The following is a 54,019-nucleotide window of genomic DNA, read 5'->3' as shown; positions in this document are numbered from 1 at the left end:
GTCGTCCTCGGCGCGGCGCGCGAGGCGCTTCTCCAGCTCTGCGATGGAGGGCGGCAGGATGAACACGCTCGCCACGTCCGGCCGCATGGTCTCGTAGAGCTGCAGCGTGCCCTGGACGTCGATGTCGAAGAGGATGTCGCGCCCCTGCCCGAGCGCGGCCTCCACCGGCGCGCGGGGCGTGCCGTAGTAGTTGCCGTGCACCTGCGCGTGCTCGAGCAGCTCGTCGCGTTCGCGCATCAGCAGGAAGTCGCGCTCGGAGATGAAGCGGTAGTGCACGCCGTCGACCTCCGAGGCGCGGCGCGGGCGCGTCGTCACCGAGACCGACATGGTGATGTCCTTGTCGGTCTGGAGGAGGAGCCGCGACAGCGTCGACTTGCCCGCGCCCGAGGGCGAGGCGATGATCAGCATCACGCCGCGGCGGGTACGCTCGCGCGGGGCGCTCTCGGGCTCGATGGTCTTGCCGGTCTCGGGGGCCATCCCGTCACTCCACGTTCTGCACCTGCTCGCGCAGCTGATCGACGACGTGCTTGAGAGCGAGCCCGATCCGCGAGAGCGTCGGGTCGTTCGCCTTGGCGCACAGGGTGTTGGCTTCGCGGCCGAATTCCTGGGCGAGGAAGTCGAGCCTGCGCCCGACGGCGCCGCCCTCGGCCAGCAGGGCACGGGCCTGGGCCACATGGGCGGAGAGCCGGTCGAGCTCCTCGCGGATGTCGGCGCGGGTGGCGAGGAGCGCCGCCTCCTGGTGGAGCCGCGCCGGGTCGAGCCCCCCATGCGCCGCGACGAGCGTCGCCACCTGCGCCGAGAGCCGCTCGCGGATCGCCTCCGCTGTGCGCCCCGGATGCGCCTCCGCCTGGGCGACGAGATCCGCGATGGTGGCGAGATGACCCTGGATCACCGCCTCGAGCGCCGCGCCCTCCTCGCGGCGCGCGGCGGCGAGCGCCGCGGCGAGGCGCGGCAGGGCGGCGCGCAGGTCGGCCTCCAGCGCCGCGGGGCTCGCCGCGGCCTCGCCCTCGTCGAGCTCGATCACGCCGCGCACGGCCAGCAGCCCGTCGAGCGAGGCCGGGGCGACGCCCTCGGGCACCCGCACCTGCGCGAGCGCATCGAGCAGGTTCTGGAGAATCTCGCGGTTGACGCGCACGGTCGGCGCCCCGGCGGCGCGCTGGAGCGACAGCGACAGCTGGACCTGCCCGCGCGCGAGCGCCTGCGAGAGCACGCGACGCGCCTCCTCGCCGATCGCGTCGAAGCCCGGCGGCGTGCGCGGGCGCACGTCGAGCCCCCGCCCGTTCACGGACTTCGCTTCGAGCGCCCACGCGGTCGCGCCCGTCGTCCCGGCCTCGCGGGCGAATCCCGTCATGCTGGCAATGGCCACGCGCGCATCACTCCGTTCGGTCCGGCGGCGCGCGGACCATAGGCGTGCCGGACGCGCGGAACAAGACGCGCGCCACCGCCGTCCCCCGTCGGATGGGGCGTCCTTGACAGGACGCCGACGGCAACGAGATAGTGCAAATCGGTCGATGGGCGACGGAGAGGTGGAAATGGCGCGGGTGCACGGGGAGCGGCGGACGGCGGTATTGCCACGGGCGCTGCGTGCGGCGATCGGCTTCGGCGGCCTCGCTCTCGCGGGCGCGGGTACGGTCGCGCACGCGCTCTCGCTCGCCTACCCGGAAGGCGCGCAGGCGTCCGTCTTCGCGGCTGGAGCGATCCTGGGGCTCGTACTAGAGTTCCGTGTGGCGCGCGAGCCGTGATTCCCGCAGATCACTCCGAGCTGTTCACCTGGATGCTCGCCATCACCGCCGGCTACGTAGCGGTCGGATACGCGATCGAACTGATCCGTAGCAGCCGCATGAGCAAATCCGCAGGCGGGAAGTCCCTTGGTGGGGGACTGAAGCGCGTCTTCGACGGCCTGACGCTCGCAGTCTCGATCCTGCTGCTGGTAGGGGTCGTCTATCCTTCGGTCATGGCGTTGATCGGGGACACGCGGCTGTTCGCGATCGTGGCCGGGCTCGCGGGTGTCCTCTATTCCCTCCACGCCTTCGTCCCCGAAGACCTCGCCTGAAAGCCGGCGCGGCTCACCCCGCGGCGTGCCGTTCCCATTCCTCGAACAGGTAGAACCCGTTCCAGCGGGCGAGCACGTCGGCGGCGCGGGTGTCGAAGCCGCGGGGCGCCGGCGTCTCGCCGTCCAGGCGGCCGACGAAGGCCCAGTCCTGCGCGACGATGAAGGCGGGGACCGCGCGGTCCTCCGGCACGGCGCAGCGCAGTTCCTGCGCGTCGCGGCGCATGAAGACGTTGAATCGCGCCGACGGGCGCCCGACGGAGTTCGGGGGCGCGAGTGCGGAGGGCGCGGGCGCGACGGTGTCCGTCATCATGCTGCTTCTCCCCTGCGACCGGCGGCGGCGCGGCGCGCGCCGTCACCACGACCTCGGCGCGTTCTACCGGCGCTCCGCGGCTTTTCGATGACGCGGCGGACCGTCGCACGCACGGACGGCCACGCTGACCCATTGCCGCCGGATTGAAGGTGGAAGCGTGCCTCAGCGATCAAGAGCGCCGAATCGCGGCGCATACTCGTCGAGGGGGTGGAATGACGCAGGCGATCACGGCGCGGCTCGACGCGTCCGCGGGCATTGCCGCGAGCGGGTGCACGCAGGTGGGTCACTCTGAAACGCGGTCGGGGCGGATGAGTTCCCCCCCGATCGACGCGACGACCGGCACCGCCCGGTCCACCCGCCGGGTGGTCGCGGCGCTGAGCCTCGGGCTCTGCGCCAATCTCCTCGTCGTCGACGGCGCCCGCGCGCCGATCGCCGGCATCGCCGCCGCGGTCGCGAGTCCCGGGCCCTGCTGCGTCTCCGGATTCGCACCGCTCGCCCTCGCATCGTCCGGCCTCGAAGCGCTGCGCGCGCGTCTCGCCGCCGCGACGCCGCGGGCGACGCATACCCGCCTCGCGGTGCAGGTGGCCGACGCGGCGCCGGCGGTGGCGATCGCGAAGATCGCGACGCTGAAGCACGCGATCTCGCAGGAGAGGCGGACGGTGCGCTTCGGCGCGATGCGCGTCGAGCGCTGGATCGTCACCGCCGTGCAGGCCGCCTCCGCGCGCACGGGCGCCGACCCGGTCTTCATGCTCGCGCTCGCCGACAAGGAATCGAGCCTGCGGCCGGGGGTGGGCGCGAGCACGTCCTCGGCGCAGGGCCTGTTCCAGTTCATCGAGCAGACCTGGCTGCAGGTCGTCCACGCGTTCGGCGCCGAGCACGGGCTCGCCGAGGAGGCCGCGGACATCGTCAAGCGTCCCGACGGGCGCTACGTCGTCGAGGACGCGGACCGTCGCGAGGAGATCCTCGCGCTGCGCGGCGATCCGCTGCTGTCGGGCCTCATGGCCGGTGAAATGCTCGCCCGCGACCGGGCGCGCATCGAGGCGACGCTCGGGCGGGGGCTCGCCCCGCACGAGGTCTACATCGCCCATTTCCTCGGCCCGGGCGGCGCGGAGCGCTTCCTCGCGCTCAAGGACGCGAGCCCGGACGGTGCCGCGGCCGAGGCCTTCGCCGCCGCCGCGCGGGCCAACCGCGCCATCTTCTACGAGGGCGGCAACCGCCGGCGCCCGCTCAGCGTGGCCGAGGTCGACGCCCGCTTCTCGGCGATGATCGGCGCCCGCATCGACCGCTACGTCTCCGTCGACGGGCGCTCCGAATCCGCCCGCGCCCGGCGCCTCGCGCGCCTGCTCGAGCACGGCAGCGCCGTCTACGCGCGGCTCGATGCGGACGAACCGGAGGCGACGGACGCCGGCCCGGCGCGCGAGAACGACGCGCTCGTCCTCGCCACCATCGCCGGGGACGCGGGCGAGACCGTGCCGCTGCCGCCGCGTCCCCGCCGCGGCGGCTGAGGCGGGCGAGACTCCCGGCGGCGGGGCTCCGTCGCGCCCGCGTTGATCCAGATCAGGGCGCCGCACCCGGCCGCCGGCCTAGCCTTCCCCGCACGACAGGCCAGGGAAGGTGACCGCTCGTGCTCGCGACGCCAAGACACTCGACGCCAAGACACTCGACGCCAAGACGCTCGACGCCAAGACGCTCGACGCCCAGCGACTCGGCCGACCGCGCTCCGACCGACCGCTCCGGGCGACGCCTCGATCGCGTCGTCGCGCCGAGCGGCGTCGAGCGGACCCTGCCGCCGGGCGAGATCATCGTCACCAAGACCGACCCGAAGGGCCGGATCACCTACGCCAACGCGACCTTCCTCGCGATGGCCGCGCTCGACGAGGCGCGGGCGATCGGCGCGCCGCATTCGATCATCCGCCACCCGGACATGCCGCGCTGCGTGTTCGCCCACCTGTGGCGGGAGATCGAGGCGGGCCGCGAGGTGTTCGCCTACGTGAACAACCTCGCCGCCGACGGTGCGCATTACTGGGTCTTCGCCCACGTCACGCCGAGCCGGGACGCCGCGGGCCGCCTGGTCGGCTACCACTCGAACCGCCGCGGCGCGTCGGCCGCCGCCCGCGCGGTGATCGAGCCGCTCTACGCCGAGCTCCTCGCGATCGAGCGTGCGCACGCGAGCCGCCGGGACGGGCTCGCGGCCTCGCAAGCCGCCCTCGCGGCGCGGCTCGACGGACTGGGGACGAGCTACGAGGAACTCGTCCTCTCGCTCGTGCGCCTGTGAGCACGGGCGACGGCGCGTCGCACGGGCGTCGTCGAACCATGCTCCATCGGCTGCGCTTGACCTTCCGCCGGTCGCGCGTCTCCCATCAGGGACCCGTTCTCGTCGACCCCGTTCTCGCCGACCGCGTTTCCGCCGACTCGGCGCGCCGTGCGCCCGCGCCGCGCCCGCAGGAGAGCCCGACCATGAGCACCTGGAATCTCGACAAGCTCTTCGCGCCCCGCTCCATCGCCCTCGTCGGCGCGAGCCCGCGGGAGGGCTCTCTCGGGCGCACCGTGCTGCGCAACCTCGGCCGTGCGGGCTTCGCCGGGCCGATCACGCCGGTGAACCCGCGCCACCGCGAGATCGACGGGCGGGCCTGCGTCGCCCGGCTCTCCGATCTCTCCGAGGTGCCGGATCTCGTCGTCGTCGCCTCCCCGCCCGCCTCCGTGCCGGGCGTGATCGAGGACGCCGGGCGGATCGGGGCGGGCGCCGCCATCGTCATCACCGCGGGGCTCGGCCACGGCCCTGGCTCGCTCGCCGAGGACGCGCGCCAGCGCGCGCGCCGCTACGGCCTTCGGATCGTCGGGCCGAACTGCCTCGGCGTCATGGCGCCGCGCGCCGGGCTCGACGCGAGCTTCGCGGCGAACGCGCCGCTCGCGGGCGATCTGGCCCTGATCTCGCAGTCGGGCGCCATCGCGGCGGGGCTCGTCGAATGGGGCCGGCAGCGCAACGTCGGCTTCTCCGCCGTGGTCTCGCTGGGCGACAAGGCGGACGTCGACTTCGGCGACTGCCTCGACTGGTTCGCCGCCGACCGGCACACCCGCGCCATCCTGCTCTACGTCGAATCGATCGGCGCGGCGCGCAAGTTCATGTCCGCCGCCCGCGCGGCCTCGCGGGCGAAGCCCGTCGTGGTGATCAAGTCCGGTCGCCACGCCCAGGGCGCCAAGGCGGCGGCGACGCACACGGGCGCGCTCGCGGGCTCCGACGGCGTCTACGACGCCGCCTTCCGCCGCGCCGGCCTGCTGCGCGTCTACGACCTCGACGAGCTCTTCGCCGCGGCCGAGACTCTCGGGCGCCAGAAGCCGTTCCAGGGCTCGCGCCTCGCGATCCTCACCAACGGAGGGGGCGTGGGCGTGCTCGCCGTCGACCGGTTGATCGACCGCGGCGGGACGCTCGCCGAGATCTCGGAGGAAACCGGCGCGGTGCTCGACGCGATGCTGCCGCGGACCTGGTCGCGGGCGAACCCCGTCGACATCATCGGCGACGCCGACGCGCGCCGCTACGCCGGCGCGCTGGACGCCCTCCTGAAGGACCCGGCGAACGACGCCGTCCTCGTCCTCAACGTGCCGACCGCGCTCGCCTCCGCGCCCGCGGCGGCGCAGGCGGTGGTCGAGACCGTGGCACGCGACCGAGAGACGGCGTTTCGCCGCAAGCCCGTCTTCGCCGTGTGGATCGGCGAGGACCCGGAGGCGGGGCGTGCCTTCGAGGCCGCGGGCATCCCGCACTACGCCAACGAGGCGGACGCCGTGCAGGGGTTCATGCACCTCGTGCGCTGGCGCGAGGCGCAGGACATCCTGATGCGCACGCCCGCCAGCCTGCCGCAGGACTTCGCCCCCGACCGCGCCGCCGCCCGCGCCATCGTCGAGCACGTCGTCGCCGAGGGGCGCACCTGGCTCGACCCGATGGAGGTCTCGGGCCTGATGCGCGCCTACGCCATCCCCGACGCGCCGGTGACGCTCGCACGCACGGCGGAGGAGGCCGGCGCCGCGGCGCGGCCCTTCGTCGAGGCGGGCGGCACGGTCGCGGTGAAGATCCTCTCCCCCGACATCGTCCACAAGTCCGACATCGGCGGCGTCTCGCTCGACCTCACCAGCGTGCAGGCGGTGGAGGAGGCGACCCGCGACATCCTCGCGCGCGCCGCGCGGCTCAAGCCGCAGGCGCGGATCACCGGCGTCACCGTTCAGCCGATGGTGCGCAAGCCCAAGGCCCGCGAGCTCATCGCCGGCATCGCGCACGACGACACGTTCGGGCCGGTGATCGTGTTCGGCCGCGGCGGCACGGCGGTGGAGGTGATCAACGACAAGGCGCTCGCCCTGCCCCCGCTCGACATGAACCTCGCCGCCGGGCTGATCTCCCGCACCCGCGTCTCGCGGGTGCTGGCGGCCTACCGCGACGTGCCCGCCGCGGATCTCGAGGCGGTCCAGCTCGTCCTCGTCAAGCTCTCGCAGCTCGCCGCCGACCTGCCGGAAGTGCGCGAACTCGACATCAATCCGTTCCTCGCCGACAAGGACGGCGTGATCGCGGTGGACGCCCGCGTCGCGGTGGCGCCGGTGAGCGGCCGGCGGGCGAGCGCTCCGCACGCGAGCTTCGCGGTGCGGCCCTACCCCATCGAGTGGGAGCGCCGCCTTCCGCTGCCGGACGGGCGCGAGGTCTTCGTGCGCCCGGTCCGCCCCGAGGACGAGGCGCTCTTCCTCGCGTTCTTCGAGCGCGTCACCGACGAGGACCTTCGGCTGCGCTTCTTCGCGCCGGTGAAGGACTTCTCGCATTCCTTCATCGCGCGCCTCACGCAGATCGACTACGCGCGCGCCATCGCCTTCGTGGCGATCGACCCCGACACGGGGGAGATGATGGGTGCCGTGCGCCTCCACGCCGACGCCAACCACGAGAGCGGGGAGTACGCGATCCTGCTGCGCTCCGACCTCAAGGGCATCGGGCTCGGCTGGCGGCTGATGCAGCTGATGATAGAATGGGCGAAGACGGAGGGCCTCGCCCACGTCGAGGGCCAGGTGCTGCGCGAGAACCGCACCATGCTCGAGATGTGCCGTCAGCTCGGCTTCGCGATCCGCGCGGACGCGGACGATCCGGACCTGAAGGTGGTACGTCTCGATCTGGAAGCGTAACCATGGCGCGCATCGTCGGCGGCGATTTACGGATGCGAGCGCGACGACCTCGTGGCGTACCGCGTCTCGGTTGCCCTTTGCTCCGTCGACCCCATAGATAAAATCCCCACGGCTCGCGGCAAGAGTTCGGCAACTCCAGATGAAGTCTGGGGACCGCGAAAAACCGGCCGATGAATTCCTTCCCTTGCATGGGTACTGCTCCGGGGTTACGCTACGCAGTACGAGCGTGCGTCGCTCGGCCAGACGACAACGAGAGAACGGAGGAACCGGCATGCTCGACGATGCTTCCACCAAAGCCCCGGGCCAGGCGGCCGCGACGGCGGCAGGCGAGACGGCCGGTCCCGGCCGGCGCGGGTTCCTCAAGGGCGCGGGGCTGACCGCGATGGGCGCGCTGCTCGGCACCGCGATTCCCTTCGGCCGCAACGCGCCCCCCGGCTTCGTGCCCGTGGCGCTCGCGCAGGATTCCGGCCTCGGCCTGATGGATGGCAAGCAGGGCCTGACGCTGCTCAACGATCGCCCGGTCAACGCCGAGACGCCGCCGCACCTCCTCGACGACGACGTCACCCCCTACGAGCGGATGTTCGTGCGCAACAACGGCCTCGTGCCCCAGCACGCCATGGACATGGACGCCGAGGGCTGGACGCTCACCATCGACGGCGAGGTCGAGAACCCGCTGACGCTGACGATCGCCGACCTGCAGAACGACTTCGAGACCGTCACCGCCCCGCTGTGGGTGGAGTGCGGCGGCAACGGGCGCGCCTTCTTCCAGCCCGGCGCGTCGGGCAACCAGTGGACGGTCGGCGCGGTCGGCTGCCCGGAATGGACGGGCGTGCGCCTCAAGGACGTGCTCGAGCGGGCGGGCGTGAAGTCGACCGCCGTCTATACCGGCCACTACGGCAACGACGTCCACCTCTCCGGCGACCCCGAGAGGGTGGTGATCTCCCGCGGCGTCCCGATCGAGAAGGCGCTGGCCCCCGAGAACCTGATCGCCTGGGCGATGAACGGCCAGCCGGTGCCGGCGATGCACGGCTTCCCGTTGCGCCTCGTCGTCCCCGGCTTCCCCGGCTCGGCCTCGCAGAAGTACCTCACCCGCATCTGGGTGCGCGACCAGGAGCACGACGGCTCCAAGATGACGGGCTACTCGTACCGGCTGCCGGCCTACCCGGTCGCGCCCGGCACGGAGGTGCCGGAGAGCGACATGGTCGTCATGATGGAGATGCCGGTGAAGTCGCTCGTCACCTTCCCGGCGACGGGCGCCGAGGTGGCCGCCGGGCGGCCGACCGAGGTGCGCGGCCACGCCTGGTGCGGCAAGGGCGACGTCGCGGCCATGCACGTCTCCCTCGACTTCGGCCAGACCTGGCAGGAAGCGGAGCTGATGGCGCCGCCCAACCCCTTCGCCTGGCAGCGCTGGACGGCGAGCGTCACCCCGCCGGAAGCGGGCTACTACGAGGTCTGGGCGCGCGCCACGGACAAGGACGGCAACATGCAGCCGCCGGTCGTGCCCGGCTGGAACCCGCGGGGTTACGGCAACAACATGATGCACCGCATCGCGCTGTTCGCCGTCTGATCGCGGCCGGCTCGACGCCCGCCCTCGCGCCGGGCGCCCGCGACCGCGGGCGCCCGGCTTCGTCTCGACTCCCGCTCCGCACACGCCGAGAACGCAGACCCATGCCCAGCCACCTTCGCCGCGCGACCCGCGCGACCGCGCCCCTCGCCTGTCTCCTCGCCCTTCTCCTGGTCCCCGCCGGCCTCGCGGCCCAGGGCTTCGACCCGATGCGGCCGGGCGGCGGCGGGTTCGACCCGATGATGCCGGGCGGTGGCCGGGGGCCGGCCCCCGCGCCGGCCGACGACGTGCCGCGCAACCCGGACTTCGCCGACCTGCCCGACACGCCCGGGATGGAGGACACCTACTACCTCTGCTCGGCCTGCCACTCCCTCGACATCGTCACCCAGCAGCGCCTCACCGACGCGCGCTGGGACTACACCTGGACCTGGATGGTCGAGCAGCAGGGCATGGCCGAAATGGACGACGAGACGAAGGAGACGATCCTCTCCTATCTGAAGCGCCACTTCTCCTCGGAGCGCTGATGCTCGAAGCGCCGATCGGCGCGCCGGCTCCAGTCCGCGTCTTGCCCCGGCGCTTCTGTCCGGCGCGGTGCCTCGTCGCAGGTGTCGGCCGACGTCGACTGCGTGAACCGGAACCGCGTGAGTGCTTGTGGGGCACGCCGCTCGACGGACGGGAGCGGGCGCTGGTCGCCTTCACGATCTTCGCCTCCACTGCGACCCACGGGGCAACCGCGTGGATCGCGGTCGATCGCGTCGTCGGACGCCCTTCGACCGAGCCTCCGCCGTGACCGCCGGCGCCGATCACGGCGTTCGCGCCACCGACACCCGGACGTCCATGCCCGTGCAGGACGCTCCGCCGACGGGCGTGAAGGTCCCGCTCACCGGCAGCGCCTGGGCGGGCGTGCGCGTGGTCGCGACGCGGATCAGGTTGCGGCCGGCGACGATGCGGTTCGTCGGGTCGAACTCGATCCAGCCCGCCCCGGGCAGGAAGACGTCGGCCCAGGCATGGGTCGCGCCGCCTCCCGTCAGTGCCGGGCCGCGCGAGGCATCGGCCGCCGGATCGTAGAGATAGCCGGTCACGAAGCGGGCGGCGAAGCCGAGCGACCGCGCCGCCTCCATGAACAGGAAGGCGAAATCCCGGCAGGTGCCGCTGCCGGCGGCGATCGTCGAGGCCGGGGACTGCACGCCGCGCTCCTCCCGCCGCCGGTAGGCGAAGGCGCGATGCACGGCGTCGCCGAGCGCGTCGAGCACCGCGAGGCTGCCGCTCGGCAGGGCCGGGAGCATCGTCGCGATCCAGGCCGAGACGGCCGCCGCGTCCTGCGCTCGGTCGATCGTCAGGAGCGGGGCGAGGTCGACGCGCTCGTCGACGTCGTAGCGCACCGGATAGGCCCCCGCGTGCAGCGCGATGTGCGGCAGCGGTTCGTCGCGCCCGTAGCGTCGCAGCAGGAGCTCGCTCGAGACCACGAGCTCGTCCGCCGCCTCGCGGAACGTGAGCAGCGCCACCGAGTTTCCGAACGTGTCGTAGGACCAGTGCATGTCCGCCGGCGGCGAGACCGACAGGCTCGAATCGAGGATGCGCATGTCGTGGCCGTCGCGGGGACGCAGCATCAGGTGATGCGGCCCGAATTCGACGGCGCGATCGTAGGTATAGCGCGTCAGATGGCTTATGCTCAGCGTGCTCAACGGGCGAGTGTCCTCGGTCTCGACGCGGGACGGGGCGCGTCGCGACGGTCCGGACGCGGGCGCGGCTGCGCCATCGACGATCTCCGGCCCCTGCAGACGGTCGCGCACGATATCTCGAAAGCAGGATGGTGGCGATGTTCATTCGAATCGGGTTCGAGATCGGCCTGACGTGCGAGACGGAGACGACGCTGATCCTGGCGCTGTCGCCCCATTCCAGCTATGCGGGCCGGGTCGTCGGCTCCGACCGGCTGCGAACGTCTCCCGACCTGCCGGCGCAGGACATCGTCGACCCGTTCGGCAACCGGCTGACGCGCCTGAAGGCGCCGCCGGGGGCGCTGACGATCGCCTCCGACTGCATCGTCGAGGACGACGGCGCGCCCGATCCCTACGACTGGAACGCGCGCCAACACGACATCATCGACCTGCCGCCCGAGACGCTGCCCTTCCTCACCGCGAGCCGCTACTGCGAATCCGACGCCATCCGCGACGAGGCGTGGGCGCTGTTCGGCTCCACCCCGCCCGGCTGGGCACGGGTGCAGGCGATCAGCAATTTCGTGCACAACCACCTCACCTTCGGTTACGGCTTCGGCCGCCCGACCAAGACCGCGGGCGACGCCCTGCGCGAGAAGACCGGCGTCTGCCGGGACTTCGCCCATCTCACCGTGGCGCTGTGCCGGGCGATGAGCATCCCGGCGCGCTACGCGAGCGGGTACCTGGGCGACATCGGCGTCCCCCCCTCGGGGCCCGGCGACTTCTGCGCCTGGACCGAGGTCTATCTCGGCGGGCGCTGGTTCACCTTCGACGCGCGCTACAACACGCCCCGGATCGGGCGCGTGCTGATGGTCCGCGGGCGCGACGCCGCCGACGGCGCCATGATGACGAGCTACGGCGCCTACGACCTGACCTCGTTCCGGGTCTGGACCGACGAGGTCGAGGACGCCTCCGACGCCGCGCTGATCGATCTCCTGCGGCACCGCCCCGACGCACCGGCGCTGACCCTCGCGCCGACGGCGCCCCGACCCGCCGCGTGACGCGGCGGGGGCCGTGCGGTCGACGATGCCTGCGGAGGGATCGCGGAGGTCGAGCGAGGGCCCGCGATCGTCCGTCCGCGGCAGCATCCGAGCTCTCCCGTTCTTCAGGGTACCGGGACCTCGAGTCGATAGAGCAGGCCCTCTCCCGTGAGGGCGAGCTCGGCCTTCCCCCTCAGCTGCGCCGGTGCGGCACGCCTGAGGAGAACCGACCCGAAGCCATCGTCCGAGAAGACCGAACACGCGTTCGCGAGGGTGGTGTGCTCGCGCCAGCGGAACTCGAGCATGTCGGCGCCCTCCAGCCGCGAAACGCTCCAGGCGACCTCGACGCGTCCCCCTTTCGCAGCCAAGGCACCGTGCTTGATGGCGTTGGTGGCGAGTTCGTGGACGATCAGGCCGATCATGCGCGCCTACTCCGTCCGTACGAGCACGCCGGGTCCCCGCACCTCGATCTGCTCGGCGTAGGTTTCGTGATAGGCGGCGAGCTGCGTCTCGACGATGTGCCCGAAGTCGACGCTGACCGCCCAGTCTTCGGTCGTCACCTGACGCAGAGCCGAGCCCATCGCGGCGATCCGTCCGATCAGTGCCTCGACGTAGACCTCGACGTTGGTCGTCTCACCGGCCGTGCGCCGGGCCACGGCCTGGAGCGTGGCGAACAGGTTGCCGAAGCGGTGCGCCGCCTCCCGCGCGACGACGCGCAGGCGATCCTTGGCCGCCTCGGCCTCCGAGGTACGCTCGGCGAGGGTGCGCTCGAGCTCGGCTCGGGACAGCTCCAGCGCTCTCACCCGGATCGCTTGGTGCGCGATCGTCGTGCGCGGATCGTCGCGTGCGGATCGTCGCGCGCGGGACCCGTTCGCGTGGCGGTCGGGGTGGGTCGCCGCGCCGCCGAGGACCCGGCGCCCGCGGTCATCTCAGCAGCGGTCGTTCCTGGTCGAGATAGGCGGGATCGAAATCCGCCAGCGCGACGAGGCCCCTGTAGTCGTCGAAGACGACCATTCCGTCCCTGAAGGTGACGAGTCCCTGCTCACGCAGCTGACGCAGGACGCGATTGATGTGCACGGCGCTCAGCCCGAGCGCATCGGCCAGCAGATATTGCGTCAGCGGGCAAGCGTATCGCGCCTTCGTGCCCATGCCGACCAGCGCGAGCCGCGCCCCGAGTTCCAGGAGGAAATGCGCCACGCGCTGCGGCGCGGCCCGTCGCCCCAGCCCCGCGAGGTGCTCGACCACCATGGCCTCGTCGCGTGACGCCGCCCAGAGCACCGCCGTGGCGAGCCGGGGCGTGTCGGCGAACGCCGCGAGGAGGTCGCCGGATGGAACCTCGCAGATCTCGATGTCGGTGATCGAGTCGATGCCGTGGTCCGAGGTGTGCAGGAGCGTGCTCCGCAGCCCGAGGAAGTCGCCCGGGATCTGGAAATCCACGATCTGACGTGAACCGTCCCGCAGTGTCTTGTACGAGCACACCCAACCGGACACGAGAATGTACGCCGCCTGCTCCGACTGACCCTGATGGACGATCTCCCGTCCCGCCGCGACGGGGCGGCGGCGCCGCTGCAGGCGCTCGAGGACCGCGAACTCCGCGTCCGATAGGGCCACGAAGCAACCGAGCTTGCGGGCCAGAGGGCTCGTCACCTGCGCAATCAAGGCTGCCTCCCGTCATTGCCACCCTGAAGGCGGATTGCGGCGTGGGCACTGCTTCAAATCAGTCCACCGGCCTCGAAAATACTCCAAGGTGCTTTTTTTCCCGAGGGCCACGCCGGCGGCTCGGGAGATCGCCCGTCAGCCGAAGGAACGCACGCATGCCGACCATCAACGAATTGTCGGGGGTCGCGGCGCTGTCGATCTGCGAATCGCTCCTGCTCGCGATGAACGACGGCAAGCTCCTGTCCGAACCCGAGATCATGGGGATTCTGAAGGACGCGGCGGCCACGCACGAGGGCGCCATCGGCTCCGGCGGCGACGACGAGACGCATCGCGGCGTCGCGGCCCTGATCGACCGGATCATCGCCGGCGGCAACTCCGTGCGGCGTCCGGCGGGGTGAGCCGCGACCATTATCCCGCGCCCACGGCCGCCTTCGGCCGAGCCGCCCCGCCGCGGCTCCCAAGCATGAGGACCTCACGCCCATGAAGATCGCACAGGTCGCGCCGTTGAGCGAGAGCGTACCGCCGAGGCTCTACGGCGGCACGGAGCGGATCGTGTCCTATCTCACGGAGGAGCTCGTACGCCTCGGCCACGAGGTCACGCTGTTCGCCTCGGGCGATTCCGTCACGAGCGCCGAGCTCGTCGGATGCTGCCAGCGGGCGCTGCGTCTCGATGCCGGCGTGCGCGACCAGCTGCCGCATCACCTCCTCATGCTCGAGCGGGTCGTCGGCCGCGCCTCCGGGTTCGACGTCATCCATTTCCACGTCGACCTGCTCCAGATGCCGCTCGTGCGCGCCTTCGCGAGTTCGACCCTGACCACGGTGCACGGGCGCCTCGACCTGCCCGATCTCCTGCCGTTCTACCGCGTGTTCTCGCAGGCGCAGCTCGTCTCCATCTCCGACGACCAGCGCGGGCCGCTGCGCTTCGCCAACTTCGTGCGTACGATCCAGCACGGGCTGCCCAGCGACCTCCTGCCCTTCGTGGCCGAGCCGCGCGGCGGCTATCTCGCCTTCCTCGGCCGGATCTCCGAGGAGAAGCGCCCCGATCGCGCCATCGAGATCGCGACACGCGCGGGCCTGCCGCTGAAGATCGCCGCGAAGATCGACCGGGTGGACGAGGCCTATTGGCGCGAGACGATCGCGCCGATGATCGCGATGAACCCCAACGTCGAGTACGTCGGCGAGATCGGCGAGCGCGAGAAGGCCGCCTTCCTGGGCAATGCGCGTGCGCTGCTGATGCCGATCGACTGGCCGGAGCCCTTCGGGCTCGTGATGATCGAGGCGATGTCCTGCGGCACGCCGACGATCGCCTTCCGCCGCGGCTCGGTGCCCGAGATCCTCGAGGAGGGGCGATCGGGCTTCATCGTCGAGGACGTCGCGGAGGCGGTTCGCGCCTGCGCACGCGTCGATGCGCTCCCCCGCGAGGAGGTGCGCGCGGCGTTCGAGGAGCGCTTCACGGCCTCGCGCATGGCGAAGGACTATCTCGAGGTCTACCGCACGCTCGCGCGCGGCACGTCGGCGGCCGTCCGGCCGGTCGACGCCGTCCTGCAACCGCCGCACGCGCTCTCCTGAGCGGGATGGATCGCAGATCATGACCTCTACGACCGAGCCCGGCACCCGCGAGGGCGCCGAGCGGATCGCCCCGCACTACGCCGTCGTCGCGCACGGATCGCTCGGGGAGCGGCGCGCCCGCATCCTCAAGTCCGGCGACACCTTCGCCGTGCTCGACCCGAGCGGCGACGTGCTCTCCGGGCGCGACAGCTCCGACGGGCTGTTCCACCGCGACACGCGCCACCTCTCCCATCTCGATCTCACGATCGCCGCCGAGCGCCCGATCCTGCTCTCCTCCGTGATGCGCGACGACAACGCCTCGCTGACCTGCGACCTGACGAACGGCGACCTCCAGGACGCCGATGGAGTCGTCGTGCTGGAGCACGACCTCGTGCACGTGAGGCGCAGCAAGTTCCTGCACGGCGACGCCGCCTACGAGCGGATCGGCGTGCGCAGCTTCGCCGACCGGCCGCTCACGCTCGAGATCGCCCTGCGCTTCGCGGCGGACTTCGCCGACCTCTTCGAGGTGCGCGGCGCCAAGCGCGCCCGCCGCGGTCGGTATCTCGCACCGGAGGTCGGCGCCGACACGGTGCGCCTCGTCTATGTCGGGCTCGACGAGGTCGCACGCACGACGCGGCTGCGCTTCGCGCCCGCGCCCACGACGCTCGGTCCGGACCGGGCGACCTTCACCGTGGCACTCCAGCCCGGAGGGCAGGCGGTGCTGAATCTGGAGGTCGGGTTCACCGAGACCGCGCCGGCGGCGGCGCCGGAGGTGCGGTTCCGCACCGCCGCGCTGGAGGCGCGCCGCGCGCTCCGGCGCGCGTCCTCACGGGCCGCCTCGGTGGCGACGTCGCACGAGCAGCTCAACGGCGCCCTGCGGCGCGCGACGTCGGATCTCGCCATGCTGGCGACCGACACGCCGCACGGCCCCTATCCCTATGCCGGCACCCCCTGGTTCTCCGCCGCCTTCGGCCGGGACGCGCTGATCACGGCCTTTCACATGCTCTGGCTCGACCCCGCGGTCGCCGGGGGCGTGCTGCGCTTCCTCGCGGCGCATCAGGCCGATCGCGAGGACGCGGCCTCGGACGCCGAGCCCGGAAAGATCCTGCACGAGATGCGCTACGGCGAGATGGCGGCGCTCGGCGAGGTGCCGTTCCGCCGCTACTACGGCACGATCGACGCCACGCCGCTCTTCGTCATGCTCGCCGGCGCCTACCTCGCGCGCACGGACGACGTCGCCACGATCCGCACGCTCCTGCCGGCCATCGAGCGCGCCCTCGCCTGGATCGACGACTACGGCGACCGCGACGGCGACGGCTTCGTCGAGTACGGGCGGCGCATGCACAGCGGCCTGCAGAACCAGGGCTGGAAGGACAGCCACGATTCCATCTTCCACGCGGACGGCGGCTTCGCCGAGGGCCCGATCGCGCTTTGCGAGGTGCAGGCCTACGTCTACGGCGCGAAGCGCGCGGCCGCCGACATCGCCGTTCGCCTGGGCGACGACACCCGCGCGAAGCGCCTGGGCGGCGAAGCCGAAGCGCTCGCCGCGCGCTTCGCGGACGCGTTCTGGTGCGCGGATCTCGGCACCTACGCCATCGCCCTCGACGGCGAGAAGCGGCCCTGCCGCGTGCGTTCCTCGAACGCGGGCCATGCGCTGTTCACGGGGATCGCCTCCGAGGCGCACGCGGCGGACGTCGCGCACACGCTGATGGGGGAGGCCTCGTTCTCCGGCTGGGGCGTGCGCACCCTGGCGCGCGGCGAGGCGCGCTACAATCCGATTTCGTACCACAACGGTTCGGTCTGGCCGCACGACAACGCGCTGATCGCGACCGGGCTCGCGCGCTACGGCTTCCGGCACGAGGCCGCCCGCATCCTCGACGGCCTCTTCCACGCGTCGACCTACATGGATCTCCAGCGCCTGCCGGAATTGTTCTGCGGCTTCGCCCGCCGGCCCGGGCAGGGGCCGACGCTCTATCCCGTCGCCTGCCTGCCGCAGGCCTGGGCGGCTGCGACCCCCTTCGCGCTCATCGCCGCCTGCCTGGGCCTGCGGATCGATCCGCGCGGGCAGGTCGTGCGCCTCGATCGCCCGATCCTGCCCGCGTTCCTCGACGAGATCGTGGTTCGCAACCTCTCCGTCGGTCCCGGCCGCATCGATCTCGCCGTCCGGCGCGCCGGCGCGGAGGTGGTGGCGCATGCGCAGGCCCGCACGCCCGGCGTGCGCGTCGAGGTCGCGACCTGATCCCGGGAGCCCCGCCGCCCGCGGGGCGGCATCGACCCCGCCCGACGCGTCGCGACGGGGCTGTCGTACTGGTAGGCCATTCCGGCTACTCGGACGCTCCCACGACTGCGGAGCGCTCGTCGGCTTCCGCCGGGAGGTCCGGCGCGTCGTGATCGAGCGACCGACGGCTCACGCCGCGCGGACCTCCGTCAGGAACGCCTCGACGCGCTCGGAAAGGGCGCGCGCCTGGGCGTCGAGGTCGCGCGAGGAGCCGAGGATGCGGCCCGCGGCCCGCGTCGTCGTCTCCGCCGCCTCGCGCACGCCCGAGATGTTGGCCGAGACCTCGCTCGCGCCGGTGGAGGCCTGCGAGACGCTGCGCGCGATCTCCTGCGTCGCGGCGTTCTGCTGCTCGACGGCGGCGGCGATGCCGGAGGCGTAGCCGCTGAGCGTGCGGATCGCCTCGGCGATCCCGCCGATCGCACCCGCCGTGTCGCCGGAGACCTCCTGGATGTCGCGCACCTGCTCGGCGATCTCCTCGGTCGCCTTCGCGGTCTGGGAGGCGAGCGACTTCACCTCGGCGGCGACGACCGCGAAGCCCTTGCCGGCCTCGCCGGCGCGCGCCGCCTCGATGGTCGCGTTCAGCGCGAGCAGGTTCGTCTGCTCGGCGATCTGCTGGATCAGGCCGACGATGTCGCCGATGCGCTGGGAGGCCGCGGTGAGACGCGTCACCTTCGCCACCGTCTCGCCCGCCCGGTCGGCGGCGCCGCCGGCGACGCTCGCGGTGTCGGACGCCTGGCGGCCGACCTCCTGGACGGTGGCGGCGAGCTCCGTGGAGGAAGCGGCGACCGCCTCGACGTTGGCGGCGGCCTGCTCGGAGGCGGCGGCGACGGCGGTCGCCTGGCTCGTCGTCTGCTCGGCGGTCGCCGACATGGCGCGGGCGGCGTCCGACAGCTCGCCCGAGGAGCGCGAGAGCGCGGCGCCGATGGAGGCCGCGGCCGCCTCGAAGCGGGCGATCGCCCCCTCGACGGCCTCCTGGCGGCGGACCCGCGCGGCCTGGGCGTCCGCGCTCTCGGCGCGCAGGCGCTCGGCCTCGAGGCCGTTCTCCTTGAACACGAGCGCCGCCTTGGCGACGTCGCCGACCTCGTCGGCGCGATCCGTGCCCGGCACCTCGGTGCGCCAGTCCGCGGCCGCGAGCCGGCGCAGCGCCGCGACGATCCCGGTGAGCGGCCGGCCGATGCCGAGATGCGCGATCGCCGCCCCGAGCGCCAGCCCGACGAGGATGCCGACGGCGGCGACCGAGACGATGATCGTGGTGGCGCTGCGATGCTCGAGGCGTGCGTCGTGCGCCGCGGTGGCGACACGCTCGGAAAGCCGCTCGATGATCTCGTCGGCGTGATGGATCAGGTCCTCGGCGATCTCCGAGTTCGCGTCCGCCGCGGCTCTCAGGGCGATCATCTCGAGCCTCGAATCGACCGACGTCACGGCGTCGGCCGCGGCGAGGACCGTGCCGATACCCGTCCGGTAGGCGTCGAGGTCCGCGCGGATGATCGCGAGGTCGCCCGCGTCCGCCGCCGACGCGCTCTCCTGGAGCTGCCCCAGGAGGTCCTCGAGGCGGGCGAGCTCGCGCTCCAGGGTGCCGCGCGCGTTGCGGAGAACCTCGGGGCTCGGGTTCGCCACGAGGCGATACTGCTCGCGGCTCACGGCCAGCATGGTCGTGTCGATTCGCATGCCGGTGAGCGCCCGATGCGCATCCTCGTCCATCATGGCGGTCGCCCGGGCGAGCGAGCCGAGCGAGGTGACGGCGACGACGCTCACCAGTACGGCGACGGCGGCGAGGATGGCGATGACCGACAGGATCTTGGTGGTGATCCGGAAGCGCGCGAGGAACGACATTCGATTGGCTCCGCTGTAACTGCTCATTGTCCGACGACGACGAGGAACAGTTCGAGCGTGCTCCTGGGAGCCTCAATCGCGGTTTAATGAAGCTTGGAAATCCGGTGGCCTCGCGGCGGCCGAAGGTTGACGGACGTTAACCGGTCGCGGCAGCGCCAAGCCGGATCGCCCCCGCCGCCACCCTCAGAAATACGACCGCACCAACCCCCCCACCAGGATGTTCCACCCGTCGATCAGCACGAAGAACAGGATCTTGAACGGCAGGGAGATCACGGTGGGGGGCATCATCATCATGCCCATCGACATGACGATCGTCGCCACCATGATGTCGATGACGAGGAACGGGAGCGCGATGATGAAGCCGATCTCGAAGCCGCGGCGCAATTCGGAGATCATGAAGGCGGGGATGAGGGTGCGCAGGTCGATCTCGTCGTCGGACGCGGGCGCGGAGGCGTCGGCCCCCGGGACGCCGGGGACGCCGCCCTCCTGCGCCACCGCCTCCGAGACGAAGCTCGCGCTGGCGAGTTCCTGGAACATGGCCAGGTCCTCGTCACGCACGTGGGCGAGCATGAACTCGCGGAACGGCTGGACCGTGCGGGCGAAGGCCTCCTCCTCCGTGATCTCCTCGGCGATCAGCGGCTCGATGCCCTCGGCCCAGGCGCGGTCGAAGGTCGGCGCCATGACGTAGAAGGTCATGAACAGCGCGAGCGAGATCAAGACGAGGTTCGCGGGTGTCGACTGCAGGCCCATGCCCGCGCGCAGGAAGGAGAGGGCGACCACGAAGCGCACGAAGCTCGTGACCATGATCATCAGCCCCGGTGCGATCGACAGCACCGTGAGCAGGGCCACCAGCTGGACGATCCGGCCCGTGGTCGAACCCTCGCCCTCGGGCAGCAGGCTCGACAGGTCGAAGCCCTGGTCGAAACCCTGCGCCAGCGCGGGCGCGGCGAGGACGATGAGGCCCGCGAGCGCGAGGGGGACGGCGAGGAGGAGGGCGCGGGCGCGGCTCATTGCACGACGAGGCTCTCGATGACGAACTCGCGCACGCGGCCCTCGGTGCGGGTGCGCGCGCGCTCGGTGAGGTCTTCGCGCAGGTGCGCGAGGCCGGTGGCGCCCTCGAGCCGCGCGAGGGGCAGGGTGCGCAGGTAGGCCAGCGTGTCGCCGGCGACCCGCGCGGCCAGCGCCGGCGCCTCCTCCGGCTCGACGCCGTCGAGCAGCAGCGCGCCGTCGATGCGCACCCAGATCTCGGAGGGCTCGGCGAGGTTCGCCACGACCGGATCGAGGCGCACCACGCTCACGTCGGCGTCGCGGACCGCCGGGCCCATGTCGCCCGCGTCGGCCGCGGGTGCCGGCGCGGCGGGGTCGCCGAGCGTCAGGCCCAGCCCCGCGCCGGTGCCGACGCCCAGCAGCGTGAGGAGGACGAGGGCGACCGCGAAGGCGACGCCCCCGCCCTTCTCCTGGCCGGAACCACCCCTGCCGCGGCCCCGCGACGGGAGCGCGGGCGCCGAGGCGGTTCCCGCGGGAGCAGGGAGCCCGGCAGACGGGGCGGGGAGCGCGGCTCTCGTGGGCTCGCGGGCCATCGTGCGGCCTCCTCTGGGAACGGCGTGCGGAACGGCGAGGCTCAGAACGGCGAGACGCGGTCGTAGAGCTGCTGGCCCCAGCCGGGCTGCTGCACCTCCGTCGTCCGGCCGGCGCCGCCGTAGGAGATGCGCGCCTCGGCGATCTGGTCGTAGCGGATGGTGTTGCGCGGGGAGATGTCGCGCGGCCGGGCGATGCCGGCGACCGAGATCACCCTGACCTCGTAGTTCACGCGCACCTCCTGCGAGCCGGAGATCAGGAGGTTGCCGTTGGGCAGGACCTGGGTGACGACGGCCGCGACGGAGACGACCACGCGCTCCGAGCGCCCGACCGAGCCGCGCCCGCGGCTGCGGGTGTTGGCGGAGAGGTCCGCGCCGAAGTCGCCGCTCGTGCCCACGCCGTCCACGCCGAAGCCGAAGCCGAGCCCGAAGCCGGCGCCGGAATCGCGCGAGCGGCTCGACTCGTTGTCGAGGGTCGCCTCGTCGTCGATGGTGATGTGCACGGTGACGACGTCGCCCACACGCATGGCGCGGCTGTCGGAGAAGAGGTTCTCGCGCCGCTCGCTCCACAGCGAGTGGTAGGCCCGCGGCCCCTCGGCCGGCGACGTCGAGACCGGCAGCGCGGCGTGCGCGGTGGTCAGGCCGGCGCCGACGGGTGTCAGCCCCGGCGCCTGGTTGATGTCGCTCAGGGTCGAGGAGCAGGCCGTGAGAGCGGTGATCCCGAGAAGGGCGGCGGTGCGCGTGAGGGCGCTGCGTACGGGTAGGCGGCGCGTCATAGGGACTGCTCCTGGTCTGCGTCGGTGCGGGCCGTCTCGGCGGCGGTGCGGGCGAGCTGGGCGGCGCGGCCCGGCTCCATCTCGTTGAGGATCGCGCTCGCCTGGCGCGGCGCGAGCTTGGCGAGGACGGCGGACGCCATCTCGTTCTCGAGCGCGGCGAGCTGGGCGGCGGCGGCGTCCGGGCGCATGCGGGCGTAGATCGCGACGATGCCCTCCTCGGCCTGGCGCAGGTGCTCCTCGCGCCGGGCGAGCGCCTCCTCGACCTCGACGCGCAGGGCCTCGAGATCGGCGAGGCGCGCCTCGATGCGCGCCTCGATCTCGAGGAGCGCGCGCGCCTGCCAGCGCGCCCGAGCCTCCTGCGCCTCCTCGCGGATCGCCTCGCAATAGAGCGCGACGTCGGCCGGCGGCGGCGCGGCCGGGACGGCGTCCGGCGCGGCCTCCAGCGCGGTCGCGCTCGGCGCGGCGAGGAGGGACGCGCCGAGCGCGACCGCGAGCGGGAGCCTCCGTCTGGGATGGCGCATGTCGACCTCGTGGGAATTCGGCTGGAACGAGGTCTAGGGCCGCGAGCTTGCACCAGGCTTGCGGAGAAGCGTCCCGCGCGCGCCCCTTCCCCGCGGGCGCATCGGGGGGTAGACAGAGGCCCATGAGCGAGAACTCGACCGACGCCACGCCCTCCCTGCTCGACCTCGTGCGCCCGCTGGACGCGGGCGCGCACGTGACGGCCTGCGCCTTCCTCGGCGCCGTCGCCGCCTTCGCGCTCGGCGACGGCGGCGTGCTGCTGTGGAAGGGCGGCGAGAGCCACCGCGTCGAGGCGCATCCAGACGGTTCGGTGCTCTCGGCGGCCTGCGACGGCGAGCGGCTCGTGACCGGCGGCGACGACGGGCGCGTCGCGGTGACCGGGCCGGACGGCTCGACCCGCACCTTCGCGCAGGCGGCGGCCTTCTCCTGGATCGACGCGCTCGCGCTCCACCGGGAGGGCGGCATCGCCTGGTCGTCGGGCAGGACGGTCACCGCGCGCGACCCGAAGGGGAAGGAGCGCACGCTGTCCACGCCCTCCTCCGTGCGCGGCCTCGCCTTCGCACCGAAGGGCTACCGCCTCGCCGTGGCGCACGTCGACGGCGCCACGCTGTGGTTCCCCAACCTCGACGGCGCCCCCGAGCGGCTGGAGTGGAAGGGCGCGCATCTCGACGTCGTCTGGTCGCCGGACGGGCGCTTCGTCGTCACCTCGATGCAGGAGAATTCTCTCCACGGCTGGCGGCTCCAGCCGGACAAGGGGCACATGCGCATGTCGGGCTATCCCGGCAAGTCGCGCTCGCTGTCGTGGACCCACGACGGCAAGTGGCTCGCCACCTCGGGTGCCGACGCGGTGATCCTCTGGCCGTTCGACTCGAAGGAGGGGCCGACCGGCAAGCAGCCCCGCGAGTGCGGCGTGCGGCCCGCGCAGGTCTCGCGCGTCGCCTGCCATCCGCGCGCGCCGGTCGTCGCCGCCGGCTTCCAGGACGGCGCGGTGCTGCTGATCCGCCTCTCCGACGCCTCCGAGCTGCTGGTGCGCCCGGCGGTGAAGGGCTCCGGCATCACCGCGCTGGCCTGGGACGATCGCGGTGCGACGCTCGCCTTCGGCGCCGCGGACGGTGCCGGCGGCGTCCTCGTGCTGCCGTGACGGCGGGCATGGCGAGCCTCCTCGGCACCTTCGCCGGCCGCTTCGGCCGCCCCCGCCCCGAGCGCGCCGCGCTCGACCGGGTCGCGGCGCTGGCGCGCGCCGTGCTCGCGCTGCCCGCGGACGCGACGGTCGCGGTCAACGAGATCGTCTGCGCCGATCCCGCCTGCCCGGGCACCGAGACGGTGATCCTCGTCATGGTGCCCGGTGCCCGCACCCGCGCGCTCAAGGTCGCGGGAGAGGCCGGGACGGTGACGGAGGCGATGCTGCGGGAGGCCGCAGCGGTCGACGGGCTCGCGGCGCGGGGAGCGGGCTGATGCCACTCTCGCGCATCGCCGCCATGGGGATGGGGCTCGTCGGCGCGCTCGCCGGGTCGCAGGGACCGGAATTCGCGCAGCAGTACGAGCAGCGCCTCGGGGGCGCCGTGGACGAGCTCGCGACGGTCGTCGCGCGCTTCGACGACGGCGCGCGCGAGGCGGGGCTCGACCGCGAGGGCGCGCTCGGGCGGCTCGAGGCCAACCCGGACGACCTCGTGCGCCGCCAGGGCGAGGGCGCCCGCGCCGCCGCCGAACGGCTCGCGGCGCTGGAGGCCCACGCCGCGCGCCTCGCCGCGCGCGACGGGCTCTCCCGGGTCGTGCTCGTGCTGCGCGAGGGCGATCCGCGGATCGCGGCGGCCGCCTACCGCGCGTACGAGCCGGCGGTGCCGGTGACGACGGAGGGTGCCATCGCCGGCGGCCTCGGCTTCGCGCTGCTCTGGCTGCTCACCTTCGGCGCGGGCAAGGGCGTCAAGCGCGGCGGTCGCAAGAGCCTCGCGCTGGCCCGCGCACGCCTCGGCGGCGGAGCGAAGACGCCGGCGGCGCCCCCGCGGGTGATGCGCGGGACCCCCGCGGAGCGGTCGCCCGGCACGGCCGCGCACAACCAAGCGCTTGACGGCAAAGGGATCGGCGAAACTCCCTACGACGTCCGGAGGGATTGATTACAGGCGCTCCAGACTGTAACCCGCCAGACCGGATGACGCATTGTCGCCACGGGGGGCTTCCGTTAGTTACCCCTGCGAGCCCGTGTCATTTTCGCGGCGTCGCGCCGCAGGCCCACGAGGAGCACGACGAAATGGCGTCAGCCGAGAGCGCACGAGCCGAAGCGAAGCGGCCCCTGTCGCCCCACCTGCAGATCTATCGCTGGACCTGGACGATGGCGATGTCCATCTTCCACCGGGCGACCGCGATCGTGCTCTACGTCGGCACCGTGTTCCTCGCCTTCTGGCTCGTCTCGCTGGCCTCTGGTGCCGAGGCCTACGCCTCGGCCGCGTGGTTCTTCGGCTCGCCCGTCGGATACCTGCTGCTCTTCGCCTACACCTGGGCGCTGATGCACCACATGCTCGGCGGCGTGCGCCACTTCGTGTGGGATTTCGGCCGGGGCTTCGAGCCCTCGCAGCGCTTCCTGCTCGCCAAGCTGACCCTCGCCGGCTCGATCGGGCTCACGCTGGTGATCTGGATCGTGGCGCTGATCGCGCGCTGAGGAGGATCGACCATGGCCACGCGCAACTCCATCCGCACCCCGCTCGCCCGCGCCAAGGGGCTCGGCGCCTCCGGCGGCGGCACGGACCATTTCTGGCACCACCGCATCACGGCGGTGTCGAACCTGCTTCTGATGCTGCCCTTCGTGGTGATCGTGGCGCTCGTCGCCGGCCGGCCCCACGCGGAAGCGGTCGCGATCGTGTCGCACCCCCTTGCCGCGATCGTGCTGTCGCTCTTCGTCGTCTCGATCACGATCCACATGCGGCTCGGCATGCAGATCGTCATCGAGGATTACGTGCACGGCAAGGGCGCGAAGATCGCCGCCGTGATCGCGAACACGTTCTTCGCGATCGCCATCGGCGCGGCGAGCCTGTTCGCGATCCTGAAGGTCGGCTTCGGCTTCGGCCCCTTGCTCTGAGGGAGTACACGAGACAATGGCGAACGACGCTTCCCCCGCGGCCGGCGGTACCGCCCCTTCCGTCGTCGGCGCGGCCTATCCGGTCACCGACCACACTTTCGACGTCGTGGTCGTCGGCGCCGGCGGCGCGGGCCTGCGCGCCACGGTCGGCTGTTCGCAGGCCGGCCTGCGCACGGCCTGCGTGACGAAGGTCTTCCCCACCCGCTCGCACACGGTGGCGGCGCAGGGCGGCATCTCGGCGGCGCTCGGCAACATGGGCGAGGACGACTGGCGCTGGCACATGTACGACACCGTGAAGGGGTCGGACTGGCTCGGCGACCAGGATGCGATCGAGTATCTCTGCCGCCACGCGCCCGCCGCCGTCTACGAACTCGAGCACTGGGGCGTGCCGTTCTCGCGCACCGAGGCCGGCAAGATCTACCAGCGCCCCTTCGGCGGCATGACCACCCGCTTCGGTGAGGGCACGGCCCAGCGCACCTGCGCCGCCGCCGACCGCACCGGCCACGCCATCCTGCACACGCTCTACGGCGCGGCGCTGAAGAACGACACCAACTTCTTCATCGAGTACTTCGCCATCGACCTGATCATGGACGAGGAGGGCCGCTGCCGCGGCATCGTCGCCCTCGACATGACCACGGGCACGATCCACCGCTTCCGCGCCCAGATGGTGATTCTCGCCACCGGCGGCTACGGCCGCGCCTATTTCTCCGCGACGTCCGCCCACACCTGTACGGGCGACGGAAACGCCATGGTGCTGCGCGCGGGCCTGCCGCTCCAGGACATGGAGTTCGTGCAGTTCCACCCCACCGGCATCTACGGCGCGGGCTGCCTGATCACCGAGGGTGCGCGCGGCGAGGGCGGCTACCTCACCAATTCCGAGGGCGACCGCTTCATGGAGCGCTACGCCCCCTCCGCGAAGGACCTCGCCTCGCGCGACGTCGTCTCGCGCGCGATGACGATGGAGATCCGCGGCGGCCGGGGCGTCGGCAAGGAGGGGGACCACATCCACCTCCATCTCGACCATCTCGACCCCAAGATCCTGCACGAGCGCCTGCCGGGCATCTCGGAGAGCGCCAAGATCTTCGCCGGCGTCGACGTGACGAGGGAGCCGATCCCGGTGCTTCCGACCGTGCACTACAACATGGGCGGCATCCCGACGAACTTCCACGGCGAGGTGCTGACCAAGAAGAACGGTGATCCGGATTCGGTCGTGCCGGGCCTGATGGCCATCGGCGAGGCGGCCTGCGTGTCGGTCCACGGCGCCAATCGGCTGGGCTCGAACTCGCTCATCGACCTCGTCGTCTTCGGCCGGGCCGCGGGCCTGCGTTGCGCCGAGATCGTGAAGCCCGGCGAGGGCCGGGCTCCGCTGCCGAAGGGCTCGGCCGACAAGGCGCTCGCGCGCCTCGACCGCTTCCGCAACGCCAATGGCGCGACGCCCACCGCCGAGCTGCGGCTCTCCATGCAGAAGACCATGCAGAACAATTGCGCGGTCTTCCGCACCGGCGAGGTGCTCGCCGAGGGCAAGACGCTGATCCACGAGGTCTGGGGCGGGATCGGGGACGTGTCCACCAAGGACCGCTCGTTGATCTTCAACACCGATCTCATCGAGACGCTCGAGTTCGACAACCTGATCACCCAGGCGGTCGTCACGATGGAATCGGCCGCGAACCGCACCGAGTCCCGCGGCGCCCACGCCCGCGAGGACTTCCCCGATCGCGACGACAAGGAGTGGATGAAGCACACGCTCGCCTGGTGCGACGAGGGTGCTGGCCGGGTCGCGATCGACTACCGCCCGGTTCATACGTACACGCTCTCGAACGAGATCGAGTACATCGCGCCGAAGGCGCGGGTGTACTGATTTAGAACGCAGGCGGGGAATGGCGACGGTGACGATCAGCGATGAACTCTACGCACGGCTCCAGGCGATGGCGTGCGAAAAGCACGTCGCCGTCGAAGGCCTGGTCGAGTCGCTGCTCGTCGAAGGGGTCGCATCCAAGGAGCGAGCCACGGCGTTGCTCCGTCGCTTCGATGCGATCGCAGCCCTCACGCCCGTCGGTGTGACGCAGACGGATAACGTCGAACTCATTCGAGAGGATCGGGATCGATGAGCCCTGATTTTCCCCGCATCACGCGAGACCCGGCCGTCATGGGCGGTAAGGCGTGTATTCGCGGCATGCGCGTTACCGTTGGAATGATCGTCGGACAGATCGGAGCTGGCGCAACGATCGAGGAGCTACTGGCCGATTACCCGTACCTGGAGCGCGATGATGTGGTCGAGGCCATGCGGTATGCCGCGTGGTTGGCGCAAGAGCGCGAGATCGACCTCGCGCCTGTGGGATGAGGATCGTCGTCGATATGAACCTCTCCCCGGCTTGGGTGGATCGGCTCCGGTCCGGCGGGCACGACGCCGTTCATTGGTCGTCGGTCGGCTCGCCGGATGCACCGGACGTCGATGTGATGGCTTGGGCTGCCGCGGAAGGTCGCGTCGTTCTGACGAACGATCTCGACTTCGGCGCCATCCTGGCCGCCTCGGGCGATACGGGACCGAGCGTCGTGCAGGTGAGGTCCCAAAGGCCGCGCGTCTCGCGAATCGGTGACATCGTTCTCGCTGCAATCGCGCGTGCCGAACAGGAACTGCGCGAAGGTGCGCTTCTGACTCTAGACACGAGCAAATCGCGCTTGCGGGTACTCCCGCTTACCAACCGCTCTCAGTTGGATAGTTGATCATGGCTGAATTCTCCCTCCCCAAGAACTCCCAGGTCCGCGAGGGCAAGGTCTGGCCGAAGCCCGTAGACGGGAAGCGGCTGCAGGAGTTCCGGATCTACCGCTGGAACCCGGACGACACAGAGAATCCGCGCATCGACACCTACCATGTCGATCGCGAGGATTGCGGGCCGATGGTGCTCGACGCGCTCATCTGGATCAAGAACAAGGTCGATCCGACGCTGACCTTCCGGCGCTCCTGCCGCGAGGGCATCTGCGGCTCGTGCGCCATGAACATCCAAGGGCAGAACACCATCGCCTGCACGCGGGGCATCGACGAGTGCGGCTCGGGGGCGGTGAAGATCTACCCGCTGCCGCACATGCCGGTGCTCAAGGACCTGGTGCCGGACCTGACCCAGTTCTTCGCCCAGCACGCCTCGGTGGAGCCCTGGCTGCAGACGCAGACGCCGGCCCCCGAGCACGAGTGGCGCCAGACGCCCGAGGATCGCGTCCAGCTCGACGGGCTCTACGAGTGCATCCTGTGCGCCTGCTGCACGACGGCCTGTCCCTCCTACTGGTGGAACGGCGACCGGTTCCTGGGCCCCGCCGCGCTGCTGCACGCCTATCGCTGGTTGGCGGACTCCCGCGACGAGATGACGGGCGAACGCCTCGACAAGCTCGAGGACCCGTTCAAGCTCTATCGCTGCCACACGATCATGAACTGCGCCAACGCCTGCCCGAAGGGTCTCAACCCGGCCAAGGCCATCGCCGAGGTGAAGAAGATGATGGTGACGCGCCACGTCTGAGCCGGCGCGGCGCCAACCCCGAGCGAACAGGCCGCGTGGGGACGAACCCTGCGCGGCCCGTCGCGTTTCCCGCTGCGCCACATTCGTGCTTCACTCTCTGGCAACCAAGATCGCCTAGGAAGGGTTACCTCCCCGATGGTGCCCGCCCGCGCCCACACCAGCCCCGGATGGACCCGATGACGCCGCAGACCGCCACCCGCCTCGCCCTGCGAACGACGGTGATCGCCGCGAGCGTGCTCGCGCTCGCCGCCTGCCAGTCCGCCCGCTTCGGCGGCGGCGGCCCGCGTCCCGCGGTGGCGGCCTCGCCCGGGATCGTCACGGCGACCCCGCTCGAGCCGGGCATCGCGGCGCCCACCGGCGTGGTCGAGTCCCAGCCGCTGGCGCCCCCGCCGCTCGACGGCCAGATCGTCGCGACGGACCAGATCGTCTCCGATGTCCCGTCCTCGCCGCAGGTCGCGGCGATCCCCGCGCCGACGCAGGCCGCCCCACGAGCCTCGCGCACGACCTTCGTGGGCACCTGGCGGGCGAGCGAGCCCGGCGGCGGCTCCTGCCGTGTGACGCTGTCCTCGACGCCCTCGCTCGACCTCTACCGCGCCTCGAGCTCGGGCTGCCAGAACGAGGACCTGAGCCGCGTCTCGGCCTGGGACCTGCGCGGCGACCAGGTCTACCTCTACCGCCAGGGCGGCGCCGTCGCCGCGCGGCTCGGCGCGTCGCCGGGCGCGATGAGCGGCGCGCTCTCCCGCTCCGGCGCACCGGTGGCGCTCTCGCGCTGAGGCGGCCGGGCGCGGGGCGACGTGGTCACCGTATGGACGGCGTCGTCGTCGAGGGCGCCGGCGCCGCCGCGGCTGCCGCACCGCGCGCGCCGGCCTCCCGTGCGGCCGCCGGGGCGAAGCGCACCGAGAAGCTCGTCCAGCCGTCCTCCGATGCGATCTCGAGCGCGCCGCCGGCCTGATCGGCCATGGCCGCGACCATCCGCAGGCCGAAGCCGCGCGCGGTGCGCACCGAGAAGCCCTGCGGCAGCGGCGCACCGCGGTTGCGGATCGTCAGCCGCCAGCTGCCGTCCCCGACGGGGGCCAGGATCACCGCCACGTCGTCCGCGCCGCCGTGCTTGACGGCGTTGGTCAGCAGCTCGTTCGCGGCGAGGGCGATCGGCATCGCCGTCTCGGCGTCGAGCACGAGCGGCATCGCGGTCACCACGCAGCGCGACCCCTCCGGCATGAGCCCGCCCGCGACGCTCGCGCACAGCTCCTCCAGCAGCCGCGCGAAGTCGAGGGAGCCGGCGCCGCCGTCCGCGCGGTGCAGGTTGCGGTAGGCCGCGGCCATGGCGCGTACGCGCCCCGCCGCCTCGTCGAGCTCGCGCCTCGCGGTGTCGTCGACGATGCTCTTGCGCTGGAGCGTCATCAGCGAGCCGAGAACCTGGAGATTGTTCATCGTGCGATGCGCCAGCTCGCGCATCAGCAGCTCCTTGCGCCCGAGCGTCGCCTGGAGGTCGTCGGCCAGCGCGTCGAAGCTTCGCCCGAGCGCCGCGATCTCGCCCCTGCCCTCGATGCCGGCGCGGGCGTCGAGTTCGCCTGCGCGCCAACGCTCGGCCGCCGTGAGCACCCGCTGGACCGGCCGGCGCACGGCGCCGTCGGCCACCACCCACGCCGCCGCGGCGGCGACGACGCCGGTGAGCAGGATGACGAGGATGCCGCGCAGGTTCGCGCGGTCGAGGATGGCGTAGGCCTCCTCGCGGCTCACGCCGATGCCGACGTAGAGGCCGGCGTCGTTGGCCGCCGGCGGGACGTAGCCGAGGATGCGAGGCAGCCGTCGACGGTGCCGCTGACGTCCGCCGTGCCCGGTTCCGGATCGTCGAGGAGCGCGAGCAGGGTCGGCGTCATGCGGCGGCCGACATAGGCCTCGTTGTCGGGGTGGCGCAGCAGGATCGTGCCCACGCGATCGGTGACGAGCGTCGCGTGATCGACGCTCCAGGGCTCCCGGCCGAGGCGTGCGCCGAGTGCCTGAAGGTCGAGCGCGGTGATGACGACGCCCTGGAACCGGCCGACATCGTCGACGATCGGGCTGGCGAAATGGACGACTGCCGCGCCCGTCGAGCGCCCGATGGAGTAGGTCCCAGCCGCGAAGGCTCCCGTGCGCCGCGCGTCGCGGAAGTAGTCGCGGTCGGCCACCGTGTAGGGCGCGAGGTCGGCGGGCTGATGAACGCCGTCGCAGACGAGGCGGCCGCGTCGATCGGCGACGAGGAGGTTGTTGAGAAGGCCGTTGCCGTCGATCACGCGTGCCAGGATCTCGGTGCAGCCGGCGGCGTCGCCGTCGCGGATGGCGGGCATCTCGACCAGCACGGCCTGGATCTGCCGGATCCCGTCCACGAGCTGGGAGAGCTCTCCGGCGAGAAGGCGCACCTGGTGGAGCACCTCCGCGCGCACGTCCGCCTCCTGGTCGCGGTAGAGGCCGCGCTGCGCGACGGCGAGCGCCGCGACGAGGGGCAGGATGGCCGCGAGGACGAGCACGGCGAGGCGCGCGGAGAGAGACATGCGAGCGCTTTCGGCGTACGAGATCTACCCACGCCGACGGCACGGGAGCGCTGCCGACGATCCTATCCTAGGCCTCTTTGCCGACCGTCGATAGGGCGCCCCGAAATGGCCGCATGCGTGGTCGGAACGCGGCCGCTCGCATGGACGCTCCCTCGAGCGCGCCGCCCGTCTCACAGATCCGGGCGGCGGGGAGGCAGGGGCGGGGAGCCGTCCGCGGGGCGCACGAGGGGAGCAGGCGCCTCGGCAGGAGCCGTGCCGTCGAGCGGTGCGAGATCCGGCACGATCTGTGTGTTCGTGAGGTCGAAGGTCGTGTTCGCGAGCGGGTCGAGCGGCGTGCCCTCGGAAGCGTCGACGACATCCCGCAACGCCGGCGGGCCACCCGTGCCGGCGGGCACCGGGCTCGGGAGGGCACCGCTGCGATCGGGCGCCTCGTCGGGCAGGTCGTCGGGGTCGATGGCGTCCTCGCCGCCCGAGGAGGCCCGGCCGGCCTCGATCTGCCGCCAGCGCGCGACGGCCCGCCGATGCTGCTCGTAGGTCTCCGAGAAGGCGTGGCCGCCGGTGCCGTCTGCGACGAAGAACAGGTCGTTCGTCCGCGAGGGGTTCGCCACCGCCTCCATGGCCGCGCGGCCCGGGTTGGCGATCGGCGTCGGCGGCAGGCCGTCGATCGTGTAGGTGTTCCACGGCGTCGGCGCACGGATCTCGGAGCGCAGGATGCCGCGCCCGAGCGTGCCGCGCCCGCCGACGAGGCCGTAGACGATGGTGGGATCGGACTCGAGCCGCATGCCGCGTCGCAGGCGGTTGATGAACACGCCGGCGACCCGAGGCCGCTCGTCGGCGCGCCCGGTCTCCTTCTCGACGATGGAGGCGAGGATGACGAGTTCCTCGGGCGTCTCCAGCGGCAGCCCGTCGACACGCCGCGCCCAGATCTGCGCGAGCGCGCCGGCCTGCGCGCGGCTCATGATGTCGAGGACCTCGGTGCGCGTGGTGCCGCGGGCGAACTTGTAGGTGTCGGGCAGGAGCGAGCCCTCAGGCGGGATCGTCTCGACCTCTCCGGTGAGGATCGGGTCCGCGCGCAGGCGCTCGACGATCTGCTGGCTAGTGAGGCCCTCGGGGAAGGTGATCTCGTGGAGGATCGAGCGGCCTTCGGTGAGGGTGTCGATCGCGTCGGCGATGGACGCCTCGGCCTCGAACAGGAACTCGCCCGCCTTGAGGTTCGCCTGCTCGCGGTTGACGACGGCGTAGACCTGGAAGAGCAGCGGCTGCTCGATCACGCCCTCGCGCGCGAGGATGCGGGCGATCTCCCCCATGCCGGTGCGGCTCGGGATGGTGACTACCCGGTCGGCCTCGAGCGGGCCGGGCTCGTTCGCCTGGCGAGCGAGCACGACGATTGCGACGAGGGCGAGGAGCGCGCCGACCAAGAGGACGCTGAACAGGCCCGACAGGGTCGAGATCAGCCCGCCGCGGGGTGCGCGCAGGCGCTGCGGCGGGGGCGGCGGGGCCATCTCGGGCTTGATCGCCTCGTGCGGGCTCTTGGGCGCGAGCCGGGGCGGCTCGGTGGGCCCCCCGCTGTGGGCCGGGCCGGGCTGCGGCGTCTCGGGAGGCTGGCGCGTGTCTTTGCTGCGACCGAACATGGCTCACGTCTGGCGAGGATGGCGACGGCGGCCGCCCGGCGACCGCCGCCCGAACTGACCCAGCAATGTGGCGAAAACCCGTGCCGGAGCCGGCCCCGCCGCGCGCCTCAAGGGACGCGGGCGAAGACGAGCGACGCGTTCGTTCCGCCGAAGCCGAAGGAGTTCGAGAGCGCCACGTCGATGCGCTTCTCCTTGGCCGCGAGCGGCACGAGGTCGATGCGCGTCTCGATGGACGGGTTCTCCAGGTTGAGCGTGGGCGGCACCTTGCCGTCGCGCATCGCGAGGATCGCGAAGATCGCCTCGATCGCGCCCGCCGCACCGAGCAGGTGCCCGGTGGCGGACTTGGTCGAGGACATGGTCAGCCGCGACGCCGCTTCGCCGATCAGGCGCTCGACGGCGCCCAGCTCGATCTCGTCGCCGAGCGGCGTCGAGGTGCCGTGGGCGTTGACGTAGTCGAGGGCGGAGGGCGCGAGGCCCGCGCGCTTCAGCGCCGCCTTCATGCAGCGATAGGCGCCGTCGCCGTCCTCGGAGGGCGAGGTGATGTGGAAGGCGTCGCCGGAGAGGCCGTAGCCGACCAGCTCGGCGTAGATCCGCGCCCCGCGCGCGACCGCATGCTCGTAGTCCTCGAGCACCACGATGCCCGCGCCCTCTCCCATGACGAAGCCGTCGCGATCGCGGTCGTAGGGCCGCGAGGCGCGCGCCGGCTCGTCGTTGTACCGGGTCGAGAGCGCGCGGCACGCGGCGAAGCCGGCCATGGCGATGCGGCTGATCGGCGATTCGGTGCCGCCGGCGACCATCACGTCGGCGTCGCCGAGCGCGATCAGCCGCGCGGCGTCGCCGATCGCGTGCGCGCCGGTGGAGCAGGCGGTCACCACCGAATGGTTCGGACCCTTCAGCCCGTGCGCGATCGAGACGTAGCCCGAGGCGAGGTTGATCAGCCGGCCGGGGATGAAGAAGGGCGAGAGCCGGCGAGGACCCTTGTCGCGCAGGATGAGCGCCGCGTCCGCGATGCCCTCGATGCCGCCGATGCCCGAGCCGATCAGGACGCCCGAGGCGGCCTGTTCGTCGTAGCCGGTCGGGTGCCAGCCGGCGTCGTCGAGCGCCTGCTGGGCGGCCGCCATGGCGTAGACGATGAAGGGGTCGACCTTGCGCTGATCCTTGGGGTCCATCCAGTCGTCGGGATTGAACGTCCCGTCCGACCCGTCGCCCCGCGGGATCTGGCAGGCGATCCGGCAGGGAAGGTCGGAGGTCTCGAACGACTCGATCCGAGACGCCCCGCTCCGGCCGGCGAGGATCCGCGCCCAGGTTTGCTCGACGCCGCAAGCGAGCGGCGTGACCATCCCCAGGCCGGTGACGACGACGCGACGCAGCATCATCTTGTCATCCGCTGTGGGTCGCGCCCGCGAGGCCCGCCGCGAGGCGGGATCGGGGGCGCGGCGCCCTCAGCCGGCGTTCTTCTCGAGGAACTTGATGGCGTCGCCGACAGTCACGATGGTCTCGGCGGCGTCGTCCGGGATCTCGACGTTGAACTCCTCCTCGAACGCCATCACGAGCTCGACGGTGTCGAGGCTGTCGGCGCCGAGGTCATCGATGAAGTTCGCGTTCTCGTTCACCTTCTCGGCCTCGACGCCGAGGTGCTCGACCACGATCTTCTTCACGCGCTCAGCGATGTCACTCATCGTTCGTGTCCTCGTATCACTCGTCGATCTGCGAGCGCGCCTTCCCGGAAGACGGCACCCGCGGGGATGTCCGGTTCGCGCGGCTGCCGCCGGGGTGATCGTGCCGACCTGGACGCGTGCTGCAAAAGCCCCAATCGCGTCCGCGGTCAAGCCCCCGAGGGATGCCGACGACCAAAATGTCGCGGTGTCCTAGCACACGGCCCGCGCCCTGGCGAGAGCCGCCGCAGGGCTCTCCCGCCTTTCGTGCGCCTCGGGCCCGCTCGCGCGCGCGCCGGGGCGGATCCCGGTCACGGCATGGCCATGCCGCCGTTGACGTGCAACGTGTGGCCGGTGACGTAGCCGGCCTCGTCGGAGGCGAGATAGGCGACCGCCGCCGCGATCTCAGCGCCGGTGCCGAGGCGCCCGGCGGGGATCGTGCCGAGGATGGCCCCGCGCTGCTTCTCGTTGAGCGCGTCCGTCATCGGCGATTCGATGAACCCCGGCGCCACCGCGTTGACGGTGATGCCGCGGCTCGCGACCTCGGCGGCGAGGGCCTTCGACATGCCCACCAGCCCCGCCTTCGAGGCGGCGTAGTTGCCCTGGCCGGCGTTGCCCGTCGTGCCGACGACCGAGGAGATGTTGACGATGCGCCCGAAGCGTCGGCGCATCATGCCCTTCACGGCGGCCCTCGAGAGGCGGAACGCCGCCGTGAGGTTCACCGCCAGCACCGTGTCCCAATCCTCGTCCTTGAGGCGCAGGAACAGGTTGTCCTTGGTGATGCCCGCATTGTTGACGAGGATGTCGAGGCCGCCCATCGCCGTCTCGGCGCCGGGGACGAGCGCCTCCACCGACTCCTTCTCGGCGAGGTTCGCCTCGGCGACGTGGACGCGCTCGCCGAGTTCGCCGGCGAGCGCGTCGAGCGCCGCGCGGCGCGTGCCGGAGATCGTGACCGTGGCCCCCTGCGCGTGCAGCGCACGGGCGATGGCACCGCCCAGCCCGCCGGTCGCGCCGGTGACGAGGGCCTTGCGCCCCGAGAGATCGAACATGCGCCTCATCCCTGCTTCAGGTCGGCGGCGAAGGCCGCCACGTCGTCGGGCGCCCCCACGCCGCGGGTCTGCGCCGCCGGCGCGATGCGCTTGACGAGCCCCGACAGGACGCGCCCGACGCCGACCTCGACGAAGCTCCCGACACCGGCCCCCGCCATGAACGCGACCGATTCGCGCCAGCGCACGGTGCCGGTCACCTGCGCCACGAGCGCGTCGCGGATCGCCTGCGGGTCCGCGATCGGCGCGGCGGTCACGTTGGCGACGACCGGCGCGCGGGGCGCGTTCACGGTCGCCTCGGCGAGCGCCGCGCGCATCGCCTCGGCGGCGGGCGCCATCAGCGCGCAATGGAAGGGGGCGGAGACCGGCAGCATCACGGCGCGCTTGACGCCCCGCGCCTGTGCGACGGCGAGCGCGCGCTCCACCGCCGGCTTGTGCCCGGAGACGACGACCTGGCCGCCGCCGTTGTCGTTGGCCACGTCGCAGACCCGGTCCTGCGCCGCCTCGGCGGCGATCTCCGCCGCCTGTTCGATCTCCACGCCGATCAGCGCCGCCATGGCGCCCTCGCCGACGGGCACGGCCGCCTGCATGGCGTCTCCGCGGATGCGCAGCAGCCGCGCCGTGTCGGCGACGGAGAGCGCGCCGGCGGCGGCGAGGGCGGAATACTCGCCGAGCGAATGGCCCGACAGGAAGGCGACGTCGCGGGCGACGTCGAGCCCGGCCTCCGCCTCGAGCACGCGCAGCGCAGCGAGGCTCGTCGCCATCAGCGCCGGCTGGGCGTTCGCCGTGAGGGTGAGCGTCTCGATCGGCCCCTCGAACATCAGGGTCGAGAGCTTCTGCGACAGCGCGTCGTCGACCTCGTCGAAGACGGCGCGGGCCTGGGGAAAGGCCTCGCACAGCGCCTTGCCCATGCCCACGGCCTGGCTGCCCTGGCCGGGAAACACGAGCGCGCGGCTCGGGGACGGATCGGGCATGGAGCCTCCTGTGAGAACCACCGCCGATGCGACGGCGTCGCGCCTTCGCAAAGGGTGGCGCGGGTGTCAAGCGAGGGGACGCATGAAGGGACGCGGCGACGACGGGCGCGAACGCCCGCCGAGCGGCTCGGCGGGCGTTCGCGAGATCGGGCCGGCCGTCAGCCCTGCGGCTGCGGCTCCAGGCCGGCGCCGGGCTCGTCCCGCGGCGGGCGGGGCTTTCCGGCGACGGGGACGGTGACCCCGCGCACCGGGGCCGGCGGTTCGGTGACGTCGCGGCTCGGGCGCTTGCCGGCGATCAGGTCGCGGATCTCCTGGCCGGTCAGCGTCTCGTACTCGAGCAGGCCCTTGGCCAGCAACTCGAGCTGGTCGTGCTTCTCGGTGAGGATGCGACGCGCCTCGACGAGCCCCTCCTCGACGAAACGGCGGACCTCCGCGTCGATCTTCTGCGCGGTCTCCTCGGAGACGTGGTTCTGGCGGCCCATCTGCATGCCGACGAACGGGTCGTCGTTGCTGTCGCCGTAGGCGACCGTGCCGAGCTCCTCGGAGAAGCCCCAGCGCGTCACCATCATCTTGGCGAGCCGCGTCGCCTGGTCGATGTCGGACTGTGCGCCCGAGGTGACCTTCTCGCGGCCGAAGGTGATCTCCTCGGCGACGCGCCCGCCCATCATGATGGCGAGGCGCGAGGTCATCTGCTCGTAGCTCATCGAGAGCTTGTCGCGCTCGGGCAGCTGCATGACCATGCCGAGCGCGCGCCCGCGCGGGATGATGGTCGCCTTGTGCACGGGGTCGGTGGCGGGCACGTTGAGCGCGACGATGGCGTGGCCGGCCTCGTGGTAGGCGGTGAGCCGCTTCTCGTCGTCCGTCATCACCAGGGTGCGGCGCTCCGCGCCCATCATCACCTTGTCCTTGGCGTCCTCGAACTCGCTCATCGTGACGATGCGCTTGCCGCGCCGCGCCGCGAGAAGCGCCGCCTCGTTGACGAGGTTCATCAGGTCCGCGCCCGAGAAGCCCGGCGTGCCGCGCGCGATCACCTTGGTGTCGACGTCGGGGGCGAGCGGGACCTTGCGCACGTGGACGCGCAGGATCTTCTCGCGGCCGGTGACGTCCGGGTTGGGGACGACGATCTGACGGTCGAAGCGGCCCGGGCGCAGCAGCGCGGGGTCGAGCACGTCGGGGCGGTTCGTCGCGGCGATGATGATCACGCCCTCGTTGGCCTCGAAGCCGTCCATCTCGACGAGCAGCTGGTTCAGGGTCTGCTCGCGCTCGTCGTTGCCGCCGCCGAGCCCGGCGCCGCGGTGACGGCCGACCGCGTCGATCTCGTCGATGAAGATGATGCACGGCGAATTCTTCTTGGCCTGCTCGAACATGTCGCGCACGCGCGACGCGCCCACGCCGACGAACATCTCGACGAAGTCCGAGCCCGAGATCGTGAAGAACGGCACGTTCGCCTCGCCGGCGACGGCGCGCGCGGTCAAGGTCTTGCCGGTGCCGGGGGGACCCACGAGCAGGACGCCGCGGGGGATGCGGCCGCCCAGCCGCTGGAACTTCTGCGGATCGCGCAGGAACTCGACGATCTCCTGGAGATCCTCCTTGGCCTCGTCGATGCCCGCGACGTCGTCGAACGTCACCTTGCCGTGCGCCTCGGTGAGGAGCTTCGCCTTCGACTTGCCGAAGCCCATGGCGCGCCCGGCGCCGGACTGCATCTGGCGCGAGAGGAAGATCCACGCGCCGATGAAGATCAGGATCGGCAGCCAGTTGATCAAGAGCGCCAGCAGCCAGGGCGTCGAATCCTGCGGCGGATGCGCGTTGATCTGGACGCCGTTCGCCTGCAGCGTCGGGACGAGGCTCGCGTCCTCCGGCGCGTAGGTCGTGAAGGCGGTGCCGTCCTGGTAGATGCCCGAGATCTCGCGGCCCGCGATGGTGACGGACGAGACGCGCCCGGTCTCCGCCGCCGTGAGCAGCTGGCTGTAGGCGATCTCCCGGCCCTGCATCCGCTGGCTCGGCGACTGGAACAGCGTCACCAGCGCGAGCACCAGCAGGAAGATGATGACCCACAGGGCGAAGTTTCTGAAGTTCGGGTTCATCGTGGTCCGTTCGTCGCCGGGCAGAGGGCGTCCCTGGGCCGCCGCGCGAGACGATCGACGCTCGAGCGGGGCGCGAACGCACGCCCGACAGGAGGCGTCCGCGAAATTCAATCTAGGTGCGCGGGGCTTTCGTGCCAAGTGGAACGGGCGGTCGCGGGGCGGTGCTGCGGCAATTGTGCGGTCGGGCGCGACGCGCGACCGGTTTCGGCGGCCGCGCAGGCCCGATCGTTCCGCTCCCGTTCACGCGGGAGTGCCCGCGGCGAGCGGGCGGGCTCGCCGTGGGCGCGGGGGCAGGGGGATGGCAGGGGGGGGGTGGCAGGGCGTCTTCGCGACGGCCGCGGCAGGCCGCCCCCGGCGAGTCAGTGCACGCTCACCGCGTCGAGCTGGTTGGCGCGGGCGTTGGCGACGGCGGCCTCGCGGGAGGCGCTGAGCAGGATCGGCGCGCCGCTCGCCGAGAGCAGGGCGTAGAGGGCGAGCCCGGGCCGGAGCTGCGGTGCCTGCGGGAAGAGCCTGGCGACCTCCTCGGAGGTCATCGGCCGGACGTAGGCCACCTCGCCCTCGCCGAGCGCGGCGAGCGCCTCGGGCGCGTGGACCTCGTCGGCCCGGATCTGGTCGGGGAGGATGTGGGTCGTGTCGGTCATGGTCTCGCGCCCTCCTTCGAGCGGTGCGGTGGGGTGCGGGCGATCGGCCCGAGGATCGTCAGCCCTCGGAGTCTCGGCCCTTGGACGCCTTCAGCGCGATGTCGATCTTGCGGATCACCCGCTCCGGTTCGGGGCGGACGAGGTCGATCGAGAGCAGGCCGTTCGTCAGGTCGGCGCCGACCACCTCCATGCCGTCGGCGAGGAGGAAGGAGCGCTGGAACTGGCGGGCGGCGATGCCGCGGTGGAGGTAGTGCCGCGTCTTGTCGTCGGTCTGCTTGCCGCGGATGACGAGCTGGCTCTCCTCGAGGGTGACCTCGAGCTGGTCGCGGGTGAACCCCGCCACCGCCAGCGTGATCCGCAGCTTCTCCGGCCCCTCGGCGGTGCGGGGCAGCCGCTCGATGTTGTAGGGCGGATACCCGTCCCCCGCCGCCTTGGCGACGCGATCGAGAGCCTGCTCGATCTCGTCGAAGCCGAGCAGGAACGGATGGGCGAACGGCGACTGACGCGACATGGTCGAAGCCCTTGGTGAGGCACTTCTGGGTGGGGGCCCGCCGGGGCGCGGCCCTCGAGGGAGGAAGATGGGGGGTGCGGGGGTGGGGGTCAAGGGAGGGGGTGGAGCGAGGTGGAAACCGACGCGAACGCGCGTTGTCCGAGGAACAGATGTTGAACTTATGCTTTTCGCGTGTTGCGCGAGGGATCGGCAGCTTCCGGTCGCGACCCGAAGGGCGCCCCGCGCGATGGATGGGAGCGCCTCGATGGCCGCTTCCGACGAGGAGTACGCAGCAGACCCCTACTTCCGTAGCGGAAAGGTGGGCCTCACCCCCGCCAGAACCGCGGCATGAACAGGATGAGCACCGTGAACAGCTCGAGCCGCCCCAGCAGCATCGCGAACGCCAGCACCCACTTCACCGGGTCGGGCAAAGAGCTGAAGTTTCCCGCCGGGCCGATGATCGGCCCGAGCCCCGGGCCGACGTTGGAGAGCGCGCTCACCGCGGCCGAGGCGCTCGTCAGGAAGTCGAGGTCGAAGGCCATCAGCACGATGGTGATGATCGAGTAGCACACGAAGAACAGCGAGAAGAACACCACCACCGAGGCCACGACGTCGTCGGGCAGCGGGCGCTTGGCGTAGGTGCGGGGGAAGACGCCGCGGGGGTAGATCAGGTGCAGGAAGTGGCTGTGAAGCAGCCGCGCCATCACCTCGTAGCGGAAGATCTTCACGCCCCCGGCGGTGGAGCCCGTGCAGCCGCCCACGAACATCAGCCCGAAGAACACCCCCACCGCCACGTTGCCCCAGGCGCCGTAGTCGGTGGAGGCGAAGCCCGTGGTCGTCACCACCGAGACGATGTTGAAGGCCGCGTGGCGCAGCGCGTCGGGCAGCGCGTAGCGCTCCGTCGAGACGAGCCACAGCGTCATCAGCGCGACGACGACGGCGAGGAAGCCGAGCAGGATGCGCACCTGGCTGTTGCGCAAGGTGTCGAGTTCGCCCTGGAACAGGCGCACGTAGAGCACGAAGGGCACCGCGCCCGCGAGCATACCGCAGACCGCGATCCACTGGATCGCCGGGGTCGTCCAGTTGCCGAGCGAGTTGTCGTGCGTCGAGAAGCCCGCCGTCGAGATGGTGGTGAGCGCGTGCGCCAGCGCGTCGAAGGGCGTCATCCCGGCGAGCCAGTAGGCGACCGCGCAGGTCACCGTGAAGCCGAGGTAGAGCGCCACGATGGCGGTGGCGATCTCGCGCACCCGCGGCAGCACCTTCTCGGAGCGGTCCGAACTCTCGGTGCGGAACAGCTGCATGCCGCCCACGCCCAGCGCCGGGAGGATGGCGATGGCGGTCGCGATGATGCCGATGCCGCCCATCCATTGCAGCAGCGCCCGCCAGATCAACACGCCCGGCGGCGCGTCCTGCAGGCCCACGATCACCGTCGCGCCCGTGGTGGTGAGGCCCGACATCGATTCGAAGAAGGCGTTGGCGAAGCTCTCGCGCAGCTGGGCGTAGTCGGAGAAGTACAGCGGCAGGGCGGCGAAGAGGGCCACCGTCAGCCAGGTCAGCGGGGTGAGCACGAAGGCCTGGCGCAGCGTCAGCCCGCCGGCGAGCTTCGTGCGTGCCACCAGCACGAGCGACATGCCGGACGTGAAGGTGACGACCGAGGAGAGCGCGAAGGCGCGCCAGTCGTCGTTGCGGGCGTAGAGATCGAACCCGGCGGGGATCAGCATCGCCGCCGAGAGCGACAGGAGCATCCCGCCGACGAGGAGCATGATCGGCCGGAAGGCCGGCGGCGTCCAGGTGTCGAGCGAGACACGCGCCATCGGCTCAGCGCTCGCCGATGCGGATGTCGGGTCCCTTGCCCGCCAGGAAGGCCTCCGCCTTCTTCAGCGCCTTGTAGGTGACCATGGCGATGACGGAATCCCCGGCCTGGACCCGGAAGTCGCCGTGGGGGATCACGACCTGCTCGCCGCGGACGACGGCACCGATGAGCATGCCGTCGGGCAGGCCGATCTGGTTGATCGGGCCCGATACGAGCTTCGAGCCGGCTTGCGCCTTCGCCTCGATCACCTCGCCGAACTCCTCGCGCAGCGTGTAGAGCGCCGACACCGAGCGGTGGCGCACGTGGCGCAGGATGGTCGAGATCGTGATGGCGTTGGGCGAGACCACCGCGTCGATGCCGAGCGAGGGCATGATCGGCTCGTAGCTCGTCTTGTTGACGAGCGTGATCGCGCGCTTGCAGCCCATGCGCTTGGCGAGCACGGACGAGAAGATGTTGGTTTCGTCGTCGTTGGTGACGGCGACGACCGTCTCGGCGGAGCCGGCGTTCGCCTCCTCGAGCACGTCCGTGTCGAGCGCGTCCCCGTGCAGGACGACGGCGCGATCGCCGAGTTCGCGGGAGACGAACTCCGCCCGCTCGCGGGAATGCTCGATGATCTTGAGGCGCACGTAGGGCGCCTCGCGGGCGAGCATCTTGGCGAGGTTGAGGCCGACGTTGCCGCCCCCCACGATGACGACGCGGCGCGCCACCCGCTCCTCGTGGCCGAACACGGCCATCACCCGGTCGACCCGGGAGGGCTCGGTGACGACGTAGACGTCGTCGCCCTTCTCGATCCGGTCGGCCCCCTTGGGCACGAAGGCGGTGCCGTCGCGCACGATGGCCACCACGATCATGTGCGGATCGGGCATCACCTGGGGCACCTCGGAGAGCGTGCGCCCGGTGAGCACGCAGCCCGGCGTGTCGGTGTGGATGCCCATCAGCTGCACGCGGCCCTCGGCCAGCGGCACCGTGTCGAAGGCGCCGGGCGTGCGCAGGCGCCGCGCGACGCCGTTCGCCACCTCGAGCTCCGGCGAGATCACGACGTCGATCGGCATCTGGTCGGCGGCGTAGAGCGCACGGGAATAGGGATCGAGATAGCCGTGGTGGCGCACGCGGGCGATGCGGCGCGGCACGCGGAAGAGCGAGTAGGCGACCTGGGCGGCCACCATGTTCACCTCGTCCGAGCGGGTGACGGCGATGAGCATGTCCGCGTCGCGGCAGCCGGCGCGCTCGAGCACCTCCGGGTGCGACGCGTGGCCCACCATGCCGCGGACCTCGTAGCTCTCGTCCACGCGCCTGGCCTGGCCGGGATCGGAATCCACGACGGTGACGTCGATCCCCTCGTTGGCGAGATGGCGCGCGATGGTGGAGCCCACCTGTCCCGCGCCGCAGACGACGATCTTCATGCCCTGCCCGTCGCGTGTTCGACATCCGCCGCGCACGGGGGCCGCGCGCGGTCGGGAGAGGTTCGGACCGCCCAGCGGGGCGAAGACCGCGAGCCCGTGTGTACGACGAAGCGGGAGGGTCGACAAGCCGGGGGCGAGGAGCGTCCGGGAAACCGATCCGGCACCGACGCGCCGCGGAAAGGAAGACGCACGTCCAGATGACAGCAGGAAACGGGTGGAAAGCCGAGATTGCGAGGCCTTACGTTCGGTCCCGACGCCTTCGCTCGCGCCGGACAGGCAGGCGCGCGACGGCCGCGAAGTCGGGAGCCGTGCCATGCCACACACGCGAGACGGTCCTGCGGTGATCGTCGATCCGTATTCATCGGGCGCCGTCTTCGCCGACGCGTTCCGCCGGGTCGGCTGGCCTGTCGTCGCCGTGATGTCGGCGCCCGAACCGCCCGCCGTCTACGCGGCGTCCTTCCAGCCGCAGGACTTCGACGCGATCCTCGTCGCCCGGGAAGACGAGTATCCGCGGGTGATCGAGAAACTCGACGCGATGAACCCGCGCTGCATCCTCACCGGCTGCGAATCCGGCGTCGAGCTGACCGACACGATCGCCCCCGTGCTCCTGCCGGAACTCGCCAATCGCCCCGAACTCGCCCGGGCACGCCGCCACAAGGGCGAGATGGCCGCTGCCGTCGCGGCGGCGGGCATCCCCGGCATGCGCCAGATCTGCACGAACCGCGCGGAGGAGGTCGAGGCCTGGATCTCACGCGAGAACCTGCTCGGCCGGGATCTCGTGATCAAGCCGCCCATGAGCGCGAGCACCGACGGCGTCACACGGATCGAGGCGGGGCGCGGCTGGCGGCAGCGGTTCGCGGAGCTGCTCGGCTCCGTCGATCGCCTCGGCCACGAGAACGAGATGCTGGTCGTCCAGGAGTTCCTGCACGGCGTCGAGTACGCGGTGGACACCGTCAGCTACGACGGCCGGCACGGCGTCGCCAGCATCTGCCGCTACAACAAGGTCGACAACGGCCCGTTCATGGCCGTCTACGACACGATGGACTGGATGCCGCCCGGGTTCGCGGGCGCCGATGCGCTGCGCGACCATGCCTTCGCGGTGCTGGACGCGGTCGGCATGCGCTACGGCACCAGTCACGTCGAAGTGATGCTCACGGAGAACGGTCCCCGGCTCGTCGAGATCGGCGCACGGCCGCACGGGGGCGGGCACCCCCATTTCTGCCGGCACGCCACCGGCGACAGCCAGGTCGACCGTATCGCCCGCAGCTTCGCCGAGGGCCGGCCGTGCGACGACGGCTACGAACTCGGGACCAACCTCACCATCGTCTTTCTGCTCTGTCGCGAGGGAGGCGTCGTGACGAACCGCGCGGCCCTCGATCGGATCGCGGATCTGCCGAGCCACCACGTCTCGAGGATCGCCATCGAGCAGGGCGACGTCCTCGTCCCGACGAAGGATCTCTTCGCCAGCCTCGACATGGGCTTCGTCGCCCTGGCCCACGAAGACCCGGAGCAGATCCAGATCGACCGCCGGATCATCCGTGCCCTGGAGGCGGATCTTTACGCCTGAGCCGAAGCCGATCCCGGCGCCTGTCGCGAGAGCGCCGCGAGAATGGAGGGAGGGAGAGCGCCATCATGAACGTCGAGCAGAGGATCTACGCCGATGGGATCGAGGAATTCATCGCACGGTGCAACGCGATCATGGCCGGGGAATACCACAGGCTGCCGATCCCCGAGCAACGTGCGCTCTACGAGACGCTGGCGCGCAGCTTCAACGCGCCGGAACCCGTGGGCGTCCGCAGCCGCGAAGTCGCCTACGAGGAGAACGGTGTCACGCGGCGGTTCCGCATCTACCAGAAGCAGGGCCGCCGGTCGGATGCTCTGGTCTTCTACGTTCGCGGCGGCGGTTTCGTGTTGGGGTCCCTCGACACGCATCACGTGCTGATGGCCGACATCTGCGCAGCGACCGCGCTCGACGTCGTGGCGGCCGACTTCCGGCTCGCGCCCGAAGCGCCGTTCCCGGCCGCGATCGAGGATTGCGAAAGTGTGCTGCGCCACGTGCGCGCGCATGCACTGAGCCTCGGCGTGGCACACGACACGCTCCTGATCTGCGGCGACAGCTCCGGCGGCAACATGGCGGTCGTGCTGTGCATGCGGCTGCGCGACGCCGGCGACGACGCGTTCGCCGGGCAGGTTCTGTTGAACCCCGTCCTCGACTTCTCCCGCTGGCGGGGCGGCGGGGGCGACGCGCCGCTCCTCACCGCCGGCGAGATGGAGTTCTACACGGCCTGCTATGCGCCCGGCGACACGGTATTCCACGAGCACGTCTCGCCGCTCCTCTCGGGCTGCTTCGCGGGGCTTCCGAAGGCCTACGTGATGGCCGCCGAACTCGACTCGCTGCGCGTCGATTCGGTCGCCTACGTCGAGCGCCTGATGGCCGAGGGGATCGAGGCCGAACTCGTGGTCGAGCCCGGTCTCGTCCACGGCGCCGTGCGCGCCCGCAACATCAGCGAGGCGGCCCGCGGCGCCTTCGAGCGGGCCTGCGCCGGGCTCACCCGCTTCGCCGACGATCGAACCCGAGGAACCACGGCATGAACCGGCCCACGCCCCCGACGCGCGACGTGAACGCGCTCGTCGGCGCCAACTTCTTCGCCCAACTCGCCGACCAGCTCAGCCTGACGGCGATCCCCCTCATCGCGGTCCTGTCCCTGGGCCTCGGCGCCGGCGGCGTCGGCACGATCAACGCCCTGCAGACGCTGCCCTACCTCCTCCTGTCGATCCCCCTGGGCGTCCTCGTCGACCGAGTCTCCAAGCGGGGCGTCATGCTCGTGACGGAACTCGTGCGGGTCGCGGCGCTCGTGGCGATCCTCGTCCTCGTCTACGTCGACCGCGTGGAGGTCTGGAGCCTCGCGGTGTTGGGCTTCCTCGCGGCCTTCGGGTCGGTCGGTTTCAACGCGGCGCTGCCGGCCTACCTGCCTGCGCTCGTCGAGAAGCGCGACCTCTCCTTCTACAACGGCCGGCTCGAACTGATGCGCAGCCTGAGCCTGATGCTCGGTCCGGCCATGGCCGGCGCGCTCGCGGCCTGGTTCGGTGCGTCGAACGTCTTCATCCTCGGTGTGGTTCTCACCGTGCTGACGATGGTCTTCGTCGCCAACATCGCGCGCAGCGGGCGGGTCGAGAACCCGGACGCACAGCGCAAGACGCCCCTGCGCGACATCGCGGACGGGGCGCGGTTCATCGTCCGCAGCAGCCAGCTCTCGACCATCATGCTGGTGGCCTTCGTCTGGAATACCGCATGGTTCACGCTCCAGGCGGCGTTCATGCCGATCGCGATCCAGACCTGGGGCCTGACGGCGGAGGTCGTCGGCTACGCGCTGGGCTGCATGGGCATCGGGTTGCTCGCCGGGTCGCTGCTCTCGCAGCGGATCATCGGGGCGCTCGGCTTCGGCGCCGCGCTGGCCTTCGGCCCTGTGGTCTCGTTCGTGGCGGCGCTGCTGATCGTCTCGAACGTCGCCTACGAGACGGCTGTCATCCCGGCGCTGGCGTTCTTCCTGTTCGGGTTCGGGCCGGTGATCTGGGTGATCACGTCGAACACGCTGCGCCAGGTCGTCACGCCCGGTCACATGATCGGCTGCGTGTCGTCCATGTATCTGACGGCGAACTGGGGCGCGCGGCCCTTCGGGGCCCTCATCGGGGCCGTCGTGGGAACGACGTGGGGCGAGGTGGCGTGCCTCGTCCTCGCGGCGACACTGTTCTTCGTGCAGATGATGCTGGTCTTCCTCACCGGCCTCTTCCGCAGCGGCGCACGCATGCCCGAGCAGGCGTGAGCCGGTACGCGAGGAGGGGACACGGGCCGCCCGCGTCCCCCCTCGTCGACCGTCGGCACCGCGCCGGAGTCGGCGCGATCAATGCCGGCCGTTGCCGCCGGGGCTGGTGCGCCGGGCGGCATCCTCCTCGGCACTGCGCTCGCGCCGCCACTCGTCCTCGTGGACCGGGTGGCCGCCCTCCTCGGAGAAGGCGTTGTGGGCGTAGTCGCGACCGCGGTCGATGGCGTCACGGGCGTAGCCCATGCCGCGCTCCTGCGCCTCGCGGGCGTAGTCCTTGCCGCGCCGGCGCGCCTCGTCGGCGTAGGGGCCGTAATACCGGTCCTCCTGGCGCGTGCGCGGCAGCAGCGCGCCGAGCGCGAGGCCGGCGGCGAGGCCGAGCACGCCGATGAGGATCGGGTTCTCGCGCAGGATGCCGCGGCCGGCGTCGTAGGCCTCGCGGCCGTAGGCCATGGCGTCCTCGTAATACTCCTCGCCATAGTGGCGGGCCTGGTCCCAGGCGGCCTGGCCGCGGCGGCTGGCTTCCTCGTAGTAGCCCTCGCCGCGGCGGCGGGCCTCCTCGTAGTAGCCCTCGCCGCGGGCACGGGCCTCGTCGAGCCGGTCGCGCGCGTGCTCCTGGGCGCCGGCGGCGCGGTGGCGGGTCTCCTCGTAGGCCCGGGCAGCGCGATCGCGCACCGAATCCGAGGAGCCGGTGCCGCCGCCCTCCCCACGCCCGCCCGCGGGGGTGGCGGCGTAGGTCGGATGCGGGGAGTAGGTGCCGCCGGGTGCCGGGTTCGGCGTATAGGGCGGCGATCCGGCCGCCCCCGGGGTCGCCGGCATCGGCGTCGGGCTCGAGCCGGGCGTCGAGCCCGGCATGGCGGGCGAGACCGGGCTCGCCGCCGTGGCGGGCTGGGCCGGGCGATCCGTGCGGGCGTCGCCCGGGTCGACGATCGGCTTCTCGTCCTTCCTGATCTCGGCCATGGTGGTCTCCTTTCGCGAGGCTCGCGCCTCGATTGAGTGTCTCGCAGGCTCGACGGCGGCGCGCCCCGCATCAGCGGCGCGCGCCCGACGCCGATCCCGCCACCGGCGCGTAGGGCGCCGGGCGTTCGGGGGTGACGGGCTCGACCGGCGGCCGGCCGGTCGTCGTCGGTGATTCCGTGCGCAGCATGTCCGCGGGAACCGGGCGCACACGAGCCGCCGGATCGATGTCGCCGTCGCGCAGAGCGGGGTCGCCCGAGACGTGCCGACGAGGCGGGCGGTCCCACACGCCCCGTCGCTTCAGGTCCTCGCGCGCGGCGCGGCGCCGGCTCGCGCTCGTCATCGACAGGGCGAGCCAGCCGATTCCGGCGGCGACGAGGAGGACCGGGATCGGGTTCTCCCGGATCGCCTCCGCCGCGCGGTCGAGCTCGGGACCCCAGCCGTAGCGCCGGGCGGTACCGAGCACGTCGTCGGCGACGCCGGACGCGTTCATGCGGTCCTGCAGGCGGTCTATCGTATGGTCGAGCCGCGCGCGGCTCTCCTCGATGTCACGCTCGAGATCGGTCATCCTGTTCATCGCGTTCCCCTCGGGATCAGTGGCGCCGGTTCGTCAGCACGTCGCCGTCGCGCTCCACCGAGCGGATCGTGTGCGTCGGCTCGAGCGTGGCCGACGACAGCTTCGCGCGGCCGTAGAGGATCAGCGCCAGCGTGATCAGGAACAGCACGCCGGCGACGATCAGCGAGGCGAGCGCGTCGGACCCGACGAGGACGGCGAGCCAATCCACGAGGGCGTCGGTCAGCAGCACGATCGTGCCGATGGCGAAGACGCTCGACGCCAGCAGCGCCACGAGGCCGGCGACGACGAGCTTGACGTTGTGGCTCATCTCCGCGCGGAAGAGCGCGACCTCCTTGCGGGCGAGATCGGCCGCCTCGCGCAGGGCCTCGGCCACGAGGCCCTGGATCGAGGCGCTCTCGCGGGCGCTGCGGCGCGCATGCTCGGCGTCGGCTGCGGGATCGCGATGATCCATGACGGCCTCCTCAGCTCTCGCCGCGCGGGCGCGCGGCGGCGTTGGCGGCGGCCTGCGCCGCGGCCGCGCTGGACGTGCCGGGCTCGCCGCCGGACCGCTGCGGCGTGCGGGTGCCCGAGACGTTCGAACTCTCGCTGCGGGCGGCGCGGGTGCCCGTGGGGCCCTCGTGGGTCTCCCCGAGCGGCCGGCGCTCGGCGCCGTGGCCACCGGGGCCGCGGGACGCCTCGAAGCCCGCCTGCGCGGCGCCCGGCGCGTAGCCCGCACCGCCGTAGCGGCGGGCATGGCGCTGCTCGCGCTGATGGGCACCGTGCATCCGCCGCTCCTCGACCTCCTCGGCCGAACTCTTCAGGAAGCGCGCGAGCATGAAGCCCGCGACCCCCGCGGCGGTGGCGAAGAGGGCCGGGCGGCGCCGGGCGAGCTGCTCGACGTCGGCGTAGACCTCGATGAAGCTGCGGTCGCGGATCTCCTCGGCGAGGTTTTCCAGCCCGTCCGCGGCGCTGTCCACGAACAGACGCAGGTTGGGCCGGTCGTCGAAGGTCTCCGAACTCTCGCGCAGGGTGTGCGCGACGTCGTCGATCGACTGGACGGCACTCTCCTTGCGGCGTTCGAGGTAGTCGGTCGCGCGATCGCGGGCGCCGCTCACGAAGGCGTAGCCCGCCTCGCGCGCTTCCTCCGCGGTGTCGCGGGCGGCGTCGGAGGCCTCGCGCTTGAGCTCGTCCCAATCGGCGCGGGGACGATCGTCGCCGTTCTGAGCACTGGCGGTCATGATGCACTCCTCGTCGGTTCGGGCACTCAACATCCGAGCCGAGCGAGGGTTCCGTGCCCGCGTCGGCCCACGGCGACGCTTCGCCGCGGCCCTGCGCGCACGCGAGCGAGCACGGCCGTCGAACGTCCGGGCGGGTGGGCGCGTTGGCTGGAAGGGAACTGCTCAGCGAGGGATCGTGCACGAGAACGACGCCGGGGACGGCACCGAGAGACGCCCGGGCGAGCGCGAGGCCGGCCCGCCTCGCCCGATGCGGCGGCCGCCGGGGCGTGGGCGCACGTCGCTGCCGATCGCACGCGCCCGCGCGCGGGAGGACGGGCGCGGGCGCGACGCGACGAGCCCCTGGCGGATCCCGCCCGAGGGCCTGCGCGACGTGTTCTGGCGCGTGCTCGAGGGTTACGGCCGCGACCGCATCGCCCCGAACGCGGCGGGAGCGGCCTTCTTCCTCGTCTTCGCCATCGTGCCCTCTCTCGCCGCCCTCGTCGCCCTGTTCGGACTCGTCGCCGACCCGGAGGTGCTCTCCGGGCAGCTCGACGAGCTCGAGGGCTTCCTGCCCGTGGGGCTGCTCGAGCTGATCGCCAGCGAACTCGACCGGCTGATCGCGGCGCAGACCGGCACGCTCACCGCGACCTTCGCGATCACGCTGGCGATCGCCCTGTGGATCATCAACTCGGCGGTGCTCGCCCTGTTCGACGCCCTCAACGTCATCTACGGCGAGCGCGAGAAGCGCTCGCTCGTCTCGCTCTACGGCCGCTCCTTCGCCTTCACGCTGGCGACGCTGGTCTTCACGATGGTGCTGGTGAACGTCGTCGTCGGCGTGCCCGTGGTGCTCCAGGCGCTGCCGCTCGGCGGGCTGGGTCGGCTCCTCATCGCGGCCTTCCCCACGCTGGTTCTGTTCTTCGTCGCCAACGTCGGCATCGCCGCGCTCTACCGCTACGGGCCGAGCCGCGTGCCGGCGCGCTGGCGCTGGATCTCGCCGGGCTCGCTGACGGCCGCCGCCGTGTGGCTCGTTGGTTCGGCGGGGTTCTCGTACTACGTTTCGAACCTCACCGACTTCTCCGCCACCTACGGCTCGCTGGGCACGATCGCGGCGGTGATGATGTGGGCCTGGATCTCGACGGTCATCCTGCTGGTGGGCGCGGAGGTCGACGCTGAGATGGAGCACCAGACGGCAGCCGACACGACCCGACCGCCCGACGCGCCGCTCGGCGCGCGCGGCGCGGTCGTCGCCGACCAGGTGGGGGCCGCCAGGGTCGACACCGGCGTGAATCCGCGGGAGGGCGGCTCGTGAGCATCGTCGGACCGGTCCGCGGCGTCGGCCTTCCGGCGCGCCTGTGCGACAGGGTGCTCGTGTTCGCAGCGCTCGTGTTCGTGGCGTTCGTGTTCGTGGCGTTCGTGTTCGTGGGGTTCCTCGCCGCCGGCACTCCGGCGGCCGCGCAGGGCGAGCCGCGCAGCGAGCGCTACGCGGTCGAGACCGTGATCGTCGCCGACGTCGACGGCCCGATCGGCCCCGCCACGACGCTGCTCGTCGAGAACGCGCTCGCGCAGGCCGCGCAGGCGCCGGGCGGCATGCTCGTGCTGCGCATGGATACGCCCGGCGGTCTCGACGCCGCCACGCGCGACATCGTCGCCGCGATCCTCGCCGCGCCCGTACCGGTGGCGACCTTCGTCGGCCCCGCCGGCGCGCGGGCCGCTTCGGCGGGTACCTACATCCTCTACGCGAGCCACGTCGCGGCCATGGCGCAGAGCACGACCCTGGGGGCCGCGACGCCGGTGGGCCTCGGCGGCGGCGACGTGGGCGACGCGTCCGCGCGCAAGGCGATCAACGATTCCGCCGCGTACATCCGCGGCCTCGCCGAACTGCGCGGGCGCGACGCCGCCTTCGCCGAGGCCGCCGTGCGCGAGGCCGCGACGCTCACCGCGGCCGACGCCGTGCAGGACGGCGTCGTCGAGATCCTGGCGAACGACGTTCGGGCGATGCTGCGCGAGGCGAGCGGTCTCGTCGTGCGGCTGGGCGAGGCGGACGTGCGGCTCGAGACGGGCGGCGCGGCGATCGTGTCGCACGAGCCGGGCTTCCTGGTGGAGGCGCTGGCGCTGATCACCGACCCGAACATCGCCTACATCCTGCTCCTGATCGGCATCTACGGCATCATCTTCGAGTTCGCCAACCCCGGCGTGATCTTCTCGGGCGTGGTCGGCGCGATCTCGCTGCTGCTCGGCCTGTTCGCGCTGAATTTCCTGCCGATCGACGTCATGGGCGTGCTCCTCATCGCGCTGGGCATCGCGTTGATGGTGGCGGAGGTGTTCGTGCCCTCCTTCGGGGCACTCGGCATCGGCGGGGCGGTCGCGTTCGGCTTCGGCTCCTTCATCCTGTTCGACACCGACGTGCCCGGCTACTCGCTCTCGCCCGCCGTCGCCGTCGCGGCGACGCTCGCCACCGTGCTGCTCCTGACGATCGTCCTCGCCGCCGCCGTGCGCGCGCTGCGGCGACGCCCCGCGACCGGGGACGAGGCGCTCGTCGACGAGCGGGCGCGGGTGCTCCATTGGGAGGCCTTCGCCGGCGAGGTCGAGATCCACGGCGAGCGCTGGCACGCCATCGCCGACGAGCCGCTCGCCCAGGGGGAGCCGGTACGCATCCTCTCCCGCGACGGCCTGACGCTCACGGTCTCGCGCCTCGGGCGCGAGAGCCACGACCCCACGCACCCCGCCGCGCAGCCGCCGGCGGGATGACACGCACAGGAGTACCCCGATGATGGGCCTCGATCTCGTCGCCTACCTCGTCATCGCGCTCGTCGTGCTCGGCATCGTCGCGAGCGCGATCCGCATCATGCGCGAGTACGAGCGCGCCGTCGTCTTCACGCTGGGCCGCTATTCCGGCGTGCGCGGGCCGGGGATCGTCTTCGTCATCCCCGTCCTGCAGCAGGCCGTGAAGGTCGACATCCGCACGATCACCATGGACGTGCCCTCGCAGGACGTGATCTCGAAGGACAACGTTTCCGTGAAGGTCAACGCGGTGATCTACTTCCGCGTCGTCGACGCCAACCGGGCCATCATCAACGTCGAGGACTACATGATGGCGACCTCGCAGCTCGCGCAGACGACGCTGCGCTCCGTTCTCGGCAAGCACGACCTCGACGAGATGCTGTCGGAGCGCGACAAGCTCAACTCGGACATCCAGGAGATCCTCGACAGCCAGACGGACGCCTGGGGCATCAAGGTCGCCAACGTCGAGATCAAGCACGTCGACATCGACGAGAGCATGGTGCGGGCCATCGCCCGCCAGGCCGAGGCCGAGCGCAACCGGCGCGCCCGCATCATCGACGCCGAGGGCGAGATGCAGGCTTCGCAGAAGCTCTCCGAGGCCGCGGGCATCCTCTCGCAGACGCCCGAGGCGATGCAGCTGCGCTTCCTCTCGACGCTCTACGACATCGCCGGCGACAAGAACTCGACGATCGTCTTCCCCGTGCCGATCGATCTGCTGCGCGGGTTCATGGGCGGGGGCGCATACGGGGGAGTCCGGCCCGGGGGCGCCCGGCCGGGAGGCGCCGAAACGGGCGAGCGGCAGAAGCCCGCCGGCTGACGGTCGCGCCGTTCCCCGGGCCCCTTTCGAGGGGCACCCGGCGCGTCCTCGCGCGTTCATGACGAAACGGTCATGCGTGGGCCATCTCGGCGGCAGCCGGGACCTGCGACGATCCGTCCCGAAGCGTCCCGGCGGGACGCGCGGACAACGAGGACAGCCATGAGACACGCATCCCCACGCGCCACCTTCCTCGCGCTCGCCACCGTCGCGGCGCTCTCCGCCGCGCCGGCGCTGGCGCAGCAGCAGGCGCCCGCGGCGGGCGACGCACCCGCGGTCGCGATCGATCGCGGCACGCTGATCGATGCGCGCCTCGCCGGCATCCGTGCCGGCCTCGACCTCACCGCCGATCAGGCGGCTCTGTTCGAGCCCGTGGCCGAGGCCTGGCGCTCCGTCGCGCAGAGCCGCGGCGAGCGCCGTGAAGCCATGCGGGCCGAGCGCCGCGCGCGCATGGAGGAGCGCTTCGCCGACCGCGGCGGGCAGGGCCAGGGCCAGGGCATGGGCCAGGGCATGGGCCAGGGCATGGGCCAGGGCATGGGCCGAGGGGCGGGTGCCGGCGCGGATCGCGGCCTCGGCGCCGGGCCCGACTTCATGGAGCGCCTCGAGCGCCGCGCCGAAACCTCGAACGATCGCGCCGAGGAGATCGGCGCGGTGGCGCAGGCGATGCGCCCCTTCTGGGACAGCCTCGATGCCGACCAGCAGACCCTGCTGCCCGTGCTCGTGCGCGAGCTGGGCGGCTTCGACGCCGGCCCCCGCCGGGGCGACCGCCACCGCGGCGGCTACCATCACGGCCACGGCCGCGGCCGCGGCTGAGCAAGACGGAGCGCCGCCGCCGGGTCCATGCCGACCGCTCGCAACGAAAAGCCCGGCCAGACATGGCCGGGCTCGGATTTCGCGGCAAGCACCGGTCGGTTCAGCGCGATGCCTCGAAGTTCGACGCCGCGGCTTCGAGAACCGTCCGCGCGACATCGGCCTCCTCGAAGCCCAGGCCTTCCATCCCGCCGTCCGGCCCCTTGTAGTTGGCGAACCAGAGGTCGACGATCTGGCTCACTCCGGG

The 54,019-nt window shown here is 72.0% G+C and carries 58 protein-coding genes (2 of these 58 only partly in view); 29 read left to right on the top strand and 29 right to left on the bottom strand.

Annotation, left to right across the window (positions count from 1 at the left end):
• A protein-coding gene (gene gmk / locus AB9M23_RS11370; RefSeq protein ID WP_372424654.1) for a guanylate kinase crosses the window boundary here: on the bottom strand, positions 1-477 show its 5' portion. 222 nt of this gene lie to the left of the window's left edge; the window shows 477 of its 699 coding nt (coding positions 1-477); the start codon lies at positions 475-477; the stop codon falls past the left edge of the window.
• A 4-nt stretch (positions 478-481) separates the two neighbouring features.
• Positions 482-1,366 carry a YicC/YloC family endoribonuclease gene (locus AB9M23_RS11365; protein ID WP_372424653.1) on the bottom strand — a complete coding sequence of 295 codons (885 nt, stop codon included), beginning with the start codon at positions 1,364-1,366 and terminating at the stop codon, positions 482-484.
• Between the two features lie 166 nt (positions 1,367-1,532).
• Here AB9M23_RS11365 and AB9M23_RS11360 point away from each other — a divergent pair, with 166 nt between their 5' ends.
• A complete protein-coding gene (locus tag AB9M23_RS11360; RefSeq protein WP_372424652.1) occupies positions 1,533-1,742 on the top strand; it encodes a hypothetical protein in 210 nt (69 codons plus the stop codon).
• 32 nt (positions 1,743-1,774) lie between these two features.
• On the top strand, positions 1,775-2,053 hold the full coding sequence (locus AB9M23_RS11355; RefSeq protein WP_372424651.1) for a hypothetical protein: 279 nt from the start codon (positions 1,775-1,777) through the stop codon (positions 2,051-2,053).
• A gap of 13 nt (positions 2,054-2,066) precedes the next feature.
• Here the strand turns inward: AB9M23_RS11355 and AB9M23_RS11350 are convergent, their stop codons facing one another.
• The gene (locus AB9M23_RS11350; protein WP_372424650.1) at positions 2,067-2,363 is read right to left on the bottom strand and encodes a hypothetical protein; all 297 of its coding nucleotides are present in this window, start codon (positions 2,361-2,363) and stop codon (positions 2,067-2,069) included.
• Positions 2,364-2,671: 308 nt separating this feature from the next.
• Here AB9M23_RS11350 and AB9M23_RS11345 point away from each other — a divergent pair, with 308 nt between their 5' ends.
• The 5 genes from AB9M23_RS11345 (at position 2,672) to AB9M23_RS11325 (ending at position 9,605) form a co-directional block, all read left to right on the top strand.
• Positions 2,672-3,868, top strand: coding sequence for a lytic transglycosylase domain-containing protein (locus tag AB9M23_RS11345; protein WP_372424649.1), 1,197 nt, complete (start codon positions 2,672-2,674; stop codon positions 3,866-3,868).
• Between the two features lie 278 nt (positions 3,869-4,146).
• Positions 4,147-4,638 (top strand): PAS domain-containing protein, encoded by a 492-nt coding sequence (locus AB9M23_RS11340; protein ID WP_372424724.1) that lies wholly within the window; start codon positions 4,147-4,149, stop codon positions 4,636-4,638.
• 182 nt (positions 4,639-4,820) lie between these two features.
• Positions 4,821-7,517 carry a bifunctional acetate--CoA ligase family protein/GNAT family N-acetyltransferase gene (locus AB9M23_RS11335; protein ID WP_372424648.1) on the top strand — a complete coding sequence of 899 codons (2,697 nt, stop codon included), beginning with the start codon at positions 4,821-4,823 and terminating at the stop codon, positions 7,515-7,517.
• 271 nt (positions 7,518-7,788) lie between these two features.
• Positions 7,789-9,084, top strand: a complete 1,296-nt coding sequence (locus AB9M23_RS11330; protein ID WP_372424647.1) for a sulfite oxidase — start codon at positions 7,789-7,791, stop codon at positions 9,082-9,084.
• 101 nt (positions 9,085-9,185) lie between these two features.
• Positions 9,186-9,605 carry a hypothetical protein gene (locus AB9M23_RS11325; protein ID WP_372424646.1) on the top strand — a complete coding sequence of 140 codons (420 nt, stop codon included), beginning with the start codon at positions 9,186-9,188 and terminating at the stop codon, positions 9,603-9,605.
• A 279-nt stretch (positions 9,606-9,884) separates the two neighbouring features.
• Here the strand turns inward: AB9M23_RS11325 and AB9M23_RS11320 are convergent, their stop codons facing one another.
• On the bottom strand, positions 9,885-10,766 hold the full coding sequence (locus AB9M23_RS11320) for a transglutaminase family protein (protein ID WP_372424645.1): 882 nt from the start codon (positions 10,764-10,766) through the stop codon (positions 9,885-9,887).
• A gap of 134 nt (positions 10,767-10,900) precedes the next feature.
• Here AB9M23_RS11320 and AB9M23_RS11315 point away from each other — a divergent pair, with 134 nt between their 5' ends.
• Positions 10,901-11,797 carry a transglutaminase-like domain-containing protein gene (locus AB9M23_RS11315; RefSeq protein ID WP_372424644.1) on the top strand — a complete coding sequence of 299 codons (897 nt, stop codon included), beginning with the start codon at positions 10,901-10,903 and terminating at the stop codon, positions 11,795-11,797.
• 104 nt (positions 11,798-11,901) lie between these two features.
• Here AB9M23_RS11315 and AB9M23_RS11310 read toward each other — a convergent pair whose 3' ends face one another.
• From AB9M23_RS11310 to AB9M23_RS11300, 3 genes are all read right to left on the bottom strand, one after another.
• The gene (locus AB9M23_RS11310) at positions 11,902-12,198 is read right to left on the bottom strand and encodes a hypothetical protein (protein ID WP_372424643.1); all 297 of its coding nucleotides are present in this window, start codon (positions 12,196-12,198) and stop codon (positions 11,902-11,904) included.
• Positions 12,199-12,204: 6 nt separating this feature from the next.
• Entirely contained in the window at positions 12,205-12,579 is a 375-nt protein-coding gene (locus tag AB9M23_RS11305; protein ID WP_372424642.1) for an HWE histidine kinase domain-containing protein, read from the bottom strand.
• Between the two features lie 121 nt (positions 12,580-12,700).
• Entirely contained in the window at positions 12,701-13,435 is a 735-nt protein-coding gene (locus tag AB9M23_RS11300; protein ID WP_372424641.1) for a Crp/Fnr family transcriptional regulator, read from the bottom strand.
• A 155-nt stretch (positions 13,436-13,590) separates the two neighbouring features.
• On the opposite strand from AB9M23_RS11300, the gene AB9M23_RS11295 reads away from it, so the two are divergent.
• From AB9M23_RS11295 to AB9M23_RS11285, 3 genes are all read left to right on the top strand, one after another.
• Positions 13,591-13,833 (top strand): hypothetical protein, encoded by a 243-nt coding sequence (locus AB9M23_RS11295; protein WP_372424640.1) that lies wholly within the window; start codon positions 13,591-13,593, stop codon positions 13,831-13,833.
• Positions 13,834-13,915: 82 nt separating this feature from the next.
• A complete protein-coding gene (locus AB9M23_RS11290; RefSeq protein WP_372424639.1) occupies positions 13,916-15,004 on the top strand; it encodes a glycosyltransferase family 4 protein in 1,089 nt (362 codons plus the stop codon).
• A gap of 19 nt (positions 15,005-15,023) precedes the next feature.
• Positions 15,024-17,222, top strand: a complete 2,199-nt coding sequence (locus tag AB9M23_RS11285) for an amylo-alpha-1,6-glucosidase (RefSeq protein ID WP_372424638.1) — start codon at positions 15,024-15,026, stop codon at positions 17,220-17,222.
• Positions 17,223-17,390: 168 nt separating this feature from the next.
• On the opposite strand, the gene AB9M23_RS11280 is transcribed toward AB9M23_RS11285, so the two are convergent.
• From AB9M23_RS11280 to AB9M23_RS11260, 5 genes are all read right to left on the bottom strand, one after another.
• Positions 17,391-19,094, bottom strand: a complete 1,704-nt coding sequence (locus AB9M23_RS11280) for a methyl-accepting chemotaxis protein (protein ID WP_372424637.1) — start codon at positions 19,092-19,094, stop codon at positions 17,391-17,393.
• Between the two features lie 183 nt (positions 19,095-19,277).
• Complete coding sequence (locus tag AB9M23_RS11275) at positions 19,278-20,105, bottom strand: EscR/YscR/HrcR family type III secretion system export apparatus protein (protein ID WP_372424635.1); 828 nt, start codon at positions 20,103-20,105, stop codon at positions 19,278-19,280.
• Complete coding sequence (locus AB9M23_RS11270) at positions 20,102-20,674, bottom strand: flagellar basal body-associated FliL family protein (protein ID WP_372424634.1); 573 nt, start codon at positions 20,672-20,674, stop codon at positions 20,102-20,104. The genes AB9M23_RS11275 and AB9M23_RS11270 overlap by 4 nt, the downstream gene beginning before the upstream one ends.
• A 41-nt stretch (positions 20,675-20,715) precedes the next feature.
• Complete coding sequence (gene flgH / locus AB9M23_RS11265) at positions 20,716-21,447, bottom strand: flagellar basal body L-ring protein FlgH (RefSeq protein WP_372424633.1); 732 nt, start codon at positions 21,445-21,447, stop codon at positions 20,716-20,718.
• Positions 21,444-21,968 carry a MotE family protein gene (locus AB9M23_RS11260; protein WP_372424632.1) on the bottom strand — a complete coding sequence of 175 codons (525 nt, stop codon included), beginning with the start codon at positions 21,966-21,968 and terminating at the stop codon, positions 21,444-21,446. The genes flgH and AB9M23_RS11260 overlap by 4 nt, the downstream gene beginning before the upstream one ends.
• Before the next feature lie 122 nt (positions 21,969-22,090).
• On the opposite strand from AB9M23_RS11260, the gene AB9M23_RS11255 reads away from it, so the two are divergent.
• The 11 genes from AB9M23_RS11255 to AB9M23_RS11205 all read left to right on the top strand — a co-directional run bounded on the left by AB9M23_RS11255 (position 22,091) and on the right by AB9M23_RS11205 (position 29,321).
• Complete coding sequence (locus AB9M23_RS11255) at positions 22,091-23,107, top strand: WD40 repeat domain-containing protein (RefSeq protein WP_372424631.1); 1,017 nt, start codon at positions 22,091-22,093, stop codon at positions 23,105-23,107.
• 8 nt (positions 23,108-23,115) lie between these two features.
• Positions 23,116-23,421 carry a hypothetical protein gene (locus AB9M23_RS11250; RefSeq protein ID WP_372424630.1) on the top strand — a complete coding sequence of 102 codons (306 nt, stop codon included), beginning with the start codon at positions 23,116-23,118 and terminating at the stop codon, positions 23,419-23,421.
• A complete protein-coding gene (locus AB9M23_RS11245; RefSeq protein WP_372424629.1) occupies positions 23,421-24,080 on the top strand; it encodes a DUF2937 family protein in 660 nt (219 codons plus the stop codon). The genes AB9M23_RS11250 and AB9M23_RS11245 overlap by 1 nt, the downstream gene beginning before the upstream one ends.
• A 134-nt stretch (positions 24,081-24,214) precedes the next feature.
• On the top strand, positions 24,215-24,622 hold the full coding sequence (gene sdhC / locus AB9M23_RS11240) for a succinate dehydrogenase, cytochrome b556 subunit (RefSeq protein WP_372424628.1): 408 nt from the start codon (positions 24,215-24,217) through the stop codon (positions 24,620-24,622).
• 12 nt (positions 24,623-24,634) lie between these two features.
• A complete protein-coding gene (gene sdhD / locus AB9M23_RS11235; RefSeq protein WP_372424627.1) occupies positions 24,635-25,039 on the top strand; it encodes a succinate dehydrogenase, hydrophobic membrane anchor protein in 405 nt (134 codons plus the stop codon).
• Between the two features lie 16 nt (positions 25,040-25,055).
• Positions 25,056-26,897, top strand: a complete 1,842-nt coding sequence (sdhA, locus tag AB9M23_RS11230) for a succinate dehydrogenase flavoprotein subunit (protein WP_372424626.1) — start codon at positions 25,056-25,058, stop codon at positions 26,895-26,897.
• A gap of 19 nt (positions 26,898-26,916) precedes the next feature.
• A complete protein-coding gene (locus AB9M23_RS11225) occupies positions 26,917-27,147 on the top strand; it encodes a hypothetical protein (protein WP_372424625.1) in 231 nt (76 codons plus the stop codon).
• On the top strand, positions 27,144-27,380 hold the full coding sequence (locus AB9M23_RS11220) for a DUF433 domain-containing protein (RefSeq protein WP_372424624.1): 237 nt from the start codon (positions 27,144-27,146) through the stop codon (positions 27,378-27,380). Before AB9M23_RS11225 ends, AB9M23_RS11220 begins: the two co-directional genes overlap by 4 nt.
• Positions 27,377-27,763: a DUF5615 family PIN-like protein gene (locus AB9M23_RS11215; protein WP_372424623.1), complete on the top strand. Its 387-nt coding sequence runs from the start codon at positions 27,377-27,379 to the stop codon at positions 27,761-27,763. Before AB9M23_RS11220 ends, AB9M23_RS11215 begins: the two co-directional genes overlap by 4 nt.
• 2 nt (positions 27,764-27,765) lie before the next feature.
• Entirely contained in the window at positions 27,766-28,548 is a 783-nt protein-coding gene (locus AB9M23_RS11210; RefSeq protein WP_372424622.1) for a succinate dehydrogenase iron-sulfur subunit, read from the top strand.
• Positions 28,549-28,724: 176 nt separating this feature from the next.
• Positions 28,725-29,321 (top strand): AprI/Inh family metalloprotease inhibitor, encoded by a 597-nt coding sequence (locus tag AB9M23_RS11205; protein WP_372424621.1) that lies wholly within the window; start codon positions 28,725-28,727, stop codon positions 29,319-29,321.
• Positions 29,322-29,346: 25 nt separating this feature from the next.
• Here the strand turns inward: AB9M23_RS11205 and AB9M23_RS11200 are convergent, their stop codons facing one another.
• The 12 genes from AB9M23_RS11200 to trkA form a co-directional block, all read right to left on the bottom strand.
• Complete coding sequence (locus AB9M23_RS11200; RefSeq protein WP_372424620.1) at positions 29,347-30,288, bottom strand: sensor histidine kinase; 942 nt, start codon at positions 30,286-30,288, stop codon at positions 29,347-29,349.
• A complete protein-coding gene (locus AB9M23_RS11195; protein WP_372424619.1) occupies positions 30,285-31,079 on the bottom strand; it encodes a PDC sensor domain-containing protein in 795 nt (264 codons plus the stop codon). The genes AB9M23_RS11200 and AB9M23_RS11195 overlap by 4 nt, the downstream gene beginning before the upstream one ends.
• Positions 31,080-31,249: 170 nt before the next feature.
• Positions 31,250-32,710 (bottom strand): endolytic transglycosylase MltG, encoded by a 1,461-nt coding sequence (mltG, locus tag AB9M23_RS11190; RefSeq protein WP_372424618.1) that lies wholly within the window; start codon positions 32,708-32,710, stop codon positions 31,250-31,252.
• Positions 32,711-32,817: 107 nt separating this feature from the next.
• On the bottom strand, positions 32,818-34,080 hold the full coding sequence (gene fabF / locus AB9M23_RS11185) for a beta-ketoacyl-ACP synthase II (RefSeq protein ID WP_372424723.1): 1,263 nt from the start codon (positions 34,078-34,080) through the stop codon (positions 32,818-32,820).
• 72 nt (positions 34,081-34,152) lie between these two features.
• A complete protein-coding gene (locus AB9M23_RS11180) occupies positions 34,153-34,389 on the bottom strand; it encodes an acyl carrier protein (protein WP_029029998.1) in 237 nt (78 codons plus the stop codon).
• Positions 34,390-34,676: 287 nt separating this feature from the next.
• Positions 34,677-35,414 (bottom strand): 3-oxoacyl-[acyl-carrier-protein] reductase, encoded by a 738-nt coding sequence (gene fabG / locus AB9M23_RS11175; RefSeq protein ID WP_372424617.1) that lies wholly within the window; start codon positions 35,412-35,414, stop codon positions 34,677-34,679.
• A 5-nt stretch (positions 35,415-35,419) separates the two neighbouring features.
• Positions 35,420-36,385 carry an ACP S-malonyltransferase gene (gene fabD, locus AB9M23_RS11170; protein WP_372424616.1) on the bottom strand — a complete coding sequence of 322 codons (966 nt, stop codon included), beginning with the start codon at positions 36,383-36,385 and terminating at the stop codon, positions 35,420-35,422.
• Between the two features lie 158 nt (positions 36,386-36,543).
• Positions 36,544-38,469 carry an ATP-dependent zinc metalloprotease FtsH gene (ftsH, locus tag AB9M23_RS11165; RefSeq protein WP_372424615.1) on the bottom strand — a complete coding sequence of 642 codons (1,926 nt, stop codon included), beginning with the start codon at positions 38,467-38,469 and terminating at the stop codon, positions 36,544-36,546.
• A gap of 359 nt (positions 38,470-38,828) precedes the next feature.
• Positions 38,829-39,110, bottom strand: a complete 282-nt coding sequence (locus AB9M23_RS11160; protein WP_372424614.1) for a BQ00720 family protein — start codon at positions 39,108-39,110, stop codon at positions 38,829-38,831.
• 58 nt (positions 39,111-39,168) lie between these two features.
• Complete coding sequence (locus AB9M23_RS11155; RefSeq protein WP_372424613.1) at positions 39,169-39,621, bottom strand: Hsp20 family protein; 453 nt, start codon at positions 39,619-39,621, stop codon at positions 39,169-39,171.
• Between the two features lie 305 nt (positions 39,622-39,926).
• Entirely contained in the window at positions 39,927-41,414 is a 1,488-nt protein-coding gene (locus tag AB9M23_RS11150; protein WP_372424612.1) for a TrkH family potassium uptake protein, read from the bottom strand.
• Positions 41,415-41,418: 4 nt separating this feature from the next.
• Complete coding sequence (gene trkA, locus AB9M23_RS11145; RefSeq protein ID WP_372424611.1) at positions 41,419-42,816, bottom strand: Trk system potassium transporter TrkA; 1,398 nt, start codon at positions 42,814-42,816, stop codon at positions 41,419-41,421.
• Between trkA and AB9M23_RS11140 the strand changes: the two genes are divergently transcribed.
• The 3 genes from AB9M23_RS11140 to AB9M23_RS11130 all read left to right on the top strand — a co-directional run bounded on the left by AB9M23_RS11140 (position 42,773) and on the right by AB9M23_RS11130 (position 46,640).
• Positions 42,773-44,383, top strand: a complete 1,611-nt coding sequence (locus AB9M23_RS11140) for an ATP-grasp domain-containing protein (protein ID WP_372424610.1) — start codon at positions 42,773-42,775, stop codon at positions 44,381-44,383. The genes trkA and AB9M23_RS11140 overlap by 44 nt on opposite strands.
• 65 nt (positions 44,384-44,448) lie before the next feature.
• Positions 44,449-45,408, top strand: a complete 960-nt coding sequence (locus tag AB9M23_RS11135; protein WP_372424609.1) for an alpha/beta hydrolase — start codon at positions 44,449-44,451, stop codon at positions 45,406-45,408.
• On the top strand, positions 45,405-46,640 hold the full coding sequence (locus AB9M23_RS11130) for an MFS transporter (protein ID WP_372424608.1): 1,236 nt from the start codon (positions 45,405-45,407) through the stop codon (positions 46,638-46,640). The genes AB9M23_RS11135 and AB9M23_RS11130 overlap by 4 nt, the downstream gene beginning before the upstream one ends.
• A gap of 78 nt (positions 46,641-46,718) precedes the next feature.
• On the opposite strand, the gene AB9M23_RS11125 is transcribed toward AB9M23_RS11130, so the two are convergent.
• The 4 genes from AB9M23_RS11125 to AB9M23_RS11110 form a co-directional block, all read right to left on the bottom strand.
• Positions 46,719-47,597 (bottom strand): hypothetical protein, encoded by an 879-nt coding sequence (locus AB9M23_RS11125; RefSeq protein ID WP_372424607.1) that lies wholly within the window; start codon positions 47,595-47,597, stop codon positions 46,719-46,721.
• A gap of 70 nt (positions 47,598-47,667) precedes the next feature.
• A complete protein-coding gene (locus AB9M23_RS11120) occupies positions 47,668-48,171 on the bottom strand; it encodes a DUF3618 domain-containing protein (protein ID WP_372424606.1) in 504 nt (167 codons plus the stop codon).
• 16 nt (positions 48,172-48,187) lie between these two features.
• Complete coding sequence (locus AB9M23_RS11115; RefSeq protein ID WP_372424605.1) at positions 48,188-48,622, bottom strand: phage holin family protein; 435 nt, start codon at positions 48,620-48,622, stop codon at positions 48,188-48,190.
• A gap of 10 nt (positions 48,623-48,632) precedes the next feature.
• Positions 48,633-49,388: a hypothetical protein gene (locus AB9M23_RS11110; RefSeq protein ID WP_372424604.1), complete on the bottom strand. Its 756-nt coding sequence runs from the start codon at positions 49,386-49,388 to the stop codon at positions 48,633-48,635.
• Positions 49,389-49,563: 175 nt separating this feature from the next.
• On the opposite strand from AB9M23_RS11110, the gene AB9M23_RS11105 reads away from it, so the two are divergent.
• The 4 genes from AB9M23_RS11105 (at position 49,564) to AB9M23_RS11090 (ending at position 53,775) form a co-directional block, all read left to right on the top strand.
• Entirely contained in the window at positions 49,564-50,676 is a 1,113-nt protein-coding gene (locus AB9M23_RS11105; protein WP_372424603.1) for a YihY/virulence factor BrkB family protein, read from the top strand.
• Positions 50,673-52,115, top strand: coding sequence for an NfeD family protein (locus AB9M23_RS11100; protein WP_372424602.1), 1,443 nt, complete (start codon positions 50,673-50,675; stop codon positions 52,113-52,115). Before AB9M23_RS11105 ends, AB9M23_RS11100 begins: the two co-directional genes overlap by 4 nt.
• Positions 52,116-52,137: 22 nt before the next feature.
• Positions 52,138-52,965, top strand: coding sequence for a slipin family protein (locus AB9M23_RS11095; RefSeq protein WP_372424722.1), 828 nt, complete (start codon positions 52,138-52,140; stop codon positions 52,963-52,965).
• A 159-nt stretch (positions 52,966-53,124) separates the two neighbouring features.
• On the top strand, positions 53,125-53,775 hold the full coding sequence (locus AB9M23_RS11090) for a hypothetical protein (RefSeq protein WP_372424601.1): 651 nt from the start codon (positions 53,125-53,127) through the stop codon (positions 53,773-53,775).
• 100 nt (positions 53,776-53,875) lie between these two features.
• On the opposite strand, the gene AB9M23_RS11085 is transcribed toward AB9M23_RS11090, so the two are convergent.
• Positions 53,876-54,019 carry the final stretch of an inorganic diphosphatase gene (locus AB9M23_RS11085; RefSeq protein WP_372424600.1) on the bottom strand. It continues 564 nt past the right edge of the window, so 144 of the gene's 708 nt are visible here — the last part of the coding sequence; the start codon falls outside the window, past its right edge; it ends in the stop codon at positions 53,876-53,878.

Source organism: Salinarimonas chemoclinalis, from assembly GCF_041514305.1.
Classification (GTDB): domain Bacteria; phylum Pseudomonadota; class Alphaproteobacteria; order Rhizobiales; family Beijerinckiaceae; genus Salinarimonas; species Salinarimonas chemoclinalis.
The sequence above is the reverse complement of the archived record's forward strand: the minus strand, read 5'-3'. Positions and strand labels throughout refer to the sequence as shown.

What these genes read in the sequence shown, in the direction of transcription:
- AB9M23_RS11360 (WP_372424652.1), top strand. Translation starts at nt 1,533, where the DNA reads ATGGCGCGGGTGCACGGGGAGCGGCGGACGGCGGTATTGCCACGGGCG.
- AB9M23_RS11355 (WP_372424651.1), top strand. Translation starts at nt 1,775, where the DNA reads ATGCTCGCCATCACCGCCGGCTACGTAGCGGTCGGATACGCGATCGAA.
- AB9M23_RS11350 (WP_372424650.1), bottom strand. Translation starts at nt 2,363, where the DNA reads ATGATGACGGACACCGTCGCGCCCGCGCCCTCCGCACTCGCGCCCCCG.
- AB9M23_RS11345 (WP_372424649.1), top strand. Translation starts at nt 2,672, where the DNA reads ATGAGTTCCCCCCCGATCGACGCGACGACCGGCACCGCCCGGTCCACC.
- AB9M23_RS11335 (WP_372424648.1), top strand. Translation starts at nt 4,821, where the DNA reads ATGAGCACCTGGAATCTCGACAAGCTCTTCGCGCCCCGCTCCATCGCC.
- AB9M23_RS11330 (WP_372424647.1), top strand. Translation starts at nt 7,789, where the DNA reads ATGCTCGACGATGCTTCCACCAAAGCCCCGGGCCAGGCGGCCGCGACG.
- AB9M23_RS11325 (WP_372424646.1), top strand. Translation starts at nt 9,186, where the DNA reads ATGCCCAGCCACCTTCGCCGCGCGACCCGCGCGACCGCGCCCCTCGCC.
- AB9M23_RS11315 (WP_372424644.1), top strand. Translation starts at nt 10,901, where the DNA reads ATGTTCATTCGAATCGGGTTCGAGATCGGCCTGACGTGCGAGACGGAG.
- AB9M23_RS11310 (WP_372424643.1), bottom strand. Translation starts at nt 12,198, where the DNA reads ATGATCGGCCTGATCGTCCACGAACTCGCCACCAACGCCATCAAGCAC.
- AB9M23_RS11295 (WP_372424640.1), top strand. Translation starts at nt 13,591, where the DNA reads ATGCCGACCATCAACGAATTGTCGGGGGTCGCGGCGCTGTCGATCTGC.
- AB9M23_RS11290 (WP_372424639.1), top strand. Translation starts at nt 13,916, where the DNA reads ATGAAGATCGCACAGGTCGCGCCGTTGAGCGAGAGCGTACCGCCGAGG.
- AB9M23_RS11285 (WP_372424638.1), top strand. Translation starts at nt 15,024, where the DNA reads ATGACCTCTACGACCGAGCCCGGCACCCGCGAGGGCGCCGAGCGGATC.
- AB9M23_RS11280 (WP_372424637.1), bottom strand. Translation starts at nt 19,094, where the DNA reads ATGTCGTTCCTCGCGCGCTTCCGGATCACCACCAAGATCCTGTCGGTC.
- AB9M23_RS11275 (WP_372424635.1), bottom strand. Translation starts at nt 20,105, where the DNA reads ATGAGCCGCGCCCGCGCCCTCCTCCTCGCCGTCCCCCTCGCGCTCGCG.
- AB9M23_RS11270 (WP_372424634.1), bottom strand. Translation starts at nt 20,674, where the DNA reads ATGGCCCGCGAGCCCACGAGAGCCGCGCTCCCCGCCCCGTCTGCCGGG.
- flgH (WP_372424633.1), bottom strand. Translation starts at nt 21,447, where the DNA reads ATGACGCGCCGCCTACCCGTACGCAGCGCCCTCACGCGCACCGCCGCC.
- AB9M23_RS11260 (WP_372424632.1), bottom strand. Translation starts at nt 21,968, where the DNA reads ATGCGCCATCCCAGACGGAGGCTCCCGCTCGCGGTCGCGCTCGGCGCG.
- AB9M23_RS11255 (WP_372424631.1), top strand. Translation starts at nt 22,091, where the DNA reads ATGAGCGAGAACTCGACCGACGCCACGCCCTCCCTGCTCGACCTCGTG.
- AB9M23_RS11250 (WP_372424630.1), top strand. Translation starts at nt 23,116, where the DNA reads ATGGCGAGCCTCCTCGGCACCTTCGCCGGCCGCTTCGGCCGCCCCCGC.
- AB9M23_RS11245 (WP_372424629.1), top strand. Translation starts at nt 23,421, where the DNA reads ATGCCACTCTCGCGCATCGCCGCCATGGGGATGGGGCTCGTCGGCGCG.
- sdhC (WP_372424628.1), top strand. Translation starts at nt 24,215, where the DNA reads ATGGCGTCAGCCGAGAGCGCACGAGCCGAAGCGAAGCGGCCCCTGTCG.
- sdhD (WP_372424627.1), top strand. Translation starts at nt 24,635, where the DNA reads ATGGCCACGCGCAACTCCATCCGCACCCCGCTCGCCCGCGCCAAGGGG.
- sdhA (WP_372424626.1), top strand. Translation starts at nt 25,056, where the DNA reads ATGGCGAACGACGCTTCCCCCGCGGCCGGCGGTACCGCCCCTTCCGTC.
- AB9M23_RS11225 (WP_372424625.1), top strand. Translation starts at nt 26,917, where the DNA reads ATGGCGACGGTGACGATCAGCGATGAACTCTACGCACGGCTCCAGGCG.
- AB9M23_RS11220 (WP_372424624.1), top strand. Translation starts at nt 27,144, where the DNA reads ATGAGCCCTGATTTTCCCCGCATCACGCGAGACCCGGCCGTCATGGGC.
- AB9M23_RS11215 (WP_372424623.1), top strand. Translation starts at nt 27,377, where the DNA reads ATGAGGATCGTCGTCGATATGAACCTCTCCCCGGCTTGGGTGGATCGG.
- AB9M23_RS11210 (WP_372424622.1), top strand. Translation starts at nt 27,766, where the DNA reads ATGGCTGAATTCTCCCTCCCCAAGAACTCCCAGGTCCGCGAGGGCAAG.
- AB9M23_RS11205 (WP_372424621.1), top strand. Translation starts at nt 28,725, where the DNA reads ATGACGCCGCAGACCGCCACCCGCCTCGCCCTGCGAACGACGGTGATC.
- AB9M23_RS11195 (WP_372424619.1), bottom strand. Translation starts at nt 31,079, where the DNA reads ATGTCTCTCTCCGCGCGCCTCGCCGTGCTCGTCCTCGCGGCCATCCTG.
- mltG (WP_372424618.1), bottom strand. Translation starts at nt 32,710, where the DNA reads ATGTTCGGTCGCAGCAAAGACACGCGCCAGCCTCCCGAGACGCCGCAG.
- AB9M23_RS11180 (WP_029029998.1), bottom strand. Translation starts at nt 34,389, where the DNA reads ATGAGTGACATCGCTGAGCGCGTGAAGAAGATCGTGGTCGAGCACCTC.
- fabG (WP_372424617.1), bottom strand. Translation starts at nt 35,414, where the DNA reads ATGTTCGATCTCTCGGGGCGCAAGGCCCTCGTCACCGGCGCGACCGGC.
- fabD (WP_372424616.1), bottom strand. Translation starts at nt 36,385, where the DNA reads ATGCCCGATCCGTCCCCGAGCCGCGCGCTCGTGTTTCCCGGCCAGGGC.
- ftsH (WP_372424615.1), bottom strand. Translation starts at nt 38,469, where the DNA reads ATGAACCCGAACTTCAGAAACTTCGCCCTGTGGGTCATCATCTTCCTG.
- AB9M23_RS11160 (WP_372424614.1), bottom strand. Translation starts at nt 39,110, where the DNA reads ATGACCGACACGACCCACATCCTCCCCGACCAGATCCGGGCCGACGAG.
- AB9M23_RS11155 (WP_372424613.1), bottom strand. Translation starts at nt 39,621, where the DNA reads ATGTCGCGTCAGTCGCCGTTCGCCCATCCGTTCCTGCTCGGCTTCGAC.
- AB9M23_RS11150 (WP_372424612.1), bottom strand. Translation starts at nt 41,414, where the DNA reads ATGGCGCGTGTCTCGCTCGACACCTGGACGCCGCCGGCCTTCCGGCCG.
- AB9M23_RS11140 (WP_372424610.1), top strand. Translation starts at nt 42,773, where the DNA reads ATGGTGGAGCCCACCTGTCCCGCGCCGCAGACGACGATCTTCATGCCC.
- trkA (WP_372424611.1), bottom strand. Translation starts at nt 42,816, where the DNA reads ATGAAGATCGTCGTCTGCGGCGCGGGACAGGTGGGCTCCACCATCGCG.
- AB9M23_RS11135 (WP_372424609.1), top strand. Translation starts at nt 44,449, where the DNA reads ATGAACGTCGAGCAGAGGATCTACGCCGATGGGATCGAGGAATTCATC.
- AB9M23_RS11130 (WP_372424608.1), top strand. Translation starts at nt 45,405, where the DNA reads ATGAACCGGCCCACGCCCCCGACGCGCGACGTGAACGCGCTCGTCGGC.
- AB9M23_RS11125 (WP_372424607.1), bottom strand. Translation starts at nt 47,597, where the DNA reads ATGGCCGAGATCAGGAAGGACGAGAAGCCGATCGTCGACCCGGGCGAC.
- AB9M23_RS11120 (WP_372424606.1), bottom strand. Translation starts at nt 48,171, where the DNA reads ATGAACAGGATGACCGATCTCGAGCGTGACATCGAGGAGAGCCGCGCG.
- AB9M23_RS11115 (WP_372424605.1), bottom strand. Translation starts at nt 48,622, where the DNA reads ATGGATCATCGCGATCCCGCAGCCGACGCCGAGCATGCGCGCCGCAGC.
- AB9M23_RS11110 (WP_372424604.1), bottom strand. Translation starts at nt 49,388, where the DNA reads ATGACCGCCAGTGCTCAGAACGGCGACGATCGTCCCCGCGCCGATTGG.
- AB9M23_RS11095 (WP_372424722.1), top strand. Translation starts at nt 52,138, where the DNA reads ATGGGCCTCGATCTCGTCGCCTACCTCGTCATCGCGCTCGTCGTGCTC.
- AB9M23_RS11090 (WP_372424601.1), top strand. Translation starts at nt 53,125, where the DNA reads ATGAGACACGCATCCCCACGCGCCACCTTCCTCGCGCTCGCCACCGTC.